The following is a 57,671-nucleotide window of genomic DNA, read 5'->3' on the forward strand; positions in this document are numbered from 1 at the left end:
CCAGCCACAAGTACACGGCCCAGGGCACCTACTCCATCGTCCTCACCATCAAATACCAAGCCGACTACAGCTTCGGCGACCAAGGCTGGCGCCCAGTCGACGGCACCATCACCATGCCCTCAGCCCCATTCACCGTCATGGCCGCAAACGAATCCACCGTACTCGTCGCCGAAGACTGCCTCACCAACCCCCACGGCCCCGGCTGCTGACGAGGTCGGGGGTCGCACTTCGGTGCCGGAGGATACGGGGCAGGTGATCCCGCGCCCCCGGGCGCTGGCCAGACACTGTTACAGTCTTCGAACGCTAGCTGCACCGGGGCCGTGGGAGCGAATCTCCCGCGCTTCTGCCAGCTACGGGAGCAGGCGATCCCCAGCTTTCTTGGGCAGCCGGGCCGCCGCCGCACGGGTAATTGCGGCAGCAGCTTCGTCGGCGACAGCATCGAAATCAACGCCGTCGATCGACTGCGAAACGGATGTTTGGGCTGCTGATCGCGCCGCTGCGGCAGCCGTCGCTGCGGACGGGGCCACCGACGTTGTCGAAGGCGCAGCGGCGGCCGACGCCGACGTTGGCGCCGCCCCGGATTGCTGTGACGCAGCGCCGGTTGCGCTCGAGTGAGTCGGCGCAGCACCAGTGGTCGACGCGGATGCGCCGCTGTGGCTGGGCGTCGCGTTCCGCAAAGCGGCTCCCGCAGTGCCGCCAAGCAGCCCACCGAGCAGGTCCTTGATGCCGATTCCCATGGTGGAGCCGAGCACGGCGTCGACCTCGCTGAAGCCGGACGCGACGTTCTTGGAGAGTTGGCTGGCGCCATCCGTTGAAATGACGGTGAGCTGGTCGATGTTACCCATCGGTGCGGCCAGTTCGTGCGCGATCTGCGGGAGCATTTCAATCAGGCGCAGCTGAATGAGCGCCTCGGACTGCTGGGCGACGGCCTCGGCGGAGAGGCGCGTGGCCGTCGCTTCGGCGGTTCCTCGGGCGAGAATGGCGTCGGCCTCGGCCTGGCCCTCCGCGCGGGTAGCGTCGGCGTTGGCGACACGGCTGTCGCGATCGGCGGTGGCCTTGGCAACGGATGCCTCGGCCGCCGCGATCGCGGTGACCCGGATGCGGTAGGCATCGGCGTCGGCGATCGCGTTGACCTCGGACTCAAGCTCGGCCTTGCGCAGGCTGGCCCGGCGCTGGGCGGTCAGTTCCTGCTCCTGCACGATGGCCTGCTGCGCCTTCGCCTCGGCGAGCGGCTTCGACGCGGCGGCCTCGGCGGACGCCTTGTCGGTGTCAAGCTGCAGCGCGGCCTTACGCAGCGCGAGCGTATTCTGCGCTTCCGCGATGGCCTGCTCGGCGGTAATCAGGGCTTCCTGCGACTCGCGGTTCGCAACGTGCTCGGCCACCTCGGCCTGGCGACGCACCTTCGCCTGCTCGGCACGACCGATGTCACGAATGTAGTCGTTCTCATCGGTGATGCCCTTGATCTCGAAGGAGTCAACGTCGAGGCCCTGGTTGGCGAGTGATTCGCGAGCCGTGGCGAGCACCGAGGAACCGAGCTCATCGCGCTTCTGAATAACGGTCATGACGTCGGTCGCACCGATCGACGAACGCAGCGAACCGCTCAGCACCTCCTGCGCGAAGCCGTCAATGTTCTTGTCCTGCCCAAGAAACCGCTGGGCGGCGGCGCGAATCGCAGCGGGGTCGTCGCCGACCTTGACGATGGCGACGGCCTCGACGGAGAGCGTGATGCCGTTGCGGTCCTGCGCGACGGCCGTGATCTCAATCGCCCGGCTGCGCAGGCTGATCTTGAACGCCTTCTGGAAGAACGGCGTGATGAACACACCCTGGCCATGCACGACTCGCTGGCCGGATTCCTCGAGCGTGGCGCCATCGACGATGGTCTTGCGGCTCTTCTTGCCGGTGATGATCAGGGCCTCATCGGGCCCCGCGTTCTTATAGATCGTCTTGGCGTAAATCAGGCCGATAAGCAGAACCACGACAATCGTGAAAATGATCCCGGGGATCGGGCTGAACAGAAAATCGAGCATGGGGTCCTTCCGAGGAGCCGGCGCGTACATCGTTTCCGCGATTCGGTCCGACGACCTCGGCGCAGAGCTGTTCCTCCAGTGTCGCAGGCCACAGCGATGGATGCGAAAGATGTCGACAATAAGCGGATGCCGTCGGTCACGTCGTCAACGGCACCCACCGTCTTTCGGGGTCACCAGCGGGCCACTACCCGTCGATGAAGTCGGCGGCAGCGCGCAGGAACGCGGCGGCCGCGCGGGCGCGATCCGCAGCATCCGCTTCGTGACTGGCAGCGACGCCAGCCGATCCGGCGGTACCAGCGGATGCCGCGAGCGCGTCGGTCCCGCCCCCGGGGCTTGCGGCCGGGTCGAGCAGCGACTTTATCGCGGCGGGGATCGTGCCAGATGCGGTGCCGGGCGGCCGATCAGTCGGTTCCGCTGCGGCAGCCACCAGCGGCGCCAGGAAGACCCGTGATTTCGCGGCCCGCGGCCCGTTGAAGTCGGGGTACTGTCGCGGCTGACTCGAAAATGCCTCCCGGATCTTCGCCAGGAACTCGCCGTTGGTCAGCCGATTTGCACTCGGCACCACGAGCAGGCTGGCTGCCACGGTGAAATCGCCGTGACCGCCTGTCTCGTACGCCACCTCGGTCGGTTTACAGGCGCTGAACAGCACTTCCCGCGCCAAGGCCCGCTTGCCGGCCCGGGCGGGAGCCCCGCGCTTGGCCCGGTATTTCTCGCTGGTCTCCTTGTCGGGGATGACGTACCGCGCCCGACGCCCATGGGGAGCGGATGCCGTACTCAGGTCCTCCACATCGACCGGCAGCAGTTGCAACCGGCGTTGGCCGTCGCCCGAGTGACAGGAATCGAAGAAGGCGGTGAGGCTGACGCCGTCGGGCAGCTGGTCGAAGATCTCTCCGAGGTCGTCGTCGATGATCAAATTGCCCTCGCGAAAGTCGATCGGGCAGAGCGCTTCGTCGTACTGCTTCTCCTCGTTGCCGGACTCCGCCTCGTCACCGTCAAGGTCGTCCACGTAGGTGCCGTGCCCGGCGTACTGAAAGACCAGCACATCGCCCGCGACGCTGCTCGCCACCACGTCGAGCAGCCCGAGCAGAATATTCTGCCGGGTCGCCTCCGCGTCGAGCAGCGTGCGCACCGCGAAACCGGCCGCGGTGAGCTGCGCTGCCCAGGCCTCGGCATCCGCTACGCAGCCGTAGAGGGCATCGCCGCCGGGATACGCGTTGATACCGACACAGAGCGCGTGGTGGGTTCCGGCCCGCCGGGGCGTGGCCGGGCCTGGTACCGGCCAGAGCTCGTCGCCACGGGAGCGGGTGATCGGGAATGACTGAATGCGCGAGCTGCCGGTGACCCGGCGCGCGACGCTGTCCATGGTCGGGATGTCGGTGTCGAACCCGCCATGGCTGGTCGAGGTGCTGCGGTTGGTCAAGGGGCCGCCCGTTGCTTTCGACCAGATAATGTCAGCGATGCCTCCGCTCGTGCCGGACAGCCCGAACAGTCGACTGAGCACCGGGTCGGCGCGGAGGCACTCCTCGAGGCCCAGAATGGGCGAAAATTCTTCGGGCTCAAACGACGCCCGCACCAGGTAGAGCAGGGACTTTCCGTAGGCGCCGAGGCAAGTGTCAGCGCGCTCGAGTTTTTCGGTCATGGTGAACAACGCCAGCGACTTCACCTCCTGGCCACACAAAGGCACGAGCTGCTTCTCGAACACATCGGTGCGCACGGCCGGAGCCAGCAGGCTGAGCGTGTCGAAGGCCGGTACCCCGGCCTTCAAAGCGGCGGGAATAAAGAAGGGATGAAAGATTGATCCGGCACTGTGCCCAACGGCGTGCACGCTGATCGTGTCGGGGTGGGCGGTGCAGTACGCGCCGAGTGCTTCAGCGACGTAGCGGGCGCCGCCGTCCCCGGCCGATGCAGCCTCGGCCGCGCGCTTCATCTGCCCCCAGATCGCCTGCCCCTGGCCGAATCGGGCCGCGAGTTCAAGCACGCGGTCCTTGGCCTCGTCGAGCCAGCCGCGACGACCCTGCGCCCAGTCCCCCACCGCACCAGCGATGGCCCCGGCCAGGCCGGTCTCCCAGACGAAGTGAATGGGATACACGCCGTTGGACTTCCACCACTCCACCTGGGTGGCAGCGATCCGCAGCCCGGACTGCTCGCCGACCAGCCCGCCGTGGGCGCAGAACACAACGGGTACGACGCCGCCATGCTCGGCAACAAAGGCCGGCAGATGCGTCGCAAAAACGGCGTCGACATCTTTTTTAGTGGTCTGGAACACTCCACTCGATGAGAATTTGCCGCCGCTGAGGTTGACCACGTGCGGGCGAAGGCGGTCGAGCTCACTTGGAGACAGCGGCGGCTGCCGTGTGGCGGGGGGCATCGGTTCGGGCATGGCACCGTTCCTCTCATTCAGTTCATGTCATCTAATTCATGCTGGAACAGGGGTGGGGCGTTGCGATTATGTCGCTCCAGCGTTACTGCTGCGTTACTTCACCCGAAGCCTTGACAAACCACGCCGGCGGTTGCATATTGCACACAGAAACGGATGCTGTGGGGGCCGCCATGACAACTGGTATCGATCCCGAGTCTGCTGACGCGTCGCTCGCGCAACCGAGCGATCCAGGGCTGAGCGATCCAGGGCTGAGCGACGCCGGGCAGGGTGGTCTGCCGGTCAGCCTGACCGTTCTGGCCGAGGGGCCGTTCACCACGGTCCCCCCGAATCCGCCCCGGGCGAACCCGCGCCGCTGCTCACGACCACGCTGCGGGTTCCGGTCGAACGCATCGGCCCGGGGCCGCGCAGCGCCCGGTTCGACGTGATCGTGCGAAAGCCCCGTCAGAAGCCGTTCAGTCTCGACATCGGCTCCCCGACCCCGCCGTGGATGATCGTCGACGAGAAACCGCCCGATGATCTGGCGGCCCTGCTGGAGGACAGCCGATTCCTGGCGCAGCAGGTGTACGCGGTGGCGGCATCCACTCTCGCCCTGCATGAAACGTTCGCCGACCTCGTGGCGCTGCTGTCCGTGTTTTCCACCCGCACCCTGGTCGAACAAATGTTGACGTCGTCCGGCGGTGACACCCTCAACCTCGATACCCTCAGCGAGGATGTACTTCGGAGCGACCTGTTCAGTTTGGGCGATGAGCTCTTCAAACGCGGAACCGTTCGGTCGTCCCTGAGCGAGGACAGTCCGCCCGACTGGCGCACCCTGCGCGACCCGCACGCTCGCGGCGGCGCGATCGTGCAGGTACTGCTGCGCGTGGTGGTGCGACTCTGGCTGAAGCGGCTCGACTTGCCCGGAGGCCGCTCGAGACTGTACCAGATCGCCCGCGCCGGCGCAGACGTTGGCCGTCAGGTCTTGGGAATGCTCATCCGCAGCCTGGGCTACATGGCACCGGTGGATGTGACCTGGGAAGACCTGCTGGGCGGAATCCTCGCCGCCGACATGGCGGTCGTGCCCGACGACGACCTGGAGTATCGTCCCGTCGTTACCGAGGCATTCGCCGAGCTCGGCATCAAATTGCCGCCGAACCACGACCTTTCGGGCGTTGCGACCTTCATTGGACTGCGGTACCCGATTCGGCTGGCCGCCCTCAGCTCCGACCCGGAAGAGATCGTACGTTTTCTCTGGGAGAACCCGAAATTGCTGGAGGCGGCGAAGATCGACCCCACTCGCCCCATTTCAGTGGAACGGGTGCGGCCGACACTTCGGGTTGGGCCGGACGGCTTCGTGGTGTCGGAGATCGGTGCCACCTTCACCCAGGAATTCACGTTCACCGTCGCTGAAGCGCGCAGATTCGGGCTGACCACCCAGGCGAATGTTTTCATTCGCGGTGGCGGGCAACTGCGCTTCGACGAGGGTGGTCGTCTGAGCTTCGCCGCACTCAAGCCGATTCTCGACCTGGATCGGCAGCGGGCTAAACTCGCCGCGCACGCCCTCGCTCGCCCGGCGCTGAAAGCGGCTGCCGCGCCGCCCCCCGCACAGTCGCCCGCACCGCCGCCCGCCGCCGCGCCCGCTACCCCGGCACCAGGCGTAGCCGAACTGCGTCGGCCGACCTTTCACCCCTGACCCGTCTTCTGCGCACGAGCGCGGCGTTCAGAACGCGGTGCCCCACGCCGTTGTTTTGCCGGGGTCGGGTGCCTCGAGCTGCGCGATCTGTTCGAACTTACGGGCGCGCAACTTCTTGTTGACGCGCTTGACGACGTCGGCGCGACTGGCGCCGGCCCCGCTGCGCAGCTCCTCGAGCAGAAAATGCGTGAACGGGCCGTTGTACCGCCCGTCAAAGTTCGCGTCGATCGCTTCCTGGTCGGCCTGGCATGCGGCCAGCGACACGGGCTTCGCAACGGCCGACGAGGTACGCACCAGATCGCGCAGTATGCGGGTGTTCGCGCCCGCGACCGCTGTGCCGTCCCGGCCTAGCGGTGTCGGTGGGGGCACGAAGCGTGGACGACGGTCATCCGGTAGGAGGAGTTGGTCCATCGCCCGCAGGCCGCTACCGCTATGGCAGGTGTCGAAAATTACGTCGAGCAGCACCCCCTCGGGCAACCGGGAAAACAAGGTGTGCAGTTCGTCGTCGACGATGAGCGATTCGAGGTCCCACTGGGTGCCGACCTGACGCAGGTCACAGGTGGCAAAGGCCTCGTCGACGCCGTCAGGCTCTTCGTTATCGGTGTCGGCCACCTGCGTGCCGTGGCTCGACATGGTGAACAGAATGCGCTCCAGATGCTCCCCCGGGGTATTCGCCCGGTCGAGCGCCTCGACCAGCGTTCCGTAAACCGCATCCCGGGTCGCGGCTTGGTCGGTCAGCAGGGTGATGCTTGAGTCGGCAAATCCGAAGGCGCTCCCGAGCAATGCACTGAGGTCTTCGGCATCATTGACGCAGCCGTTCAGCCAACTACTCATCGGCAGGTTCTCGAACCGATTGATGCCCACGCAGAGTGCCAATTGCTTCATGACGATCCGATCAAAAGGGCCGATTGCCAGCGGATGCCGCAGGCCAACTGTACAAACCCCGGCGTTACTGGCTGGTTACTGCCAGCTGTCGGGGGCACGCGTTGGCGGTGGCGGAGCATCCACTTTTTGGCGCGCACACGGCATTGACAACCGCCCCGGGGTGGCCATTCTGGGCGGTAGCGGATCCCGCCTGAGGTTGCGGGTCAGCTTTGTACTTTTTCGCGGATCGAGCACTCATGGGATTTTCAGTGACACCGGGCTGGGATCTTCGCGTGCTGGGCTACTGGCAGTTACACTACAGCGGCGTGCCAGTCGAGGTCGGTGCCCGCCAGCAGCGGCTGCTCGCGGCCCTCGCCGTGTTGCACACCCAACCGCGGCACGTGCTGGCCGCGCTGCTCTGGCCGGATAGCTCCGAGCGTCAGTCGGCCGGCAACCTGCGAGCGAGCGTGTTTCGTATTTCGCACGAACTCCCCCGATTGCTCCACGCAACCGATCCGCTGCAGCTCGACGCGGCGGTGCGTGTGGATCTGCACAAGGTACGCGATTTGATCACCGAGATCACCCTGACCGGCGGGTTGCCGGTGCCGCCGGAATCCGTCGATGTATTGCAGGAGGCCAACCTGTTGCCGGGCTGGTACGAGGAATGGGTGCTGGAACAGCAGGACCATCTGCTCAATCAGAGGGTGGACGCCCTGGAATCCCTGGCCCGCTCCCATCTGCTGGCCGGCAGTTTCAGTCGCGCCCTGGGCGCGGCCCGTGCCGCTGCGGTTGTCGATCCGTTGCGGGAGAGCACCCAGCATCTGCTCGTGCGCTGCCATCTCGCCGAAGACAACTATGCCTCGGCGGTGCCGGTGTACCGCAGTTTTCGCGCCCATCTGGGCCGTGAGCTCGGCGTCGAACCATCCGCCCATTTCGCCGCGCTGCTCGGACTGGAGCCGACCGATCTGTCCGGAGGCCTGCCCACCGGCCGCAGAGCTCTTGAGCGTTCGCTGCGACCTTCCTGATCGTCCCGCCCAGGCGCCCACAATGCTGGCGCGCAGCCATCGTGACCGGATTCATCAACACGTCAGCGTACGTCCACAGGCGCTGCGGCGCACAGGAGGTTCTCACCCGGGCCTCCCTTATGATCAACCGGTGACTGAAACCGAGTTCCCCCGCCCGTTCCGCCCGCAGTCGCGCTGGGTGCGCAGCGTCGGCCTGATGATCTTCTTCAGCCGCTGGCTGCAGGCGCCGCTTTATATCGGGCTCATCATCGCGCAGATCATCTACGTGATCGTGTTCATGGTCGAGCTCATCAACCTCGGCGGCGACGTCTGGACCTCGCTGACCGTGCCAGGGGACGACGGTGGCATCCACGTCGAAGAAGCCGCGATCATGCTCTCGGTGCTCGGCCTGATCGACGTCGTCATGATCGCGAACCTGCTGATCATGGTCATTATCGGCGGCTACGAGACGTTTGTGTCCCGCATCCGTTTGGAAGGGCACCCCGACCAGCCGGAATGGCTCTCCCACGTCAATGCCAACGTGCTCAAGGTCAAGCTCGCCATGGCCATCGTCGGCATCTCGTCGATCCACCTGCTCAAGACCTTCATCGAGGTCGGCGACCTGGCCGCGCGCGGCACCCCCGTCGATAACAACCCGACCGAAACCATCACCGGCAATATCTACACCTGGGACGGCGTGCTGTGGCAGGTCATCATTCACATGGTTTTCATTCTCTCGGCGATAGCACTGGCCTGGATCGACCGGATGTCCCAGTCCGGTCACTCACCCGCCACAGGGGTGGCCGCGGTGCACCCGGTCACCCCGGCACCGGCACCGGTCGCGGCCCTCGCCCCCGCGCCCGCGCGCCGCGAACTCGAAGGCCACCCTGCGGGAGCGACCGGAATCGCCCTTCACCTCTCCCAGCTCGGTCAGCTGCGCGAAGCCGGCGTGGTGACGGATGCCGAATTCCACGCCAAAAAAACGGAGTTGCTCGCCCGCTTCTAGCCAGAACGTCGTGAGGCCGCGGGCGCGGAACTGGGCCCGCACCCGCTCCTGCAGCGCGGAATCGGGCGGTAGCACGCCGTACAGCGGATACGGAATGGCCAGGCGATTCCACTTGTCCTCGCCCATCTGATGAAAGGGCAGTACCTCGACCCGGGTGTGCGCCAGCCGCCGAAGGGCATAATGGCGCGCTTGAGCGAGGCATGCGTTTGCAGACCGACAATGGTCTCGCTCGGCTGGTCGATGTAGCCGGGGGCGTGCGCGGTAATCGATGCCGGGGTGGTCGGGTCGACGTCGTAGACGCCGAGCGCGCGCTCCCGGGGGAACATCTCCGTCAGCCGGGCCCAGAGCGCCAGTGTGCGGTCGGTGGCGCCGGTCAGAAAGCTCGCATCATCGGTGAACGGCGTGTAGTTGCGTTGGATCAAATCTCGAACATCATGGCCGTGCTGCGACGGCCCGGCGGTGAAGCCAGCCCAGCCTGTGTCGTCGGTTGTCGTGGCACGCGGGTTGTCGAGGAGGGTCATGCTTCCACGCTAGCGAGGGGGCCAGGCCCGGTCTCGGGCTGTAAGCGCCGACTTTCCCGCAGATTTTTCGAGCGGATGCTGCTAGCGCGTGAGCCCCGGAAACTGGTCGTCGCGCCATTCATTCGGCAGCCGGGTGCCGGCATTTGCCGCGTCGGCTTCGCGCTCGCGTAGTTCAACCCGGCGGATCTTGCCGGAGATGGTCTTGGGCAGCTCGAAGAATTCCACCCGGCGCACCCGCATGTAGGCGGGCAGGCCGGTACGGGCATGCCGAAGCACGGCTTCGGCGGTTTCGGCCGTCGGCTCCCAGCCCGGGGCGAGGTGGATGTACGCCTTGGGAATGTTCAGCCGGGTGGCATCGGGCGCGGGAACCACGGCGGCTTCGGCGACCGCGGGGTGTTCGAGCAGCACGCTCTCCACCTCGAACGGCGACACCTTGTAATCGCTCGACTTAAACACGTCGTCGGTGCGGCCGATAAAGGTGAGGTAGCCGTCGGCATCCACTGTGGCGACGTCGCCGGTGTGAAAAAAACCGCCGCGAATGGCGTGCGCGGTAAGGTCGGGTTCGCCGTGGTAGCCGGTCATCAAGTTGACCGGGCTCGTCGACAGGTCGAGGCAGATCTCACCTTCCTCGGCGGGCAGTTCGGTGATCGGGTCGAGCAGCTTGATCGAGACGCCGGGCAGGGGCAGGCCCATCGACCCGGCCTTCAGCACCGATCCGGGACCGTTTCCAACGATGGCGGTGGTCTCGGTCTGGCCGAAGCCATCGCGGATGGTCAGTTTCCAGCCGTTGTCGATCTGCCGAATGACCTCGGGGTTAAGCGGTTCCCCGGCGGAGAGCAACTCGCGCAGGGCGGCCGGCCGGGGGCCGACATCCGCTTGAATGAGCATGCGCCAGACCGTCGGCGGCGCGCAAAACGTGCTGACCTTCGCTCGATGCAGCTGGGCGATGAGGGCGCTGGGAGCGAACTTGGAGTAGTTGTAGACGAATACGGTCGCCTCGGCGATCCACGGGGCAAAGAAGCAGCTCCAGGCGTGCTTGCCCCAGCCGGGCGAGCTGATGGCGAGGTGCACATCTCCGGGGCGAAGGCCCAGCCAGTACATGGTCGACAGGTGGCCGACCGGGTAGGAGGTCTGCGAGTGCAGCACCATTTTGGGCTTGCTCGTCGTACCGGAGGTGAAGTAGATCAGCGATGGGTCACCGGATGCCACGACCGTCGCGATGGGTTCCGGGGTGAGCGCGTAGGCGTCCGCGAAGTCGGCCCACCCGGGGCGCGGCGCGCCGACGCTGATGCGGGTGTAGTCGCCGGGAACATCGTCGAACTTGGCTGCATCGGACGAGTTCGCGATCACATGGGTGACGCCGCCGCGAAGCACCCGGTCGGTCAGGTCATGAGCGGCGAGCACGGCACTGGTCGGCATGATGACCGCGCCGACCTTCATAATGGCGAGCATCGCCTCCCAGATTTCGAGCTGGTTGCCGAGCATGAGCATGACATGGTCGCCGTGCCGCACGCCCTGCCGGGCCAGCCAGGTGGCCACCTGGTCGGAGCGTTGCGCCATCTCGGCGAAACTGAACTTCTGCTCGCTGCCGTCTTCTTCGACGATCCACAAAGCGATTTTGTCGTTGCCGCGTGCGAGCACGTCGAACCAGTCGGTGGCCCAGTTGAAGTGTTCCCCCACGTCGGGCCATTCAAACTCCTGCGCGGCACGGGAATGATCGTTGCGCAGCGCCAGCAACTGGTCGCGGGCGGCCCGGTAGCTATCCGTGCTCGGTTTGGTCGTGCTCACCTGGTGAGTCATACGCCGTTGTCTCCTCTTGCCACCGTGAAACGTGTCGCCAGGCTGAAACGGCGACAGTCCATTCTGGCAGTGCTGCGGACGCAGGCCGCCCGATAGTCTGCGACGGATGACATTTACAAGCTCCAGACCCGCTCCGACCACCATGGTCACCGCCGAAAAGATTTTTGAGCGGGTGGACTACGGTGCGGCGGTGCGAGCCGTGCAGAACGCGCTCGCCACCGGGCTCGATCCGGTGCGTGACTTGGCCCGGCAGGTTCTGGCGGTCGCGAACGGCCAATTGCTGCTCATGCCCACTGAAGCTTCGGATTTCGTCGGCATCAAAGTGGCGTCGGTCGCGCCGGGCAACCCGGCCCTTGGTCGGGAGCGCATTCAGGGCGTCTATCTGCTGCTCGACGCCCTGACGCTCACGCCGATCACGCTGTTCGACGGCGCCGCGATCACGACCCTGCGCACCCCGGCAGTGTCGGCCGCGGCCGCCGACTACCTGGCTCCGGCCGCCGTAGAACACCTGGTGGTGTTCGGGTCGGGGCCGCAAGCCTGGGGGCATATCGAGGCGATGCGGGCCATCCGCTCGATCGACCGGGTCACGATCGTGGCCCGAGACCAGCCCCGCGCCGAGCTGTTCGCCGCCCGGGTGACCGCCAGCGGCCTGCCGGCCCAGGTCGGCACGGCCGCTGACGTGGCAACGGCCCAGTTGATCGTCTGCGCCACCACCGCGCGTACTCCGCTGTTCGACGGCAGCCTGGTGCACGCCGATTGCTGCGTCGTCGCCGTCGGTTCGCACGAAACGGATGCCCGTGAGCTCGACTCAGCGCTCCTCGCCCGCGCGCAGGTCGTCGTCGAAGACCCGGCCACGGCGCAACGGGAGGCCGGCGACGTCATCATCGCGGTGGCCGAGGGTGTCATCGCCCCGCACGAGCTCGTGCCGCTGCTTGACATCGTGACGGGAACCGTCGCCGTCACGGCGGAAACTCCGCGCGTCTTCAAGAGCACCGGGATGTCATGGGAAGACCTCGTCATCGCGACCGCCGTGTACCGGGCCGGAGCGCGCTCGGAGGCGTAGCGGGCCCGTGGTTCGCGGGCCAGGGCGTTGGCCTATCGTTAGTGGGTGACCTACTCGATTCGTTCCCTCGTGGCCGCCGACCTGCCGCGCCTGCTCGCGCTCAACAATGCCGCCGTTCCAGCGGTCAATGAGCTGGATGCGCCGGCACTGGTCGCGCTGGTCGAACACAGCCACCTCGCGGTCGCTGTCGTCGCCGACGACGATGCGGCCGCCGAGGTACTCGGCTTTGCCATCCTTTTTGTCGCCGGCGCCGAGTACGCGAGCGAGAACTACCGCTGGTTCTCCCAGCGATCCACCGATTTTCTCTACGTCGACCGCATCGTCGTGGCCGACGGTTTTCGCGGGCAGGGGCTCGGCCAGGTTCTCTACGATGCCATCTTCGGTGCGGCCCGCCGCGAGCTGCTCGCCGAGGTGCTGTGCGAGGTCAACCTCGAACCGCCGAATCCGGGATCCCTCGCGTTCCACGGCCGCCTCGGGTTCGCCGAGGTCGGCCAGCTGTCGACGAAGGACGACACCGTCGTCGTGAGCCTGCTCGCGGCATCCGTTTAGCGGTGCGGCCAGACTGTTCTTTACACACAGTTTGGCGGCGAATTCAAGGGGCAGCAGAGAAACACGGAACACCCTATGGTCAATCTGACGCGAGCTACCGCTTGCGCAGAACTGAGCCAAGGGAAACCCCCGCGATGCGACTCACCTGCCCGTTTTGCAAGTCACCCGCTGATTTGAAACCCAACCCCGCGCAGGCCCTGCGCATCACCCTTCCGCTCTACGTCCTCAAGTGCACTGGCTGCGAGCGCACCAGCATCCGCGTCGAACCGGCCAGTCTGCCCCACGTCATCCTGCCGCCGCGCACGGCCTGAATCGTTCGCCGCCGGGAACAAAAAGGCGAAGCTACCGGCTTGGAACGACTGTGCCCGACCCCAAAGGTCCGGGCATTCAGATGCCGGTCACACCGAAATGGATGCCGTCGAATCGGTCAGTCGCGCCAGCGCGGCCTCGGCATGGTCGCTGAGCCGACTCTCGGCCAGCGGCCCATCGCCGTTGAACACAGCCTCGGCGATACCGCGATGCTCCGCGATCCACTCCCCGTCGACCCGATAGGAGTCCTGGAGTACGGTCAGGCACATCCGGGTCTCCGTCATCAGGGTGCTGTGGATGCGCGCGAGGCGGCGGCTGCCACTCAGGGCGACGAGGCGTTCATGAAAGACCATGTCGGCGTCGCTCATGGCGGCACGATTGCCGATGGCGGCAGCATTCTCCATCTCTGATACCTGGGTCAGCAGTTCCTTGCCGGCGGCTACGTGGTCCGCCCGCACCAGCAGCTTGCAGGCCGCCGACTCGATGGCGGTGCGCAGCACGTACATGTCACGAATCTCAGCGTCCGTCATCTCGATGACGAACAGACCCCGGTTGCGAATGCTGACCAGGAGTCCCTCCTGCGTCAGGCGCTGCATGGCTTCGCGCAGAGGGCCTCGACTGACACCGAGTTCGCGGGCGAGTTCTGCCTCACCCAGTTGCGACCCGGGAGCGACCTCGCCGTGCGCGATCGCGTAGCGCAGTTTGCGAGCGATGATCGACGGAGTTGATTCCTGCACGACTGGTTCCAATGAATATCGCTGGGGCATACCCTGCACGGTTCTTTCTCGAATGGATGTCTAGCATCATCTGAAGGCGTCCCACCACGCTGTCCATTGTTTACAATGGTAACTTGGGGCGCCGAAATTGTCGCCCGATCGACGCAATCCCGGTTAGGGGGCTTGACAGAGGCTACCGCAAGCCCCAAGTTCGGGTCCTCGGGCGCGCCGACAGAATCCCGGTTGGGACGCTACGCTGGCGGCATGATCGATGGAGACAGCGCTCACCGTCCAGACCGAGATTCGCAGCCCCACAACACCGCCGACCTCGCCCCCAACCATCGCGGCACCCCACTGCCCAGCTACGTCAATGCCTGGGTGTCGACGCAGCGTTGGTTCGGCAACAAGGGGCGAGTTCCCGCGCTGCGCAGCATCGGGCACTTCGCCCTTGACTGCGCCGAGCCGGGAGTCACCATCCGCGTTGATTTCGTGCTCGACACAGCGAGCCTCACCCACACGCTGTACCAGTTGCCGACCACTGAACGCTTCGAGGAATTGCCCGGCGCCGACAACGCCCTGATCACCGTGCGCCAACCGGGCTCGCTCAACGCCCGCTACATTTACGATGCCGCCTACGACCCCGCCTTCGCTGCCGCGTTGCTGGCATTCATGGAGCGGCAGGACGTGTCCGTGTCCACCAATCCAACGGCGACCGACCGCTCCGCCGCCAGCGCGCGGGGCGAGGACCTGCGCCCGCGCTCCACCGCCCCTTCCAGCACGACGGCCGCAACCGTCATATCGAGTCGGGTGCTCAGCGGAGAGCAATCCAATACCTCGATCATCGTGGAGCGCGTCGACGCATCCGGTTCGCCAGCGGTGCCGATTATTTGCAAGGTCTTCCGAATTATTCATGCGGGAGAGAATCCGGATGTGACGGTGCAGGCTGCGCTGGCCGGTGCCGGCTCAACTCGCATCCCGCTGCCGTTCGGTGCCGTGCTCGGCCAGTGGGACGATCCGGCCGAGCCCGGCCAGAGAGCGGTCGGCCACCTGGCATTTGCCCAGGAGTTTCTGCCCGATGCACCGGATGCCTGGCGCACGGCCCTGATCGCTGCCGCCGCGGGCAGTGATTTCACCGGCCCGGCCTTCCGGCTGGGGCAGGCCACCGCCGACGTGCACCACGATCTCGCGCGCACCCTGCCGACCTTGGAGGCGAGCCCCGAAGTCATTGCCGAGGAAATGGCCAAGATCAAACTGCGCTGCAGTCAGACCCTGCGTGAAGTCCCGCTGTTGGCCAAATACCAGAGCGCCATCGAAGCGGTGTTTGCCCGGGCGGAATCCGCGGCGTGGCCCAGACTCCAGCGCATCCACGGTGACTTTCACCTCGGGCAGGTTCTCGACGTGCAGGGCCGCGGCTGGGTGCTGCTGGATTTCGAGGGTGAACCGCTACGCACTCTGCGGGAACGCACCCGGCCCGATGTCCCGATGCGCGACGTCGCCGGCATGCTGCGATCCTTCTCCTACGTGTCCGGCGCGATGACGGCAACCACGGCCGAAGCCGCGGTCACCCTCGCCTCAGCTGGTTCGTCGTCCTGTGCGATGACGAAGAATCTGCCGATGATTTCCGATTGGGCAATGGCCTGCCGTGGCGCTTTCCTCGACGGTTACGCGGAACGCTCCGGCCTCAAACTGGCCGAGCAGCTTGCCCTGCTCGAGGCCTTCGAGCTCGACAAAGCTCTCTACGAGGCTGTCTATGAGAGTCGCAATCGACCCGCCTGGCTGCCGATCCCGCTCGCTGCGATCGAACGGCTGGTCGGCACGCCGGACTGATCGTGGTGCGCAATGCCGAACTGTGGGCCGCCGGGCGCGACTCCGTGCACCGGCCCCGAGTAACGCTCCGATAACGCCCGGCGGCGTAGCCTGACGCGCGTTCCGGTACAGTGCCAGCAAGGGACAGAGCACACAGGGAGTAGTTCCATGGCAGAAAATATTTCCGGCCCCGGGGGCGACCAGAAATTCGTTAGTGAGGGTGAATTTCAAGCGGGCGAATCGGCATCCGGTTTCATCTCCGGCGTCACCTTCGGGCCAACCGAAGTGGTCTACTACAAGGTCAACAATCTGGCCGTCTTCGAAGGTGACATTGTGCTGGGCACGGTTGCCGAGTTGGAGCAGACCAAGGATGCCGAAAGCCACGACGACGGTCGTGCCCGCGGCGTGGCCATCACCGGCGCGCGCTTTCGATGGCCGAACGCCCACGTTCCGTTTCGGATCAACGCCGCCCTTCCGAACCAGCAGCGGGTGCGCGACGCGATCTCCCACTGGGAGGCCAGCACTCCCATCCGCTTTACCGAACGCACGGCGGCCAATACGGGGCAATTCTCCAACTTCATCGAGTTCAGCGATTCTGGCGGATGCTGGTCGATGCTGGTCGATGCTGGTCGATGCTCGGTATGCAGGGTAACGGCATGCAAACCATCAGTTTGGGGACCGGCTGCAGCACCGGTAATGCGATCCACGAGATCGGCCATGCGGTCGGGCTCTGGCACGAACAGAGTCGGGAGGATCGCAACGCCTTCGTGACGATCAACGTGGCCAACATTGAGTCGGGTATGGAGAACCAGTTCGACCAGCACATCGTCGACGGTGACGATGTCGGTGGGTATGACTACGGCTCGATCATGCACTATCCGCGCACCGCGTTCTCGAAGAATGGGCTTGAGACGATCACCCTGGTGCAGGCCGGAGCGCAGATCGGTCAGCGCACCGCGCTATCGGCCGGTGATATCGCCGCGGTCAACCTCATGTATCCGCAAACCGTACGGGCCAGTTCGAGCCCGGTGGTGTCGTGGGGTGCGAACCGGTTGGATGCGTTCGTGCTCGGTACCAACCGGGCCGTGTTCCACAAGTGGTTCAGCGGAGCCGGGGGGTCCCTCGATCACCGGCTACGAGAACATGGGTGGCATCGCCGAGAGCGTTCCGCAGGCGGTCGCGTGGTCGCCAGACCGGCTCGACCTGTTCGTGACCGGTACCGACAGCGCGCTCTATCACAAGTGGTGGAACGGCAGCTCCTGGGGGCCATCGGTCACCGGCTACGAAAACATGGGCGGCATCGCCACCTCGCAGCCGCGCGTCGTGTCCTGGGCACCCTGCCGGATGGACGTGTTCCTCACCGGCACCAACAGCGCGCTGTTCCACAAGTGGTTCAACGGCGCTGCGTGGGGTCCATCGCTCACCGGCTATGAGAGCCTCGGCGGCGTGATCACGTCGTTCGACGAGGCCGAAGTGCGTGCCGGTTCAGACACGCTGAACCGGGACACGGACTGACCCCTTCGGCAGTACCGGGTGGGACTGCGTCGAGACGAAATCCCCCTCGGTGATGTCGGGGCGTTCGATGGCCGAGTCAGGCTGGGGCCGTTCCCCGGCCGCGACGTGCGTCAGGGGTTCGCGCGAATCGGACTTCTGGCGCACTTCTGTGTCCGGGGATCCCTCCCGCACATGAATGCGCAAATTCAGCAGACGGATGCCCGCAAGCGCGTCCGCAGGCACGGTCACGGTCACCGGCAACCCGGCAGCGGCATCGGAGTTCGTGTCCGCGGCGAGCGCGGGGATCTCGGTGCGGGAGTGGCCCACGATGGTGCTCGGAGCATCCGCTTTGGACACGTCTTCAATCAGCACCGTCACGGTGAACGGTCCGGTCGGACGCTCCCCCGGTGCGAACTCGATGACGCCGGTGACGGTGACGTTCCTTTCGGTGGGTTCTGGTATGTCGCCATGGTGCCACCGCCCCGAACATCGTGCTCGTCGCCGCGGCAGCGTGCCGCGCGGGACTTGCGCCAGTACGCGGGAGTTAGCGCCTGGCCAGAACCCCAGCGCAACGCGCCACGCTGGACTTGCGCCAGTACGCGGGAGTTCCGCCTCCCGCGCAGCGGCGCAGCTCCCGCGAATCGTGAAGTGGCGGGAAGTCAGGAGGCGGAACGAGCCCGCTTCGCCTTCGCTTTCGGCTTGGCGCGATCCCGGCTGGCTTCGACGCTGCGGCGTAAGGCCTCCATCAGGTCGAGCACCTCGCCGCCCTCGCCATCGTCTTCATCGGGGCGCGCGTCTTCTCGGTGTCGACGGCGTCGCCGCGCTTCAGTTTGGCCTCGATCAGGGCCCGTAATTCATCTTGATAGTCGTCGCTGAAGGCATCTGGCGCAAAATCGGCCGCGAACGACTCCACCAGGGCCGCCGACAGCTCCAGCTCCTTGGAGCTGATGTTAACCCGCATGTCGAGGGACCCGAATTTCGCCTCGCGCACCTCGTCAGCCCAGAGCAGGGACTGCAGCATCAGCACGTCGCCGTGCACCCGCAGCGCGCCCAGCCGGGTCTTCTGCCGCAGCGCGAAGTGCACGATCGCCGTACGATCGGTGGCCTCGAGCGTGCGGCAGAGTAACACGTACGCCTTCGACGATTTGCCGTCTGGCTCGAGAAAATAGCTCTTGTCGAGCATGATCGGATCGATCTGGTCGCTCGGCACGAACTCGACCACGTTGATCTCCTTGCTGTGCTCGGAAGGCAACGACGCTAAGTCCTCGGCGCTGAGCACCACGGTCTGCTCGCCGTTGTCGAAGGCCGTGTCGATGTGGTCATACGGAACGACCTTGGAACACACTTCACACCGACATTGATAGCGGATGCGTCCCCCATCGGCATCGTGCACCCGGTGCAGCGAGACGTCGTGATCTTCAGTGGCGCTATACACCTTGACGGGCACGTTGACGAGTCCGAAGGTGATCGCACCGGTCCAGATGCGCGACAAGAGGGACGCGAGCAAGACACCGGAGCCGGTGCCGGCATCCGTTCCGGAATTGCATCCGGGCGAGACCGCCGGGCAGAGTTTCGTCATTCAGGAGCACCACGCCCGCAACCTGCACTGGGATTTCCGCCTCGAACACGACGGGGTGCTGGTGTCGTGGGCTCTGCCGCGCGGCGTGCCGGTGTCGCCGACCCAGAACTGGCTTGCGGTTCACGTGGAGGACCATCCGCTCGAACACGGCAGCTTTGAAGGAAACATTCCGGTTGGAGAATATGGTGCCGGCGACGTCAAGATCTGGGATCGCGACGACTACGACCTCGAAAAATGGCGCGACGACGAAGTGATCGTGACTCTGCACGGCGAACCCCACGCCCGACTCGGCGGCACCGCCCGGTTCGCCCTGATTCGCACGAGCGCCGGACGCGGGGCGGCGAACAACGGGCTGATTCACCGGATGAAGCCACGCGACGGGGCTGGCGGTTCACACACCAATGCCCGCCCGACCGCCGGGCAGATCGGCCACGCACCACCCAAGAACACCTACTCCCCCATGCTCGCCGCCGCCGGCTCCGCAGCCGACCTCGGCGACGACGACTGGGCGTTCGAGATGAAGTGGGACGGCATGCGCGCCCTCGCCTACGTCTCCCCGGCCGAGCAGGGCGTGCGTCTGGTCACCCGCAACGGGCACGATGTGACCGTGTCCTATCCCGATCTCACGACCGATCTGCTCGCCGCGCTGGCCACCACCGAAACGGATGCCGCGGTGCTCGACGGCGAGATCGTGGCCGTCGACCCGGGCGGACGCCCCGATTTCGGGCTGCTGCAAACCCGCCTGAGGCTGACCGAGCCGCAGGAGGTGGCCGCTGCGGTGAAGAAGACTCCGGTGCAGTTCTTGCTGTTCGACCAGCTCGGGCTCGAAGACATCATGGCCAAACGACAGGATGGCCGTTACAGCGCGGGGCGCCGGACGCGAGACTGGGTGAAAATCAAACACTTCCGCACCCAGGAGGTCGGAGTCGGCAGCTGACGGCCCGGCAAAGGAAACCGGTTGGGCACGATCGGATCCCTGCTGCTCGGGGTTCCCACCGACGGGGCCTTGCGCTACGTCGGCCGGGTCGGCACCGGGTTCGCCGACCGCGACCTGGCCAGCATCCACACAAGTCTGAAGCGACTGGTGCGCAAGACGACACCGTTCAGTGACATTCCCCCAGCGGATGCCGCCAGCGCGGTCTGGGTGCGCCCGTCCCAGGTCGCCGAATGGACCGCGACCGGCCGGCTGTGTCAGCCGTCCTGGTGAGGCTGGCTTCCCGACAAGACCCCGGGCGAATTTGTCAGCGAATGATGTACGCGCGATCTAGCATTACCCCATGGTGAGTGATCGGCATCCGGAAGGATCGGCGACACCACGCGCGAAACGCATCACGCGTCGGTGGCCGCTGATCAGCGGTCTCGGTGCGCTCGCTCTCACAATCGCCCTCGGCTATCTGGTGCTGCTGCGTGGCACCGCTGACACCATCGATGCCGGGTCACTCGCCATCGACCGGTCCTGGCTCGCCTGGATCGATCGGTTTCGCGGGCCGACCCTCGACGCGCCAGCGCTGGTGCTGAATTACCTCGGCTTCGGGCTCACGGCGTCGCTGCTGATTCCCATACTGATCGTGGGCGTTCTGCTGCTGGCCCGGCAGTATTGGGCGGTCGGGTTCTACCTCGCAGCGACGATACTCACCGGCGGCGCCGTGCAGGTGCTTAAGAATTTGTTCGGGAGAACCCGGCCCCAGGACATTCTGGTGAGTGTCGATTTTGGGTCGTTTCCCTCGGGGCACGTAGCAAACGCGGCCGTCATGGCCACCATTTTCGCACTCCTATTTTCACGATGCTGGGTCTGGATACTCGGAGCTGCCTACACTCTGGCCATGATGATCAGCCGCACCTATCTGGGAGCGCATTGGCTGACCGACACGATCGGCGCCCTACTGCTCGGCGTGGGCATCGCCGTTGCAGTCTGGGCGCCGTTGGCGGCAAAACTCGACGGCGAACGCCGGTTGCGCGCCGCCGAACATTTGAAACGGCACTGACACTCTTCTACCGAAAGGACGAACAGATGGGCGGTGTCCGGTCCGCAACGGTGTGGCGCACCCGCTACGGAAAGTTTGTCGTCGACGCCCGGCCGCTGTCCACGGCCACGCGTCGGCAATTGCGCCTGACCGCCATCGCCCTGGCCGGTGTCGGCATCCTGCTCTTCATCGGCGTGCTCATTGACGTGCTGCAACCGGACCGGTCGTCGTTCTACGATTCGCCGGTTCGCGAGTGGCTCGTCGACAACCGCTCGCCGAACCTGACGCTGATCATGATCGGCCTGGCCATCATCTTCGGGCCGGTCGCGTTGCCGATCATCGTGCTGGTTTTGACCGTCGCCTGGGGGGTCTGGGGCAAGCACGCGTGGCGACCGCTCCTACTCGCCATAGCCATGCTCACCGGGGTCATTCTGGCGCAGATTCTGGCGCCGCTCATCGCCCGCAGCCGCCCACCGATCGAGCTGATGCTGTTCGGCGCCGACCACTCGTACTCGTTTCCGTCGGGGCACGTTCTCGGTGCTGCCGATTTCGTACTGGTGCTGACTTACCTGGTCGTGTCCCGGCGCCCCGGTCGGCGTGCTGCCATCGTCAGGTTCAGCATCGCGGCGCTCTGCATCGGGGTCGCCGCGATCAGCCGTCTCTATCTCGGCTATCACTGGGCAACGGATGCCCTCGCTTCACTGTCGATCTCGCTCGTCGTGCTCGGCGGGGTGATCGCCTGGGACACCCGCCATGCGTCCCGCGGACTACAACCGGGCGCGGCGGGCGCGAATGAAGCAGTACAGGCCGTAGGCCATCAGTCCGACACCGATCAGGATCAGGGCACTGGTTCCGAACGGCAGGGCGGCGAGCGCCTTGAGCGCCCCGTCGAGCCCGGTGGATTTGCTGGCATCATTGGTGACCGCGGCGACGCCGACGAGGATCGCGGCCACGGCGAGCGCGATGCCCTTGGCGACGTAGCCGACGACTCCGAGGGCGATGACCGCGCGGCCGGCCGATCCGCCCGGCACGGCGAGGTCTGACCGGAACTTTTGCGCTGCACCCTTATAGGTGAAATAGCCGCCGACGCCGAGCACGGCCACACCGGCCAGGAACAGCACGATGACGCCGCCCGGCGAGGACAGCAACGACGAACTGGCGCTCTGCGTACTGCCGGCCGAGCTCGACGTACCGCCCCGGGCGAAGGTCAGCGCCGTGACGCCGAGGGCGATATAAACGATGGCTTTGGCAATGTTGGCCAGACGACGCGCCCATTTTCGTTTGGGCTCGTCCTGCATCACGAATGCGGAGACGACCAGCCACAGCCCGAGGGCGAACATGCCGACCACGACGGTCCACAGCAAAAACACCCCGCCCGGGCTCGAGGCCAGCTGGGCGAGTGCCCCGCTTTGGTCGGCGGAGCCGCTGCCCGCACCGATCGCCACGGTAATCGCGATCGACCCGATCAGGATGTGCAGCAGCCCGTTGACGGCGAACCCCAGCCGTGCCAGCAGTTGCAGTGCCGAACTGTTGCTCGCGTCGCGAGCGATGTGTGTCGCCGGTGAATTCATCACGGGCTCAGCCTAGGTCGACACACGCCGTCGCGCGCAGAAATTTTTCTTGGCCGACGTACCGACAAGTCACCGGGTGACGTCGTCCCGAAATTCCGCGTCACCGGGCTCGGAGGCAACCGCAGACGCGGCAGCGACACCGGCGATATTGACCATCCAACTGGTGCCGAGTTTGTCGATTCGGGTGGTCCTGTGATTATCGCCCCGATCGGCGCCTGTGACGAGGTGCCGGGGCCGGGCGGGTACAGTGTCGGCATGAAGCTGATTGCCATCGACCCGCCCACCCGCAGCTTTTCGCGCTGGCTGACCAACGAAGAAATAGCTCGCGTCGTCGCCCACAAGCGCGGCTGGCGTCAGGCGCCCGACGGCAGCGTACTGGCCGGCAAGATTCGTAAAACCCGCATCGCCGACTCCCTCGAATACCTCGGTGCTGCCGTCGTTGCGCACGGCTGGGCCAGCCGGCCACGCACCGAACCGAGCGACAGCAGCGGCCCCACCCACATAATGTGGGGCATCATCGACGCCCGCACCGACGCCGAAATCGCCGAGCAGCTCGGCGAAGCGGTTTAGAAACGGCCCGAGGCGCGTAGCGTGGCACTATGAGCCTGAATCCCAGTTACATCACGCCTGGCCTGGACTTCAACCGCGACACCCATTACATCGAGGACCGCATTACACGGGACGGCCGGGACGGCTGGCCGGTCGAGGCGGGTCGCTATCGCTTGGTCGCAGCGCGGGCCTGCCCTTGGGCGAACCGCACCACGATCGTGCGCCGCCTGCTCGGCCTCGAGGGCGTCATCTCACTGGGCTTACCCGGCCCGACCCACGACAGGAACAGCTGGACCTTCGACCTCGACCCCGACGGGCTCGACCCGGTGCTCGGCATCGAACGCCTGCAGGAGGCCTTCTTCGCCCGTTTTCCCGACTACCCGCGCGGCATCACCGTGCCGGCGATCGTCGATGTTGCCTCTGGCAAGGTCGTCACCAACAACTACCCGCAAATCACCCTTGATTTTGAGACCGAGTGGACGGAACACCACCGGGCCGGCGCCCCCGACCTTTACCCCGAAGCCCTGCGGACCCAGATCGACGAGGTCGCCAACCTAATCTTTCACGACGTGAACAACGGCGTCTACAAGTGCGGCTTCGCGGGCAGCCAGAAATCGTACGAGCGGGCCTACGACGCCCTGTTTGCTCGGCTCGACTGGCTCGAAGAACGCCTGGCCGGGCAGCGGTATCTCGTGGGCGACACGATAACCGAGGCGGACATCCGCTTGTTCACGACTCTGGCACGCTTTGACGCGGTGTATCACGGTCATTTCAAGTGCAATCGAAACAAGCTCAGCGAGATGCCGGTGCTGTGGGCCTATGCCCGCGACCTCTTCCAGACTCCGGGTTTCGGCGACACGATCGATTTCGATCAGATCAAGAAGCATTACTACGTGACCCACGTCGATATCAATCCCAGCGGCATAGTGCCGAAGGGGCCAGATGCCGCCACCTGGCTGGCACCGCATTCTCGCGCCGATCTCGGCGGCCGTCCTTTCGGCACCGGCACCCCGCCGGAGCCGCCCGTGCCCGGCGAGCGCATCGTGAACTGAACGCGTAGCGCTAGTCGGGACGACGGGCCCGGCTCGGCAGCACGCGCGGCGGCTCCCCCGGCATCTTGGGAAAGTCCGGCGGAAACGGCAACTCACCCAGGCCATCGGCCAAATCGCTCTCCCACCACGAATACAGGACGTCGATCGAGCCGGGCTGCTCATGCATGGTCGCCCACGGGTCGCCCTGGTCGCGCAGTCGGTTCGGCACGGTGAGAATCGTGAAGGCGTGCGGGTCGGTTTGGGCGAGTTCGCTCCACTCCAGCGGGCAGGACACCGGCGCGTGCGACAGCGGCCGGGGACTGTAGGCACCGGCCATGGTGCGATCGCGGTTGGCCTGGTTGTAGTCAATGAAGATGCGCTCGCCGCGCTCTTCCTTCCACCAGTTTGTGGTGACCCGGGTGGGCATCCGTCGTGCTAGCTCACGCGCCGCGCCGATGACCGCGTGCCGCACATCAAGAAATTCGCGGGTCGGGGTGATCGGCGCGAACACGTGCAGTCCGCGATATCCGGATGTCTTCACAAACGCCATCAGACCAGCCTCGGCCGGCAGGCTCTTCAGTTCGACAGCGACCGGAATGGTGTCGGAGAAGTCCGTGCCCGGCTGGGGATCCAGATCGACGCGCAGTTCAGTCGACCATCAAAACCTGCGCATCCGAGCTCACCATGCGCACACTGTAGCCAGATTTATTGGCAGCGGCAGCCTCCGGCCGCCGCTGCGGCAAGCTACGGGATGTAGTTGAACTCGTCGGGGTTCGGGCCCGTGCGCTCGTCGCGGTTCAGCGCAGTGATGGCGGCGATATCCGCTTCGGTGAGGGAGAAATCGAACAGGGCAAAGTTTTCCTCGACCCGGCTGCGGGTGACCGACTTCGGGAAGACGATGTCGCCCCGTTGCAGGTGCCAGCGCAGGGTAACCTGCGCGGCGGTCTTACCGAGGCGGTCGGCGATCCCGATAATCACCGGGTCAGAGAGAACCGCCCCTTGCGCGAGCGGCGACCAGGCCTCGGTTGCAATGCCGTGCTCGGTGTTGAATGTACGCAGTGAATCCTGCGTGAGGTACGGGTGTACCTCGATCTGATTGACGGCCGGCACCGTGTCGGTTTCGTCGAACAGGCGCTGCAAGTGCGCCTGCTGGAAGTTGCTCACGCCAATCGTCCGGACGCGCCCGGAGCTCTGCATCTCCTCCATCGCCTTCCAGGTTGCGACGTAGTCGCCGACGGCCGGGAGCGGCCAGTGAATGAGGAACAGGTCCAGGTAGTCGAAGCCGAGTGCTTCGAGGGTACGGTCAAACGCGGCGAGGGCGTCGGCGCGGTCGTGGAACCCATTGTTGAGCTTGCTCGTGACGTAGATATCGGCACGGGCGATACCGGACGCTGCAATGGCCTCACCGACCTCTTTCTCATTGCCGTACATCTCCGCCGTGTCGATGTGTCGGTAGCCGGCCTCAAGGGCGGCGAGGGTCGCCGCTTTGGTCGTTTCTGGGGTGATCTGAAATGTGCCGAAGCCAAGCTGAGGTATGGACGTGCCGTTGTTAAGAGTGAGTGTGGGGACTGTGGTCATGGGTAGATCTCCTCGTTCAAATGTGCCTTGGTCGTGGCATCGCCAACATCTGCCCCGCGTTGCTCTGTCAATTCGAGAATGTCCCGGCTTGCGTACGGGTAGTGGTAATTGCCGGCACGTGTAACCGAACCACGCAATCATCGGGCCTATTCCATGGCTACCCCAACGCAGGGCGCACTAGCAGCCCCCGTCGAGCGCTGAACGAGTGTGGCGCGGCAACGCACAAACTGAATGCCGACGTAGTTCGCAGCTTGCCGCCCTATCATCGGGGCATGATTGAGCCAGTGAAACGCGACCCGGTACGTCTCGGCCAGGAATCAGTGTGGGATTACCCGCGCCCACCTTTGGTTGAACACACCACGGAACACGTCACGATCGAGCTGAACGGCGCGACGATCGTCGACACCAGCGACGTCGTACGTGTGCTGGAAACCAGTCACCCGCCCGTGTACTACCTGCCGCGAAGTGCTTTTGCCGCCGGTCTGCTGAAGCCGGCAGCGGGCCACAGCTACTGCGAATACAAGGGCGTGGCCGGCTACCTCTCGATCGGCTCCAGCCCCCGTGCGGGCTGGTTTTATTCCACACCGTCACCGGGGTACGAAATTCTGGCTGAACGTATCGCCGTCTACCCAGGCGCGATGGACCGCTGCACCGTCGACGGTGAGACGGTGCGCGCGCAGGACGGCGACTATTACGGCGGCTGGATCACTAAGAAAATCGTGGGGCCGTTCAAGGGCTCTACTGGTACCGTGGGCTGGTAGTTCGCCCTTCGATACCGTTGCTTCGCACACAGTTTTCTGGTTCCGGGTATCCTCTCATCAGCCATGCATCCGAGGTACCAGGCAACTGAAGGAGCTGCTGTGACCCACAATGCCGTAGACGCAGACATTCTCAACCAGTGGACCCGCCGTCTCAGCCAGGCCCTCCAGATTTTAGACCTTGACGTAGACAACCACCTCGTTCTCAATGTCGCAGACGAAGCCGCCCATGCGGTCAGCCCGATGGCCGCCCCGATCACAACTTTCGTCGTCGGCTATGCCGCCGGTTTGGCCGCCGCCAACTCGGCGATGGCGTCGCACGCGGCCATCGCCCGGGCAGCGGATATCGTGATCGCTGTCTGCCGGCAGCCCGAGAATGAGGCACCCGACGAAACCGGCTGGGTCAATACTGCTCAGTAGCTCAAACTGCTCAGTAGCTCAAACCGTACAGGAGCTCAAACTGCGCAGGAGCTCGCCCCATCCGCATCACACCTTCGACCGCTCCAATCGGATGATGACCGCCTTCGACACCGGCGTATTGCTGCCGTCGGCGACGCTGTCGAGTGGCACGAGCACGTTCGCCTCTGGATAGTAGGCGGCCGCGCAGCCGCGCGGCGTCGGATAGGCGACCAGCCGGTACCCGCGTAGCACCCGATCGACGTTGTCGCTGAACTCGCTGTGCACGTCGACCAGGTCACCGTCGGCGAACCCGAGGGCGATCAGGTCCTTCTTGTTGATGAACACCACGTGACGGCCCTTCTTGATCCCGCGGTAGCGGTCGTCGAGGCCATAGATAGTGGTGTTGAACTGGTCGTGGCTGCGCAGTGTCTGCAGCACCAGGCGCCCGGGTGGCACCTCGAGGTGTTCGAGGGTGTTCGTGGTCAACATCGCTTTGCCGGTAGGGGTGGTGAACGTGCGCGAATCGCGCGGCCCGTTCGGCAGCACGAACCCGCCGTCTTGCCGGATGCGCTCGTTGTAGTTCTCGCACCCACCGACCACGTGGGCGATGTGGTCGCGGATGCGATCGTAGTTGGCCTCAAATCCGGCCCAGTCGACGGTAACCCGCTCGCCCAGGACGGCACTCGCCAGCCGGGAGACGATGGCAACTTCGGAGAGTAGGTTCGGTGCGACTGGCGTGAGCTTGCCCCAGGACGGATGCACCGCGCAGACTGAGTCCTCCACCGAGACGAACTGCTCGCCGCTGGCCTGCTCGTCGATTTCCGTGCGCCCCAGGGTCGGCAGAATCAGGGCTTCCTCGCCGGTCACGGCGTGGGACCGGTTGAGCTTAGTCGAGATCTGCACGCTCATTTCGGTGCGGGCCATGGCAGCCTCGGCAATGCCGGTGTCGGACATGGCGGCGACGAAGTTACCGCCGAGCCCCATCCACACCTTCATTTTTCCGTCACGCATGGCACGCACGCCGTCGACGGAGTCAACGCCATGCGCACGTGGCGGATCGAAGCCGAACTCGGCCTGAAGGGCGTCGAGGAAGGCGGGCGGCATCTGCTCCCAAATGCCCATGGTGCGGTCGCCCTGCACGTTGCTGTGTCCGCGAATCGGGGAGGCTCCGGCACCGGGCTTGCCGATGTTTCCGCGCAACAACAGCAGGTTGATGATTTCTTTGATGGTCTCGACGCCCTTTTTCTGTTGCGTCAGCCCCATCGCCCAAGTGATAATCACCCGATCGGCGTTGAGGTAGCGCTGCGCAAGTTCGTCAATTTGGGCCGCACGCAGGCCTGTCGCGGCCAGGACCATCCGCTCGTCAAGTTGCGACAAATGTTGCCGCAACTCGGCCAGCCCGTGGCAATGTTCGTCGAGAAAGGCCTGGTCGAGCACTGTGCCGGGGGCGGCCGCATCGGCGTCCAGTACCCGCTTGGAAACCGCCTGCAGCAGCGCCATGTCGCCACCAATGCGAATTTGCAGAAACTGGTCGGCCATGTCGGTGCCGTGACCGATGATTCCGCGCACCCGTTGCGGGTTCTTGTAGCGGCGCAGGCCCGCCTCGGGCAGCGGGTTGACGGCGACGATCTGGGCACCGGCATCCTTGGCTTCTTCGAGCGCCGTGAGCATACGTGGATGGTTGGTGCCTGGGTTTTGGCCCATGATGATGATCAGGTCTGATTTCGCGAAGTCGTCGTAACTGATCGTGCTTTTGCCGATTCCGACGGTCTGGCCCATTCCCCAGCCCGTGGACTCGTGGCACATGTTGGAGCAGTCCGGCAGGTTGTTGGTGCCGTAGGCGCGGGCGAACAGTTGATAGGCGAATGCGGCCTCGTTGGACGCGCGGCCGCTGGTGTAGAAGGCGGCCTGGTTGGGTGAGTCGAGCCCGTTGAGCTTGGCCGCAATTACCCGAAACGCCTCGGCCCAGCTGACCGGGCGGTAGTGGTCGTTGCCAGCCGGCTTGTACACGGGTTCGATCAGCCGACCCTGCATGCCGAGCCAGTATTCGCTCTTCTCGCGCAGGTCGGCCAGCGAGTGCTCGGCCCAAAAGGTGGTGGGAATTGTGATCGGTGTGGCCTCCCAAGTGACGGCCTTGGCACCGTTTTCGCAGAATTCGAAGGCCTTGCGCTGGCCCGGGTCGGGCCAGGCGCAGCTCATACAGTCGAAGCCGTCCTTCTGGTTCATCGAGAGCAGAGCCCGCATCCCCCGCCGGGCGCCCATCTGAGTGATCGCCGGTTCCATCGAGTGCAGCACGCCCGGAACGCCAGCCGCCCAGGCCTTGGAATGGGTGACTTCGATGTCGTCGTCGGTGACGTCGTCGATTGGTGGGTCGCTGCTCATTGGGGTGCCTCTCTCTCCTCGGGGATCACGAGCGCCGGGGCCGTGTTGTCGGCCAGCCACTCGCTCGTCGATGGCACGATACACCGGCCGGGCCCGGGGCATCCGTTTCGGTCAGTCTGCATGAATTCGCATGTTACCCCGAGGTGTAAGTATTTACGTCACATCCCCGAGTGAATGGCCGCCAACATGTGCAGAGGGGTTACCTGCAAGACCGGCCAGAAGACCACCCGGGCCGGGTGCGGCCAGCACGTCGACCAGGTGATGAAGAATGTGCCGCGCAGCCAGCGCTGCGAAGGCCACGTCAAGGTGAAGGTCACCGGCGGCTTCTTCGCGCGAATGTTCGCCTGGCCACTGGATCAGCGCGCGCTGACGGGGTGAGGGAGGCCGGGGTGCGGGCGATATCGTGGGGCAATGAACACCCTGACGTTTCGCCGCGCGACCAACGACGACATTCCGGCCCTGCTGGAGCTGGTGACGAACGCCTACCGCGGCGAGGCCAGCCGGGCCGGCTGGACTACAGAGGCCGACCTCATCGATGGGCAGCGCATCGACGCTGACCTGCTGCACGCGGACCTCGATCGCCGCAACAGCCTCGTCATTCTCGCTGAACGCGGCGTCGATCTGGTCGGCTGCGCCCACATCGCCAAAGACCTGGGCGACACCGCCTATTTCGGCATGTTCGCCGTGCGCCCGACGGGCCAGAGTCAGGGTGACGGCACGCGGATCCTGGTCGAGGCCGAACGCCTGGCCGTGGCCGAATGGGGTTCGACCGTGATGATCATGACCGTCATTGGCCTGCGCGACGCCCTCATCGCGTTCTATGAACGACGCGGCTATCGTCGCACGGGCGTGCGGAAACCCTTCCACGTCGACACGCGATTCGGCGTGCCCAGGCGCGATGACCTGCACCTCGAGGTACTCGAAAAGGGACTGCGGCGCGGCTAAATACGTCGCCCGTATACTCGGCGCACCAGCTACGGCGGGCGCGCCGACCCGGAGTTAGCGCGGTCAGGGCGGGGGCAGTCGGAATCGCACTATTTGTGCCCCTGCCCGCCGAATTGCGGCCACTATGGGGGCATGACTATCGAACAGCCGCGGCACCGCACCCTGGCCACCATTGACCTGGACCTGCTGGTGATGACCTTGGGCAACGGTGAGGGTGGCTACTACAACGCCGCGACCGGGGACATGCTGACCATCATGGACGGCGATGTCATCACGGGCGACGCCGAAGACATCGATCTTGACGACCCCGCCTGGATTGGAATTGGAGCTGAGGACTCCCGTGACAAATACCGGGATATGTCCGATTTCGCGGACGCCGTCACCGATCCCGTCATCGCCGACCGCTTGGCCCGAGCGTTAAACGGTGCCGGAGCATTTCGCCGCTTCACGAACACGGTGCAGGAGGCAGAGCCCAGGTTCGACCTGATTTGGCACCGTTTCGCCGAGGCACGCGCCGTTTCACGGGCGATCGATTGGCTGGTCGACAACGATCTGTGCGATGAAATCGAAGCCGCCCTCGCCGTGCAGGAACGAGCCGACCAGGCGGAACGGGCCTTGGGCGAGGCTGCGCGCTGGGTCTAGGACCGTTCCTGACGGCATCCGTTACTGCTACCAGAAACCCAGGGAGAACTCGGCGAAGACGGTGGAGAGCACGAACGAGGCCGTGATCGCCACGAGTCCAACGGGAATGATTTTCCAGCCGATCCGCTTCAGCAGGGGCATATCCTTGCCGAGGCTCAGCCCCGCACTGACGAGCACGACGGTCGCCAGGGACAGAAAGTCGACGCTGGTCACCAGAGCCGTGAGCAGCTCGCCGACCGGAGACCAAGGGCTGGAGATCAGCGCTCCGATGGTCGTTGCCCAGACAATCGCCGAAATCTTTCGCGAGACCTTCGCCAGAAACATGCTCACCAGAATCAGCGCGACCATGATGGCGTAGCCGCCGACGATGCTCCAGGAAAAGGACTTTGCGGCCACCGACGCCGTCGCGATGCCGACGATGGAGAGCACGCTCATTGCCAGCCAGATCGGGAGTTTCACCGGCGCGGCGGCCTCCGCAGCGGCTTCCCGGAACCGACGGTTCTCATCGACGGTGGTGGCATCCACTGCCTGCTGCTGATCGACCTGTTTCCGAGTCAACAGCCGGTAGAACCGGTCGGCGAGCGGCAGGGCGATGTAGATGCCGACGTAAACGCCGAGGACCGTGGTGATGAGGTTGGACACCGCGGCCATGGCGAGAATCTGCTCGGCCTGCGCCGGAAACTGGGCCACGATGCTCGCTGCGGCCGCGGCCATCATCGACCCCGACCCCACCCCGGCGCCCATGGCGAGGGCAAGGGGGTCGAAGATATCGGCTGAGGTCAGTAGCGACGCGAGCAGGCTGATGTACACGGCACCAAACAGCGTTCCGAACACATACATCGCGAGCACACCGCGATACTGGTCGGAATCGGGGCCGTACTTCTCACTGACCATAGCGAAGGCCGGTTCGCGGTCGAGCGAAAATGTGGCACCCACGGTGGATTTGCCCATGCGCAGCAAGACCGCGAGCGGCAAAGCGAGGGCGACCGTGCCCAGCAGATGACCGATTTCCTGCACCAGCAGGGCTGGCCCGGCGTCGAGCAGCAGGGGAAGGCTCGGACCGATCGAGAATGCCAAACGGGCAACGAGAAGCATCACGGCGATGCCCACGAACGCGTTGGCGATCTTTTGCAGGTTCAGCCCGAGCGGCTTGATTGTCTGCACCGACACCACGGCACCGATCAGAATGGCCCAGACCATCGGAAAAATGATGATGGTTCCAACGCCGAGGTCGATCGTCAGGGAACCGATGGCCTGACTTCCCACCGCGATGATAAATGCCAATGCAAGGATCGGCCAGGCATTTTTCAGTCGAACGGATGCCGACCGCTCGGCGGGCTTGGTCGGCGTGACGCTAGTGTTCATCGGATTCCCCAGTGGTCTGCGCGGTCGAGCGCGATTGTGCTGCGGCGATGAAAGTCTCGCGCTGCACTGTGTCGGTGCTGACGCCGAGCACCGTCCACGCCATCGCGATGGCGGATTCGAACATGATCTCGTAGGCCTCCGGAGTATCAGCGACGGCCGCGAATCCGTGCGAGTGAATGGGAACCTGAGCCCCTGGGATGCCCACCCAGGGGTGAATGCTGGGGATGATTTGGGAAATGTTGCCCATGTCCGTTGACCCACCGCTCAACCCCGCCGATCGTTCAACGTTGCGCCCGAAGAACGCCATGCCCTCGTTCCAATGGGCGCACAACACCGCGTCCTGGAGCAGCGGCTCGTAGAGGGGTTCGGTCTGCTCGAACTCCAGCGTCGCCCCCGTCGCCAGCGCGCCAGCCTCAAAACACCGACGAACGCGCACGAGGAGCGCCTCGTACTGAGTCAGGGTGAAAGCTCGGCATTCAAATTCCACCACCGCAGTGTCGGGAATGATGTTCGTCGCAAATCCGGCCTCAGAAACATAGAGAGCGATTCGGTGATCGCTGGGAATCTGCTGACGCAGCAGCCCCACCGCCACCTGCGACAACACTGCGGCATCCGCAGCGTTAACTCCCAGATGTGGTGCCGCCGCAGCGTGAGCGGCTGTGCCGCGGAACGTCGCCCGGTATCGGCCGACGGCCTGGCTCGTCGTTCCTTCCGGGTTGTAGGACATTCCGTCCTGAACGGGGTGGGTCATCATGGCGACTCCCACACCATTGAACACGCCGCGTTCCAGAAGCACAACCTTGCCACCGCCGTGCTCTTCGGCTGGAGTTCCGATCACCCGCAGGGTGATGTCGAGGTCATCCACGAGCGGGAGCAGGGCGAGTGCGGCCGCGACGCTCGCGCCGGCGATTATGTTGTGGCCACAGGCATGGCCGATGTTGGGCAGCGAGTCGTATTCGACGCAGACGGCCACCGTCAGCGGTCCGCTTCCTGCGGTCGCCACAAAAGCTGTCCCAAGGTCGGCCACGCCGCGTTCTACCGCGAATCCCGCTTCTTCAAGTCGGGCCGCGACCAGAACGGATGCCCGGTGCTCCTGAAAGGACAGCTCCGGGTCGGCATGAATGGTGCGGCTCAGCTGGAGCACGTCGGCGGCCACGGACGCGACCTGTTTGACGACGTCCGACCTCAGCCCGGTCGTCTCGGCGAGCATGGCGGAGAATTCCACGGGTAATTCCGATCTGGCGGCCCCGGGCCGCCGGTTCTGGTCGCGCCGATGCCGACACTGATTCGTGGCATCCGCTCTGCAGAGCCTATTACGTCGGGACGTTCTCGCTTTTACTGGACGGAAACAATCCCCCTCATTGGGGTCCAAGCGTCGAGGTCGTGACCCGTCGGGAAGGTAGCCACACGCCCGAAGCGGGGTGATACGGTAGCAAAAAGTGCAGCAGCAGCCCCGACAATGCGGTAACAGCTGCCGCACCGATGGCGCCGAAATTAGTGTGCTGGGCATCGACGTCGACCCCGACGAGGGTGGTCAAAGTCCAGCCGAGAGCCCAAAGAGCGGCAACACCCAGTGCCCACAGCCAGCGGCGTCTGGCCCGCCGCGGCAGGGCGACGGCCTGCGCGGTGCCGAGAACGAGCCCGGTGACCGCGCCCATCAGGGCTAGTTCGGCCAGGGTGGTTCCATAGTCAACAACGGTTGAGCCGAGTAGCAGCCCCAGGCCCATTCCGATGGCCGACAGCGGTACCCAGATCAGCGGATCGAGTCGACGCCGGCTGACCAGCACCTGTCCAACGCCGATCACGACTCCGCAGACTGCACCACCGATCAGGGCCGATACGGGGTTGCTGAGCCGCCCACCGACGGCGGTTCCGGCGAGGCTGGCTATGGGAAAAGCGAGGAAACCGACGAGCCAGAGCAGCCAAGTTGAGAGAAAAGTGGGGTTACGAAAGCTGGGGTTGCGATGGAGTTGCCGCGATCCGATCACCTCTGCTCCAATCTCGTTGGCCACTCCACGCGCCGACCCCCCAACATGCTACGCCCAAGCCGCTCGCAGTCCGAAGAGTAGAGTTCGCCAGCATTGATCCGCTTCAGTGAATCAGGCAGTGACCTCCGGTGACGCCAGCGGCGTGATGTAGGAGTAACTAGTGGCGGTGTTCTTGGTGATCGAGAGCACCAACTGCATGTGCGGTTCCAGGGCGGTGACCTTGTCGAGCGGAGCACCGACGATGAGTTGAAATCCGAGGCCCTTCCACGCGGCGACTGCACGCCCGGCGAACTCGGCATCGGATTTCACGAAACCCTCGTCGAGAAAGACCGGGGCAAAACGCGGCCGGGTGCGGCTCTCATCGCCGAGCTGAAAGCGCAGGGCTGCGCCGACGACGAAGGCCACGAGTTCCTGCGACTCGCCACCGCTCTTGCCGCCGAGCGAGGAATAGGTGCTCACCTCCACGCCGTCGGGCGTCACGCGCACGGCGGTGATTTCGACATGCTGGCGCACGTCGAGCAGCAGGTCCCGCTGGGAGTTATTCAGCCCGTCGGGCTGGCGAATCAAAGCCATGAACCGCTGCAGCCGGGTGAAGCGGTCCTCGGTTTCATCATCGGTGAATTGCTCCGTCGCGCCTGAAGAGAGCACCTTGAGCTCCTTGCGGAACGAGGTCGCGTCACCCGGGTGCAGGCGGCGCAGGGCGATCTGCAGGCGGTCCCGGCCCGCGCCGAACGGCAGGGTCGCGAGAATTTCGTTGATCGGTCGCAGCCGGTCTTCGATCTCCTCGATCGCCGAGTTGAACGCGCCGGTGAGCGGCACGAGGTCCTGGCCGCTCCAGGCGGAGAGTCGGCGCTTCCATTCCTGCCGCCGCTCCGACAGGCCGAGGGTGCGGATCGCGTCGAGAATGTCGGTGTAGCTCGTGACCGATTCGAGAGCGACGCCGATGTTCGGGTCGGGCCAGCGGCTCTGGAAGGACTCGAAGATGCCGATCATGGCCGCGCGATCGCGTGCCGCGCTGTCGCGGTCCTGCGCCGACTGCGCAATCAACCGCTCGCGCAGGCGTTTCAGGCCGGCGGGAAAACCGGAAAGATCGTTCTGGTCGGTGACCAGAGCAAACTGCTCACTCAGGTGCGCGGCATGTTCGGCCGCGAGCACGAGCGCGTCGCCCTGGTCGATCTGGTCCAGCCGCGCGCTCACCGTGTCTTGCGCGTCGACGATGCTGCTCTGCTCCTCGGCCAGCGTTGCGCCGGCCCGGTCGGCCGCGTGCTTCTGCTTTCCGGCAACATCGAGTTGGAGGGCCAGCCGGCTCTCTTCATCGTTCAGGGCGCGCAGGATATCGCTGCCGGCGAGCATCCGTTCTTGCTCGGATTTCTTGCCCGCAATGCGCTCGGCAGCCGCCGCAACGTCGATGGTCGACCAGTCAGTGTCGAGAATGTGCTGGTGAGCGGCCTGGTTATCGCGCAGTCCGACCAAGCTGTCTGCGACAGCGGATGCCCGTCCAGCGACAGCATCGGCCACCCGCCCCTGCGCCGCGAGTTCCGACGCAATGTCGTCGAGCCGGGCGCGGCTGGAGAATCCGATGATCGATTTCTGACCCGCGTTTGCGCCGTGGGCGCCCCGGGACCCATTGCGAGTCTGCCCGCTCGAAGTCACCCGTGCGCCTGCGCCACCCAGCTCGGATGGGCTGGCCACGCACAGTGCGTCGAGGTTTGCGCTCCGCAGGCGCGCCTGCACCCAGCTGCTGAACGGCGAGTCTTTCACGTCGAGCTTGCCCGAGACGTAACGGGCGTCGCTGACGGCCACGACGTGCGGCTTCAGCTCAACACCCTCAAAGTGGATGCGCAGCGGCAGCTGCAGCGGGTCGATCGCCGCGCTGAGCTGAGAGATCCGGGTCTCATCGACGAGCAGAACCTTGACGACCGAGGCGAGGGTCACCTCGGCGGCCAGCCGCCACTGCTCTTCACCGGCGGCGAGGTCGATCAGTTCGGCCACGAACGGCAGCTCATCGACCGGAATGTTCGCCGCTTCGGAGATCAGCAGCCGGGCCTGATGCAGTTGCTGGGGCACGAGGCTCTCGCGTCCGGTCAGAAAGGCACGTTCCTGCTTGAGCAAGCGGATGCCCTCCTCCACCGGGTACGACTCGCGTTGCAGCGCAGAGCGGGTCGCTTCCAGTGCGGCCTCGGCGGCGGCGAACGCGGCGGCGAATTCTTCGGCGGCGCGCTGAGCAGCCGCGAAGGAAGCGGGCGAATCGAGCTGCAGGGCGAGATTCTGCACCCGATCGTCGAAGCTCGCGCGCTCGCGAGCCACGTCGTCGTGCCGGTGGCGTAGCTGGGTGAGTTCGTTCTGCAGGCGTTCGAGCAGGTCGCCGCCATTGTTGCGTTGCTGGTGTTGCAAGTCGGCCACCCGGGTTTTCAGAGCGGTCTCCCCGTCACGCGCCTGGCTCAGGGCGACCCGGTTATCCCGGCGGGCGACCCGGTTGGTGTCGGCGGCGGTCTCGAGGAGGGCCTGCTCGGTCTGCAACTGCCACAGCACGAACGGGGTATCGCCGGCCCGGTGCACGCCGAAGGTGTCGACCAGATCGGCCTTGGCCGTCGCGGCCTCATAGCCGGCGTTGAGCTCGGGCAGGCGTTCGAGCACCTGCGCCTTCTGCGCCTCGGTGACCATGGCGCCGTAGGAACGCTCGAGGTCTTCGAAGTGGTCGACGGCCTTGTCGGCGGCGGCGAAGGTGGCCGGCTCTTCGAGCACCATCGACTTATACAGTCCATCGACCGTTTTCACCTGCTGGCCCGCCTGAATGCGGGCGAGCAGGCGCAACGCTTTGCTGCCCTCACCGTTGGCGCCGATGCCGAGCCGCGTATACAGCGTCTGGGCGAACGCCGCGTAGGTATCGAAGACGTCGAGGCCGTCGAAGTGGGCTTTCAGGGCGCGCTTGTCGAACCGATTCCCGGCGATGGCGGCAAGGTCGCGCAGGTCGAGGCATCCGTCTGTCGTAGCCATTTTCATGGTGACGTCGGCGAATTTGTGGGCGCCGCGCGGCACGAAGTAGGCCCGCAGCACGGTGAAGCGGCGCTGGTTGTCGTCGACGAAGGTCATGGCGATGGCGCCCCAGGTGGCTGCGTTTGCGCCGCGCAGCACCTGGTCGGTCAGCTCGTCGGTGCCGGCTTCGCGGTTGGCGTCGGTCTTGCCGCGAAGGTAGGTCATCAGGTTGCGCTGGTCGACGCTGCGGGCCCGGCCGGAGCCGGCGTCGTTCGACGCACCGTTGAACGGGGTGTCCGAGGGCATCATGAGGGCGAGGTAGGCGTCGAGCAGGCTGCTCTTGCCGGTGCCGGAGGCTCCGGAGACGAGCGTGGCCGAGGCACTGAAGTCGACCTCGTGGTGGCCATGAAAGCCGCCCCAATTGACCAGTTGCATCGATTCGGCACGCCACTGCGTGGTGCCCTCGGTGGCGCCGTTGATATAGAACAGCGGGGAATCGTTCATACCAGGGGCTCCATCAGCGGTTCGTTATTTTCGGCGCGCAGCCACTCGAGCAGCTCACGCAGGCGCTCCACCGGCAGCAGCACTTCGATCACTGCGGAGATGCGAAAGCGGTCGGGGTCGCTGGTTTTCAGCAGCACCCGCGCCTTGGTGAGGCTGTCGACGGCGGCCGTCGCCTTGCGCGCGTCGCCGGACAGGTCGGTCGCGTGCTCCGGCCGAAAATGGGCAACGTTGTCGACCAGGTTGTCGCGGTCGACCAGAACAATTTCCAAACCGTTGGCGCGTTCGCTGCGAAAACGCTGGCGGAGCAGCACGAGCAGAATGGTCTCTTCCCGGCTGTAGGCGACGTCGTGCAGCAGGGTGGGGAAGCGTTCGCCGCCCTCGGCGAGGGCCTGCCTCTTGAAGGCGATCTCGTAGTGCAGGTCAACGTGCAGGTCGAGAAAGACGTCGTTGAGCCGGGATTTGAGCAGGCTCTGCGACTTCAGCAGGGTCTGCCACTCGGCCGGCTGTAGTGCCGACGAAATATAGCGGTGCTTGAGCAGCAGCACGAGCGTCCGGCGCTGCTCCACGCTCAGGCCGCCCTCATCCCCCTCGAACAGCGAGAGGCTGGCCGGGTCGCTGTCTATGCCGGTGTCGTCGTCAGCCAGGTCGTCAGTCATTCTCGGAACCCAAATTCTGGGCGGCCAGTGCCGCCGTGTCGTCGTCGGTCAAAATGAGGCGCGGCACCTCGAAGAAACGCACCGAGCCATCCGGTCGCACCGTTTCAAAGCTCTCGAGCCCAGCCGTGCCCGGGCTGAGCTGGGCGGCGAGCTGCAGCAGGCCGAGGATCTCGACCGGCCGACGCAGGCTCGCGTCGAGCCCGTTGAAGGCGCTGCCAATGGATGCCGCCTCCCCCGTCCCGAATGCGACGACGAGGGCGTCGCGCAGTTCTTGGAGCAGTGGCCCACCCTGCTGCCGCAGGGCGTCGAGGCTCGGCGCCGCGGGCGCGGCGCCCGACACATCGGCCAGCGCGGGCGGAGCACGGTGGGCGACCGGATCGTAGAACCGTTCGGGCAGGTGCTCAACGTCGAGGGTGCCCGGCATCAGTTCGGCGGTGACAGTAGAGCGGGGCCCGGCGGTCTGCATCCAAGTCGCGAGCTCGCGATTGACGTCGCGCAGCACACGTTCAAGCTCGCGATCTTTCACGACGTCATGGTTGACGATGTGCTCGCGCAGCGTGGTCGTGAGCCCCTTGCGCTGGGTCAGCACGTCGTCGATGCCCTTGCGAATGAGGGTGACCGTGCTCATGAAGCTGCGGCGTTCGGTGCGACTGAGTTCGAGGGCGAACGGATGCAGCAGAATCGTCTCGAGATCCGCTTTCAGCCCCTGCAGCAGAGCGTCGTTGCGCAGCAGGGTGAACGCGCCCTCGAAGGCGCGACCCTCCGCGGTCGACGACATGAGGGCATCCGTTTTGGCGAGGTAGTCGTCGAGAACCTCGCTGATCGGCCGTTCCTCGCCGCGGAAGTCGTTGACGATCTGGCGATGCATGGCCGCGACGGACTCTTCGACCCGTTTGAAGTCGCTCGGCAGCTGCTGAATAAGGTTGATGAGGTTGGCGTAGCCCTCGTGCATCTGCTCGTTGGAGGCCGGCTCAATGTCGCCGCCGTCGGAGAGCCGGTCACGCTCGCTGCTGAGCTCGTGGATCTGCTGGTCGAGACGCCGCACCCGCGCCTCGCGGTCTGGGTTAGCTTCGGTGGCGCGATGACGCACGGTGTCGACGATCGTGGTGAGGCGGGATTCGCTGATCAGCGCCCGATCTCGGGCGAGACCGTCGACGAGCAGCAGGGCTTCGAGGGCGTGGCTGGTGAGCGAGTAGTGTTCCTCCCCCGCGTCGCTGATCTCCCGGTAGAGCCAGAGGTCGTTCATCCACTGCACGCAGAGGGCGCGGCCCGTTTTCTCGGGCGCATCCAGGCCGATGCTGCGGAGGTCGGCGAGGTAGGCATCCACTTGGGTGTGCAGTGCCTCGCAGGAAACGCTGCGATGCTCACGGCTGAATGAACTCTTGAACACAGCGAGCACGAACGGCGCCCATTTGCGGTCGAGCAGTCGAAGGGTGGGTTTGTCGAAGGCTTCGCGCACCCGCGCCAATTCGCCTGCAATGTCACTCAATAGCTGGTTCCTTTCCAGCTCTCCACTTTAACCGACTTGCGGGGCGCCCCTGACCTGATCAGCCAAGCAGGCGCGGCCGCTTCCAGTCGGCGCCGTGCACGTGCTGGTCCAGAAAAGCAAACACGGTCTGGTACCAGACCACCGCGTGTTGAGGCTTGAGGACCCAATGGTTCTCGTCGGGAAAGAACAGGAATTTGTGCTGGGTACTGCCGTCGACCCCTGCGTGGTGTTCGGCGAGCTCAGACCACAGCCGCAGGCTTTCGCCAATCGGCACCCGGTAGTCGTGGTCACCGTGAATGACGAGCATCGGCGTGACGATCTCGCGCACCGCCTGGTGCGGCGAATTGTCGATCATGCCTTGCGCCGAGAATATGCTCTGCCAGTATTGCGAGTCGTCGGTCGTTCCGTTGAACTGGTCGAGCGACCACAGGCTCGCGTGGCTGACGATGGCGCGGAACCGATCGGTGTGGCCGGCGATCCAGTTGGCCAAATAGCCTCCGAATGATCCGCCCATCGCTGCGGTGCGGGTCTCGTCGATCTCGGGCAGCTCTTCGACTGCATCAACGATCGCGAGCAGGTCGGTGTAGGGCTTGCAACCCCAGGCGTTCCAGCCACGAGCGATGAAATCGAGCCCGTAGCCGGTCGAGAGCGCGGGGTCGGGCAAGAGCACCGCGTAACCTCGGGCTAGGGCGAGCAGCGGGCTCCACCGCCAGCTCCAGGCGTTCCAACTGTTCAGCGGGCCGCCGTGAATCCATAGTAGAAGCGGGGCCGGATGCTCCTGCCCGGCTCCCGCAGGCAGCAGTAGCCAGGCGCGTACTCGCGCTCCGTCTTCGGCCACGGTCTCAACCTCGGTGATCGTGCCGGGAACCTCGGGGAGCGCGGCCGGTGTGGCGAGCATGCTGACGGTACCGGAGCGGCCGATGCGCACCGGATGCGCCGGCGCGATCCAGGAGGAGCGCAAGGCCACGAGGTCGCCGGTCTGGGCATCGACGCAGACGTTGGTGTAGCTGAAGTCGTCGGTGGTGAGCTGCTCGGGCGCTCCGCCGTCTAGCGGTACGCGAAAGATCGGACCGCGGCCGTCGTGGTCGGCCGTGACGATAAGGGCCTGGTTGGATTCGGTGTCCGCGTCGAAGACCAGGCTGGTCGGCCAGCGGTCCCATTCGGCGGCGAGGCGACGCGGGCGGCGGCCGTCCAGGTCGGCAGCCCAGAGTTCTTGGTCGGCCGGACCCTCCGGGGTACTGACGGCTGTTCGCACGAAGGCGATCTGTCTACCGTCGAGGCTCACAGCCGGGAATTCGAAGTCAACCTTCAATTCGTCGAACAGGGTGGTCTGGGTGCCGGTCGCGACGTCGATGGAGGCCAGCACATAGCGACCGGAGCGTTGCTCAGCAACCCGCAGGGCGACGATTAGCGTGGATCCGTCCGGGGTTAGGGCCTGGCCGGCGGTATCCATGGTGCGACCGGGGGCGGCCGTGAGGTCTCGGGGACGCGGGAGGTCGGCTGGATAAGGAGCGGGGGCATCCGCTTCGCTGACCGTGTCGCTGGCGCTGGCGGGAGGTGCGATCGTGTCCTGCAGGTCGGCGAGGTCGAGCGCCAGCAGGTGGGGTTCGGCCGGACCGAGATCGTGGTCCCAGAACCGCACCGGGTAGCTCTCGTGCAGAATAGCCGCGACCTTCTTCTCGGTGCGTTCCTTGCGGGCGGCGCCTTCAGCTTCGAGGTCGGCGGCGCTCGGCAGGAGCTCGGCGGCGATCACGAGGTTGGAGGAGGAGGACGCCACCGCGGCGATGCCGGATACTCCCCCCGCCAGGCGGGTGATCGCGCGAGCCTCGCCGCCGGCAACAGGCAGCAGCCAGAGCTGGGCGGCCACGGCGTCCGTGTCAGCACCCTTGTCGGCAGCCGCGTCGAGGCGGGTGGAAACGAACAAAACGTCTCCGTCGGCCGTAAACGCGGCCCCGGATTCGCCCTTCGCCGACCGGGTCAGGCGGGTCGGAACGCCGGTGCCGTCGGCGGCCACTGACCACAGTGCCCGCTCATAGCTCGTCTGGTCGCGGGTGAGGGTCGCAACAGTGAGGACGACCCGCTGCCCGTCGGGCGAGAGCGCGAGGCCCTCCACCCGCGGCAGCGCCACGTAGTCATCGAGACTGGAAAAGGGCGTGGGGTGAGACTCCATTGTCATGCTTCAACGCTACCCGACCGGAATGACTAGCCGCTGGCGCACGCGTCGCCGGAGACTCAGGTGCGCCATGGTCGTTCGGGCCGGTAAGGTTCGGGGCTGGGGGTGTTGGCTCGGTGATTGTGGGCGGGTCGCCAGGTTTGGGTTGGGTCAAAGAGCAGTGGTCCGAGTATGTGGGGTCGGCCCTTGATCATGCGGATTCTCCATCCGCTGGTGTCGATGGTGCGGTGGTGGAACCAGCAGAGGAGGACGCCGTTGTCGATGTTGGTAAGGCCGTGTTTTTGCCATGGGATAACGTGGTGGACTTCGCTCCACCGGGCGGGAATGGTACAGCCGGGGATGATGCAGCCTCCGTCGCGGGCGGCGATGGCGGTGCGTTGCTTGGCGGTGAAGCAGCGAACTGTGTCGCCGAGGTAGAGCACGTCGCCGTTGTCGCCGAACAGTACCTTTCGGGCGCCGCCGGTGCAGATGGCTTCTTTCACCCGGCGGAACGAGACCGGGGCTTCGATACCGTCGATCCAGCCAACGCCACGGCCCTGGTCGAGGTCGCTGGCGTTGATGTGGATCATGACGGTCGGGGCCGCACCGCCCATCGTCGGGGTCTGCGGGTCGCGCGCGGCCGCTTCAAACACGGAGCGAAGGATGTCAGCACGCTTCTCACCGCCGGTGCGGCGGTCCCCGTCGAAGCGGGTATCGACGCTGAACGGTTCGGCACTGAACGGGTCGGCACTGAACGGGTCGGCGCCGAACGGTTCGGCGCCGAAGCGCTCACCCTTCGTGCTCGGGCCGTCGATGTAAACGCCGTCCAGCTCGCTGGGGTCATTGCCGGGTTCGGTGGGTTCAAATCGCGGTGTGCGGGACCGCGCCGATAGGAACGTGTCGAACAACGTGTCCATGATGCCGCGCAGTTCCGGGGTGACGTTGGCGTGCACCGGGTAGAGCCCGTTGCGCAGCAGGCCGAAGGTCAACGTGCTTTTCGCCTCGACGGCGTCGTCGTTGGGCGCGGTGCCGTCGGGGTCGAGCCGGCCCTGCCACTCCAGGGCTTGTGCCCGCAGCATGTCGGGCGCGAAGCGGATGCCCGCGCCCGGCAGCCCCACCGTCTCCGGCGTGATCTCCCCGGTCGCTGACGCCACCAGTGCACGTTCGACGCGGTCGAGGTCGTCCGGCAAGACCCGGCCCTGCAACGCGGTCAGGGTGCCGGCGATGATCTCCGCCGACTCCACCCCAAGCTCCCCACTCACGAGCCCCTCGGCAATGACCGGATACCGGGCCGCGACCGGCAAACCAAGCGGGGTGCGTTCGACCGCCGTCTCGCCCAGTTTCAGGCGACGCTTGGCTTCACGGCCGGAGATGCCGGCAAGTTGGGTGATGAGCTCAACGCGGTTACGGCATCCGTTCTTATACGCCAAAGATCCGTTGCCGAGGTCGGTCTCCGCGCGAACTCCAATGTCGGTGGTCGACCGCAGTCTGGCCGCATCGACCTTGCGCCCGAGGCCCTCCAGCGCGGCCATGACCGCGACCGCTTCACCGTCATCAAGATGACTAAACCGCACCCCGTCAACAACGGAAGCCAACAATGCACCGGCCTGAGTAATCACCGCAACCCGGGAACCCTCAAACTCCGGCATCGAACCGGCTGCTGCGGGCGGGACGGTGAGGGTCATGGCGACGATGCCTCCTTCACCCAGAATTATACTCCGAAACGCCCGTGAAAGCGAGACAATCTCAGTATTAAGGTGTGATTTTCTAAGAGTTGTCTACGATCAGCGAACGGGGCTCAAAGCTCGTTTGAGCAGCCAAGGTCAATTCGCTGCGCACCCTGGGAAGACACTTTCTCGATCAGGGCAGCTCGGCATCCGCATTGACGACGGCGTCAACAGCGACGTCAGCCGAGCGCATCACCGAGCGGCGCGTCGCCCACCAGGTACAGCCGCTGCGTGGCCCGGGTCATCGCGACGTAGAGCGCCCCAGCGCCACGCTCCGAGGCCGCAAGAATCGCCGCCGGGTCGACAACGATAACAGCGTCAAACTCCAGCCCCTTCGCGTCCTGCGGGGTGAGCAGCGCAATCTCCCGGCTCAAACCGAGCGCACCGACGCCGAGCAGGTCGCCGAATTCGGCCCGCAACGTTGTTTCGAGCTCGGCGAGACCGGCATCGACGACGATCACGGCCAGGGTGCCGCCAGCGCCGAGCGCCCGGTCCCGACGAACCGCCGACGCGGCATCCGCCACCGTCTCGACCGGCCACTCGCTGGACCGAACCGTGCGGGAGGGCGTGATCGACAAGCCGTGCGAGATCGCGACGGTTTCGGCCGCTGTAGCGATCTGGCTCGGCGTGCGATAGTTCACGGTGAGCTCTTCGAGCCGCCAGCGGTCGGCCTCCGGCGAGCCCTCGAGTACCGGCTGCAGCGCCTCCTTCCAGCTAGCGGATGCCGCAGCGCTCGCCGCCTGCGCGATGTCGCCGACGATCGTGAACGACCTGCGCGGACCACGCCGCAACACGAGCCGCCACTGCATCGGGGAGAGTTCCTGCGCTTCGTCGATGACGACGTGGCCGTAGGTCCAGCTGCGGTCCCGCGCGGCACGCTCACTGGTCGTGGCCCGCTCATCGAGTTCGCCGGCACGAGCGGCGAGGTCTTTGGCGTTGACCAGCCCCTTCACCCGCATGTTTTCAATGGCCGTTTCGGCGTTCTCCACGTCACGCTTACGCTGTTCCTTGAGCGCGCGCTTCTTCGCCTGGTCGACCGCGTTGTACTCGCCGAGCAGTTCGGCCGCCTCATCGAGCAGCGGAATGTCGGCGATCGTGAACTCGGCGTCGCGCGCGCGGGCCAGCAGCTTGCGCTGGGCAAAACGCCAGCGCGGAGTCAGCTCCTCCAGCCACTGCGGCCGCGCATACAGATCTTGCAGCAGTTTCTGCGGGGTCAGCGGCAGCCAGGCGGTGTTCAGCGCTACGCGCACGTCATCGGCCAGGCGCAGATCTTCGCGCAGCATCGGCAGGTCGGTATCGTCCATCGACCGGCCCTGCTGCTGCAGATGCTCGAGCCACACCCTGGACAGCGCGTTGATGGCCGTCTTCACGAACGTGACCCTGGCCTCGTTGTGGGTCTTGCCGGTGCCGCGAGCGCGCGCGATCGCCTGGGCGACCAGCTCCGGCTGCAGCACGATGCGGTCGCCGTTGACGACGAGCACCTGCGCGGCGGCCGGGGTGCGCTGCCGGGACTGCACGGCCCGGGCAATGAGGTCTGCCATGAAGGCTTGGCCTTTGAGAGCGGCAACGGCCGGGGCATCCTCTTCGGTCGCTTCGACGTTGGGAAACAACTGACCGACCGAGGCGAGCACGACCCCGGTCTCGCCGAGCGACGGCAGCACGGCCTCGATGTACTGCAGAAACGCGCGTGACGGGCCGATGATGAGCACACCGCTGTCGCGCAGGCGATCCCGGTGCGTGTACAGCAGGTAGGCGGCGCGGTGCAGAGCGACGGCGGTCTTGCCGGTTCCAGGGCCGCCCTGCACGACGAGAATTCCGGCCAGCTCCGAGCGGATAATGCGGTCCTGCTCCGCCTGAATGGTCGAGACGATGTCGGACATGTGCCCGGTGCGCTGCGCGGTGAGGGCCGCGAGCAGGGCCCCCTCGCCCTGATGCGTGGTCGCATCCGGCTCGGCGAGCAGGGCGGCATCGAGAATTTCGTCCTCGATGCGAATGATGCTGCGCCCCTTGGACAGCAGGTGACGGCGGACCCGGGCACCGAGCGGTGTGGCGGCCGTGGCCTGATAGAAGGCGCTGGCCTGCGGCACCCTCCAGTCCAGCAGCAGGGGCTTGTGGTCTTCGTCGCGCAGCCCGACCCGGCCGATGTAGCGGTAGACCGAGTCGCCGGAGTCGTCCGGCATGGTCTCGAGCCGACCGAATGCAAGCCGGTCGTCGACCTCGCGCAATTGCACGATGCGATCCTCGTACAGGCGGGCGAAGGTATCGCGTTCGCTGCGGGACTGGTGGTTACCGCCCACGTCGAGGCGGCGCACCTCGATCAGCTGATGTTCGGCCTCTTCCGCTAGTGCATCCAACCGCTCATACAGCGACTGGACATAGTTCTGTTCCCGAACAAGCTCCTGGTCGATCACGCACGCACCCCTTAAACCGAAGTCACTAGTTTAGTCGCGGTCAGTGTGGGCCTTGCTGTGTGTATTGGGACGCTCGGGACGGCCTGGCCGGGCACGCTTCTTTCCCTGTGACCTTGATCGGTGAACGTCATCTCGGGCGTATTACCGACGGTGACGGGGACCCGGTGTCGGCTTGGTCGAGCACAGACGGTCCAGTCCACGGCTGCATTAGTCCCGCGCTCGGTGGTTTCGTGGTCTGCTCGGCAGGGTCGGGAGGACCAGTCCAGGTCGGAACTCTAGCCAGTACCTCTAGGAATGCATGGCTCACGCAGTGCGTGAATCGGGACACCCGACCTAGATCATGACGCGGCTGCTGATCACGTCTGCGGCGCTTGTGTGCATCGGCTCCTGACGCGAACGGGCGTGCTCGCGCAGCCGCTGGAAAGCTTGATCCATATTGATGCCGTTTCGTTCAGCGATGACTCCCTTGGCCTGCTCGATGAACACTCTGCTATTGAGGGCACGCTGTAGCTGTTCGTTTACCGTTGCATTCTCTCGAGCCGTGCGTTCATAGAGAAGGCTGATCGTCGCGACGTCGGCTAGGGCCTGACCAATTGTCGCGTCTTCATCATTCAACACGCCTTTCTTCGTTCGAAACAGATTAAGCGCCCCGATGGTGTGGGGACGAAAACGCATCGGAATGGCGTGAACGGATTGGAAGCCCTGGGACAATGCCGCGGCCTGAAAAGTGGGGTAGAGATCCCCGTTGGTGGCGATATCGCTGAGCGTGACGACCTTTCCTGACCGATACGCGTCGATGCAGGGACCTGCTCCGGCTTCACGTTGCAAAACTTCAACGATCTGGCTTTCTTCACTCGTGGAGGCGACAACTTGCAGATTGCCGTTGTGGTCCGCTAGGAGGATGCCAGCTGCGGTGGCGTCAAGTAACACCACGCATTGGTCGACCAGGGTGTGCAGGAGATCGAGCACGTCATATTCGCCGACCAGTGCGTCAGCTAGTTCTACAAATGCTCCGCTTACCAGCGCGGCCCGGGTCATGCTCGTCATGCGGTTCAGTGTGGCTCTTAACTCGTAGCGGGTGGCGCGTCAAAGTCGAATGTCAGTGCTTTGGCAGGTTGCACGATCTTCCTCCTCAGTCCCGGTCAGTTCTGTCGAATGTGGGGGGACGAGCCCGACCGATGGTGCCGCCTACAGCCGTCTCCCAGCGAACACCGGTTACCTCGAAACAACCATCCCGATTACCTCCAAGGAACCATTCCGATTGCAAGGAGCGAACATGCCTTTCATCACCGTCACCGGTCAGAACGATCCGAGCGTTGAATTGCATTACGACGACGTCGGTGCAGGAAAGCCCGTCGTACTTATTCATGGTTGGCCCCTCAGCGGCAGATCCTGGGAGGGTCAGGTCCCCGCCCTGGTCGACGCCGGCTACCGGGTGATTACCTACGACCGTCGCGGGTTCGGCCAGTCGTCACAGCCCTGGAACGGGTACGACTACGACACGTTCGCTGCCGACCTGAAGACCGTTCTTGATACCCTGGACCTGCGGGATGTTACGCTCATCGGATTCTCGATGGGCGGCGGCGAGCTCGCCCGCTACGTCAGTACCTACGGCACCGACCGCATCGCGAAACTCGTCTTCGCCAGCGCGGTGCCGCCGTACCTCTGGAAATCTGAGGACAACCCTGACGGCGGTGTCGACGCCGACCTGGCCCAGTGGTTCCACGACGGTTTGACCGGCGACCGGCCGGCATTCCTGAACGAGTTCCTGACGATGTTCTTCACGGCGGGTAAACCGTCCTTGGTCAACAAGCCGAAGGTCAGTTCCGAACAGATTGCGTACAACCTCGATATCGCCCAGATGGCTTCACCGAAGGGCACGCTCGATTGCACCACCGCCTTCGCGACGACGGACTTTCGCGATGACCTGACGAAAATTACCATCCCGACCCTGGTGATTCACGGCGACTCTGACATCATCGTGCCGTTCGAGGTCAGCGGCAAGCGCACGCACGAGGCCATCTCCGGCAGCGTACTCGTATTGATCGAAGACGCCCCCCACGGTCTCACCGTTTCCCACAAGGACGAATGGAACCGGCACGTACTCGCGTTCCTCGCCAAGTAGCACGCCCGACAGGGCCCCCACCCACGATGCCGGACCCTGTCGTTACGCGGCGAGCCTGCAAGCTTTTCGTTACCTGTTCACCCGGTCACCCCAGACGTGGACGAGAACCCGCACGACGAGATAATGACCTCCAAGAACTGTCGGTGGGTGGCTTGGCCCCTTCGCATGTAAAGGTCTACTCGCAGAAAGTGACGCGGCAGTCAACGGCAGGCTGGAGTGGTCAGGGCTGGAATTTTCCCAGCACGCAGGCCGTGGTCGCTGACATCTGACCACCTGGGTATGGGTCTGCGCGGTGTAAGCCGCGACAGCCGCTCGCGTTGACGGAAACAAGAGCAGAAACTGCCCGGCGCTCTGATCGTTGGTGCCGTCAGTGGACATGGTCGCCGGCACGACGTTCCACTCATTCGGGTCGTTCACAACCGACGTCAGGAAGCTACTGATCAGCCTGTATACGAGGGCACGATGCGTGGTATTCGGCGTGACTCGGGGTGCCTGAAGACCCGTGGCGAACTCGATCATCTTCACGATCTCGTGCGAACTATCCGAGTTCACAATGCGTCGCCACCCCATGTTGACGGCCTCACCCAAAACCACAAATCTGATGCCGCGTTCCAAATCGAACTGAATGCGCATGCCATCTTGTTCGTCGTGGAGCAGAACTACTGGTCCGTCGTCTTCAGCTGTGACGCGCGTCATGAGTAGATGCGGATGCCGGCGAACCAATTCGCTGGCAATCCACCAGGTCTGCGCCGTCATAAACCGGCTGGCCGCCGCAAAACGCGACTCAGAGGGGGGATTGAAAGTCACCGGAAGGCGATCTGGTGGCGGTGTGCGGATCGGGTAACTAAATCAGGATTCAACATTGAGATGGAGTGCTCCGTCGTTTTAGGGTTCTCACCCGCGCGGTCGCGCGGGAACCAAGCAATCCAGCCATCAGCGCTAGGACGTTTCAAAGTTAGAGCGAAGTGACAAATACTCATATTACGGATTTTTGAATCCAAACCGCTCCCCCCGAAAGAGTTACGGGCCACCACGATGCCCGTTTTCAGCTAGTGGCGATCAACTCGCGCGATGTGAAGTGCATGGTGAAACGCGGTGGCAGATGGTGGTCATTGCGCACATGTCAGATCCGCACCGCGATGGAAGACCTCGAAGCGCCTAATCGGTTGGTCCAGGTAGCCGATCACCTGAGAAGCCTCGCTGTTCCGCCAGAGCTCGTCATTGTTGATGGTGACCTAACTCGAACCGTGGGCGCCCGTCGTGCTGCCGAGCGGACGGCGTCGGCCCTGTGCATCAAGTGCCGAGGTGGCCAGAGGAGGTGACACCGAGATAACATGTACATGACGTACTCAACGTACGCTCGCATGTGCGCGCGGGTTCACCTGCGCAGAAAGGTCGAAATGCCACTTGTCGCCGATTACAGGACCTTTACAGACGTGCGCTCACATCTCAAGGAGGTGTTCGATGCAACCGCGCGCGGGCGAACCGTCACCGTGCAGCGCGATGGTCAGCTCTCTGCGGTCTTGCCTGTGGATCGGCTCCGTACATACTTCTCTCGCACTGTATCGCCGCGCGTTCGCGTCACTCGGGAAGATGACCGCACCATTGCGTTGATGGAAGGTCGCCCCTTCGTGTCAGAGGGTACGAATGTTGACGGCGCGCTCGCTGACCTCGCCCTGTCGCTTCGTGAGTACGCCGAAGACTGGGACGACCGGCTGGAGCGTGCTCCGAATCACGCCGACAACTGGGCACTTGTGCAGCTCATCAAACTTTCAACCGACGAGCAGCTCCTCGAATGGCTTGAGCGCGGCGGTGAGTAAGCACCCGGCCACGACCCGCGAGGACCACGACGATTTCTGCGTGGCGGAGAAGTGGCAGCTCGTACGCGGCACATCAGGACAGCCTGTCAGGCATCACCGCACCTATGAGTTGGCGCTCTGGGACGGGCAAATCCTCCGAACACGAATCTCCAGGCCCGTCGACCGGTCGACGTACTCTGCCGGGATGTGGACCCACATCCTGCGAACCCAACTCACCGTTGACGCTGACGCGTTCTGGGCCTGTGTTCGTGACAAGAAGTTGCCGGACCGCGGGGCACCCGAAACCGTGACCCAGAGGGAGCCATTACCGCTGTATCTCGTTCGGGCGCTCCGCGAACTCGGCGTTGACGAAAGCGAGAGCCTGGCACTGACCGCGGTGGAAGCAGCGCAGCTGCTCGCCGAGAAGATGGCCCAGCGCTACGGCTACCAAAGCCGTTCATGAGTGATTCGACACCGTCGTAGAACATGTCTCCCGTTGATGCCTTCTCGCCCGCGAACAGGGCCACTACGACCCGTCCATCCGTCGGTGGGAACCAGAAGGTCAGCCGACGCGCAATCCCGACGCGGCGAATCCTCGCAGTCTGGCCATACAGAAACGTCCCGTCAGCCGTTGGCTTACGGAGCGCTTGACATGTCGGTTCCTATCGCCTACCCCGGACGTTAATCAGGGGTGACAACACCCTTGGCCGCTGCGAGCGGACACCGGCGGCATCCGCTCTCATGTGTCGAATATTTACGGACCTGTTCGCTAATTCGGGGCGGCAGGAACATGCTGTGGTCATGTCAGTCATCAAGGCCGCACCGCTGGAGCATATCCGGCGCGAGCGCAGCAGCATCAAGTGGACTCGGTTTCCCGCCGACGTACTTCCCTTGTTCGTTGCCGAGATGGATTATCCCCTGGCACCAGAGATCGTCGCGACCCTGGTGGAGCGCGTACAGGCTTCCGACACCGGCTACCTTGACGGCCCTGGGCCGCTTGCTCCGGCCTTCGCCGCGTTCGCCCTGAACCGCTGGGGCTGGAACGTAGACCCGAGCCACGTACATCTCGCCACGGACGTCAGTGTCGGCATCGTCGAGGCCCTGCGCCTGGCCGTGCCGGTTGGCGGCCGCGTCGCGATCACCCCGCCGGTCTACCCGCCGTTCTACGAACTGGTGGAGGAGGCCCTCGGTAACGTCGTGGAGACCCCCCTGATCGAGCACGGTGACACCTGGCTGTTCGACTTCGCGGCGCTGGAGCGCAGTTTCGCTTCCGGCGTCGATGCCTTCCTCCTGTGCAACCCGCACAACCCGCACGGCATCGTGTGGGCGCGGGCCACACTCGAGGAGCTCGCACGGCTCGCGGCCCACTATGACGTCTTCGTGATCTCCGACGAGATCCACGCCCCGCTCACCTACCCCGGCGCCATCTTCACTCCGTTCGCCCCGCTGGCCGTGGCCGCCGGCGCGCGCGCGGTGACCGTGACCTCGGCGAGCAAGGGCTGGAACATTGCCGGGCTCAAGTGCGCCATCATGGTCGCGGCCGATGATGCGACCAACGAGCTGTTGGGCCGCCTGCCCGAGGAAGTTGCCTGTCGCACCAGCATTCTCGGCCTGCACGCGAATATCGCCGCGTTCGGTTGTACCGACTGGCTCGACACTGCCATCGACCAAATTGTCAGCAACGATGCTCTCCTGGATTCCCTACTCCGCGAACACCTGCCCGCCGTGATCTATCACCGGCCGCGCGCCAGCTATCTTGCCTGGATGGATCTTCGCCACGTCGGTCTCGGGGACAATCCGTACCAGCGCATTCTCGACGATGCCCGCGTCGCCCTCAACAGCGGTGAGTCCTTCGGCCTCGGCGGTCAGGGCTTCGCCCGCCTCAACCTGGCCTGCTCCCCCGACACTCTGCGCGAGGCCGTCGTCCGCATCGCGGCGCTCGTCGCCCGAGTGTCGGCCGAGGCTGCGGCCTGATGACCACCTCTACACAAACGGATGCCCCGCTCCCGACCCACACCGACGCAACAGGAAGTTCCATGGCTACGCCAGCACCAGTATCCGCTTCACTCACGTCGTCACCGCTAAACTCTGACGCTCGTGAGGTCGTGGACCCGATTACCAACTGGGACGGCTTCAGCTTCGACACCCGCCAGGTGCACGTCGGCGAATACGCCGACGAAAACTGCGGCGCACGCATTCCGCCGCTCACCCTGAGCGCCGGCTACGTCTTCGACTCCTTCGACGACGGCGCCGCCCGGTTCAACGGTGGCTCCCGCGAACCCATTTACTCCCGGCAGGGCAACCCCACCAACGCGGTCGCCGAGCAGCGCCTCGCCTCGCTCGAGGGCGGCACCGCCTGTGTCGCCGTGTCGAGCGGGCAGGCCGCGATCAGCGCCGCCCTGTTCGCCTTGGCGGAAGCGGGCGAACACATCGTGTCGACCGCGAGCATTTACGGCGGTACCCGCATTCTGCTCGGTCGCAGCTTTCGCCGCATGGGCATCGAGGTCGACTACGTTTGGGACACCGACTCCGACGAAGCCTGGGACGCGGTCATTCGCCCGGAGACCAAGGCGATTTTCACCGAAACGATCCCCAACCCGCGCAACGACGTCGTGGATATCGCCCGCATTGCCGCCGTCGCCCGCCGCCACGGCATCCCCCTCGTCGTCGACAACACCGTGGCCACGCCGTACCTGATTCGCCCGTTCGAGCACGGCGCCGACATTGTCGTGCACTCGACCACCAAGTTTCTCAGCGGCCACGGCGCCGGTGTGTCCGGCGCGATCGTCGATGGCGGTACCTTCGACTGGGCGGCGAGTTCCCGCCGCTACCCGCTGCTCACCGACTCGCTACGTCCCGGCCTGCCGTCGCTGCTCGACCGGTTCGGCCCGGCCGCCTTCGCCCAGTATGTGCGCGAGGCCGTGGTCAACGACGTCGGCCCGGCGCTCTCCCCGTTCAACGGGTTTCTGCTGCACCAGGGCATCGAAACCCTGTCGCTGCGCATGGAACGCCACGTCGACAACTCCCGTGCCATCGCGCACTGGCTCGAAGAGCAGCCGGAGGTCGAGGTCGTCGACTACGCCGGCCTGCCGAGCAGCCCCCTGCACGACATTGCGCAGCAGTACTACAACGGGCGCACCGGCTCGGTCTTCGCCGTCACGGTCAGGGGCGGCATCGAGGGTGCCCGCGCCTTCACGAACGGCCTGCGGGTGTTCAGCCGCATGACCGGTATCGGCGACACCCGCTCGATGGTGCTGCATCCGCTGACCACCACCCACGCCTCCTTTGCCCCCGACCTCAACGCCCGCCTCGGCATCACCGCCGGAATGCTGCGCCTGTCAGTCGGAATCGAAGCGCTCGACGACCTTCTGCTCGATCTCCGCGGGGGGCTCGACCGAGTCGCCGGCATCCTCTAAACGCTAGGTAATCTGAACCAATGAACCTCAACGCAACAATTTTTTCTGCGCCCATTTTCTCCCGCAACACGGGCTTCCGCAGCACGGCTGCCCGCACCTCAGTTGCATTGGGCGCGCTCGTTCTGCTCGCTGCACTGAGCGGATGCGCTCCCGCTGATTCCGGCTCGTCGGCCTCACCTGCCGCGACCGCTGAAGCTTCCTCGGCCGACTGCGCCGGCGTCGCCGTCGTCGTGGACTTCGGTCTGCTTGACGCCGCCACGATCACCGAGTGCGTCGACGCGACCAAGGCCATCCCTGCGAGCGAGACCCTCGCAACGACGGGCACCACGACCGAGGGCAGCGTCGAATACGGCGACGCCATCGTCTGCCGCGTCAACGACCGCCCGGCCGCCGACGAAACCGTCGTGGTCGAGGGCCAGGAATCCTTCACCGAGAGCTGCGCCTCGATGCCACCGGCTTACGCCTACTGGGCGCTCTGGGTGAAGGCCACTCCCGACGCCGAATGGGAGTACGCCCAGGAGGGCATCGGCACGCTCGAGGTCGAACCCGGCCAGTCAGTGGGACTCGTCTACACGACCGGCACTGAAACGCCGACGCCCGGCAGCTAGTGTTTCGCCTGCGCCTGGCCCCGCTTCTCGCGGCAATCGTGCTCGCGGTGGGCTTCGTGCTGCTGCGGGTCGTCTACCGCGTGGTCTTCGGCGGCGCAGGCGCTGGCACCGGCCCGGTGCTCCTGGAGCTTCCCCGGCTCCGACTCGACGGGCCGTTCAGCCACATCACGCTGTTGGGCCCGATCACCTTGGTCGGTCTCGGCAATGCCGCGCTCAGCGCACTGCCGGTTGCCGCCATCATCGTGTTCTTCGGCCTGCTGAACGCGGTCATCAATGTGCAATCCCTGTTTGCGCGCGGTGCCGGTCGCGGCCCGCTGCGCGCCATCTCTCGTTCGCTCGTCATCGCCTGGGCGACCTTTCCGGCACTGCTGGAATCCGTGCGCCACGTGCGGGTTGCCCGCTCCCTGCGCGGAGAACGATCGATCGCGTCGCTGCTCGTGCCCATCTTCGAGCAGACAATCGAGCGCGCGCTCGCGCTGGCCGCGTCGATGGAAACCCGCGGATTCGCGGCGACCCGCGTCGTAACCGGCGTGTGCGAGGAACCGGTGGTGCTCCGGGATGTCAGATTGAACTTCGGTGCTGCGCCTGACAAGACGGGCTGGCACCTCGACGAGCTCAACGTTACCCTCAAGCCCGGCACTCTCACCGTTATCGTCGGCGCGACCGGGTCAGGCAAAACCAGCCTGCTGCACAGCATGAGCGGGCTGTTCCAGCACTTCTACGACGGCGTTCAGACCGGCACCGTCAACATTGGCGGTGCCGATCGGGCCTCGACTCCCCCGCGTGACACGGCCGGTTTCGTCGGACTCATAGCGCAAAACGTTCGGCTCGGCTTCACGGCGGAAACCGTGCACGACGAGATCGGCTTCGCCCTGGCTGTGCGCAACGTCACCCCGTCCATCGTGCACGCCCGCATTCTCCAGGTCGCCGCTCGGCTGAAAATCGAACACTTGGTCGACCGACCGATCGAGCGGCTCTCAGCGGGCGAGGCCAGCCTCGTCGCAATCGCGGCGGCCATCGTGAATCACCCCATCCTGTTGCTCGTCGACGAGCCGCTTGCCGACCTCGATAGAGCCGCCCGAGATCGGGTCTGCACCGTGCTTGGCCAGCTCGCCCACGAGGCCGACGTCTGCGTCGTCATCGCCGAACACAACACGAAGGAGTTCGCTTCGATAGCGGATGCCTGGCTCCAGATTCGAGGCAGCCAGCTGCACGAGGTCTCCGCCGGTGAGATGCAGGCGCTGTCGACCGCCGAGACTCTTACGCCGACGCCGGTCGCGCCGCGAGATTTCGGAACCGTGCCTGCTGTGCTGTTGGCAAGCATCCGCCGGCTGAGCGTTCGACACCGAACGAGTCTGGTCGTCGACGACGTGTCCTTCAAGGTGCAGGCCGGCGAGCTGATCGCGCTTCGGGGTAGCAACGGCGCCGGTAAAAGTAGCCTGTTGCGGGCGATGGCGTTGCCGACGGCTGCCGACACCGTCACCGTTGCCGGCCATGACGTGCACTCCCTCAAGCGGCGAACCCGTCGGCAGGCCGTGGCGCTGGTGCCCGAGAACTTCGATGACCTACTGTTTGCGATCACCGTGGCCGAGGAGTGTCGGCGGGCTAACCGCACTCTGGCTGGCGCCGATACGGCACAGACATTTGCGCAGCTGCTGGGTTTCGATGGCGTCGCGGATGCCGCGCACCTGCTGCAGCGCCACCCACGCGACCTCTCTTCCGGCGAACGCCTCTGCCTCGTGATAGCCATTCAACTCGCGGCCCGGCCCGCCCTGCTGCTCATCGACGAACCCACTCGCGGCCTCGACCTCACGTCGCGTGCCCTGGTGAGCGACGCTTTGCTCAAGGCCGCGAGCCACAGCGCTGCGGTTATTTTCGCGACCCACGACGACGACTTCGCGCGGGGTCTCGCCACCCGAATCCTGCGCATGGAAGCCGGCCGGCTCGAAGTCCCTATCGAGGTGCACTCGTGACGGTCATTGTGAGCGCGCGCCGGCGCATCCGCTGGACGTCGTGGATTCTGGGCAGCGGCAGCGTTCTCGCCGCCGCAGCCTTCGCCTGGCCGTTCTTCGTCGCGGCGGTGCCGGCCGACGCGCAGGTCGCCGTGCCGATCGTGGCGTTCGCGCTCATTCCGGCGCTCATCGTGGCCCTCACGCTCACCCTCGACCGGGAAATGTACACGGCGAAAACAGTGGCGCTGCTCGGTGTGCTCGCGGCGGTCGGTGCCGCGGTGCGAATCGCCGGTGCCGGCATGGGCGGGGTTGAGGCCGTGTTCGTGCTGCTGATTCTGGCCGGACGGGTCTACGGCGCGCGGTTCGGTTTTCTGCTCGGACTGCTCACCATCGCGGTGTCTTCCCTGCTCTGGGGCGGCTTCGGGCCCTGGACCCCGTTCCAGATGTTCGCCTGCGGCTGGGTCGGCGCCGGCGCAGGGCTGCTGCCGCACTGGCCGAAAGCGACCCCGACCGCACCCAGGACCCAACCGGCGTCGACCGCACAAGCGCCAAGCCAACCCGCGTATGGCGAGCCCACGCAGCGCTGGCACCTCCCCAGGCTGAACGCGCAATCGCGGCTCACGACAGGGACGCGCTGGCGTGGGAGCCTCGAAATCGTGCTGCTGGCCGTCTACGGCGTCGTCTCGTCGTACCTGTTCGGCCTCATGATGAACCTCTGGTTCTGGCCGTTCGCCGTCGGTAGCGGTACCGGCATCTCCTACACGGCCGGGGCCGACGCCGGGCAGAACCTCGCCTCGTTCGCGTTGTACTCCCTGGTCACGTCAACCCTCACCTGGGACACCGTGCGGGCCATCACCACTGTGGTCGGCATCTCCCTGGTGGGCCCGGCCGTTCTCGCTGCCCTGCGCCGCGCGCGCCTGGGCCCCCGCTGACTCGTTCTCTGGCTCGAAGGCATCCGTTTCGCGCTGCGCGGGAGTAGTTCTGGCCAGGCTACAAGTCCCGCGCACTGGCGCAGCTCCCGCGTGGCGCGAGCCCCCGAAGCCACCCCACTGCCGGATCTCCCGCGCATCGGCGTAAATCCCGCGCGTCTCGGCCCCGCAGCCGACGAGGCTCTGCAGCGAACACCCGCGCAATGGCGTAGCTCCCGCGCTTCGGCGCAGGTCCCGCTCAACTCAGTCCGGCCGTACCACGACCGCTGCCCCGAGCACCCGCTCACCGCCGCACCTCCCGTTCGGCTCGAGGCACTATACCGAGAAGTACTTCGCCTCCGGGTGGTGGAACACGAACGCGTCGGTCGACTGCTCGGGGTGCAGCTGCAGCTCCTCCGACAAGACCACGCCCATCCGCTCGGGTCTAAGCAGCTCGACCACCTTGCGGCGATCCTCCATCTCGGGGCAGGCCGGGTAGCCGAGCGAGAACCGGGCACCGCGATACTCGAGCTTGAACATGCCGGCGATATCGGCGGGATCTTCGCCGCCTACACCGAATTCCGAGCGGATGCGCGAGTGCCAGTATTCGGTCAGCGCCTCGGTCAGCTGCATGGTAAGCCCGTTGAGTTCCATGTAATCGCGGTACTGGTTCGCGGCGAACATTTGGGCCGTCACTGAGTCCACGTTCGCGCCGGCGGTGACCAGCTGGAGGGCGACGACATCCGTTTGGCCAGACGCGCGACCGCGCACGAAGTCGGCCAGGCACAGGTGTTTGTCACGGCGCTGCCGGGGAAAGTTGAAGCGCAGGCGGTCGGTGCCGAGCAAGCCGTCGGAACCGCCGTCGGGCGCGAGCAGTCCAGCCTGGCCGACCAGGCCGGTCGGGTCGTCGCCGTGGTGCAGCACGACCAGGTCGTCGCCGTCGGCAACCACCGGAAAGTAGCCGTAGGCGACGGAGGCATCGAGCA

The 57,671-nt window shown here is 65.2% G+C and carries 49 protein-coding genes and 5 pseudogenes (1 of these 54 running past the window's edge); 30 read left to right on the forward strand and 24 right to left on the reverse strand.

All coding sequences use genetic code 11. The features are described 5' to 3' along the window. Positions 1-209 (forward strand): annotated as a pseudogene (locus tag E3O11_RS17755) (PKD domain-containing protein); the annotation flags it as partial. 141 nt (positions 210-350) lie between these two features. Here E3O11_RS17755 and E3O11_RS15710 read toward each other — a convergent pair. Together E3O11_RS15710 and E3O11_RS15715 are read right to left on the reverse strand one after the other, a co-directional pair. Continuing rightward, positions 351-2,027, reverse strand: a complete 1,677-nt coding sequence (locus E3O11_RS15710; protein WP_166787607.1) for a flotillin family protein — start codon at positions 2,025-2,027, stop codon at positions 351-353. A 184-nt stretch (positions 2,028-2,211) separates the two neighbouring features. Continuing rightward, complete coding sequence (locus tag E3O11_RS15715; RefSeq protein WP_092452098.1) at positions 2,212-4,407, reverse strand: caspase family protein; 2,196 nt, start codon at positions 4,405-4,407, stop codon at positions 2,212-2,214. 427 nt (positions 4,408-4,834) lie between these two features. Here E3O11_RS15715 and E3O11_RS17855 point away from each other — a divergent pair, with 427 nt between their 5' ends. Further along, the gene (locus E3O11_RS17855; protein ID WP_174775760.1) at positions 4,835-6,079 is read left to right on the forward strand and encodes a gluzincin family metallopeptidase; all 1,245 of its coding nucleotides are present in this window, start codon (positions 4,835-4,837) and stop codon (positions 6,077-6,079) included. A 27-nt stretch (positions 6,080-6,106) separates the two neighbouring features. Here the strand turns inward: E3O11_RS17855 and E3O11_RS15725 are convergent, their stop codons facing one another. Next, entirely contained in the window at positions 6,107-6,964 is an 858-nt protein-coding gene (locus tag E3O11_RS15725; protein ID WP_092452102.1) for a caspase family protein, read from the reverse strand. Positions 6,965-7,200: 236 nt separating this feature from the next. On the opposite strand from E3O11_RS15725, the gene E3O11_RS15730 reads away from it, so the two are divergent. After that, positions 7,201-7,968, forward strand: coding sequence for an AfsR/SARP family transcriptional regulator (locus E3O11_RS15730; protein WP_092452104.1), 768 nt, complete (start codon positions 7,201-7,203; stop codon positions 7,966-7,968). A gap of 130 nt (positions 7,969-8,098) precedes the next feature. Continuing rightward, on the forward strand, positions 8,099-8,953 hold the full coding sequence (locus tag E3O11_RS15735) for a TIGR00645 family protein (protein WP_241991079.1): 855 nt from the start codon (positions 8,099-8,101) through the stop codon (positions 8,951-8,953). On the opposite strand, the gene E3O11_RS15740 is transcribed toward E3O11_RS15735, so the two are convergent. Further along, on the reverse strand, positions 8,950-9,474 hold the full coding sequence (locus E3O11_RS15740) for a pyruvate formate lyase family protein (protein ID WP_134495630.1): 525 nt from the start codon (positions 9,472-9,474) through the stop codon (positions 8,950-8,952). The genes E3O11_RS15735 and E3O11_RS15740 overlap by 4 nt on opposite strands. An 81-nt stretch (positions 9,475-9,555) precedes the next feature. Then, positions 9,556-11,274, reverse strand: a complete 1,719-nt coding sequence (locus E3O11_RS15745; RefSeq protein WP_092452108.1) for an AMP-binding protein — start codon at positions 11,272-11,274, stop codon at positions 9,556-9,558. A gap of 106 nt (positions 11,275-11,380) precedes the next feature. Between E3O11_RS15745 and E3O11_RS15750 the strand changes: the two genes are divergently transcribed. The 3 genes from E3O11_RS15750 (at position 11,381) to E3O11_RS17765 (ending at position 13,197) form a co-directional block, all read left to right on the forward strand. Beyond that, positions 11,381-12,337 carry an ornithine cyclodeaminase family protein gene (locus E3O11_RS15750; protein WP_241994756.1) on the forward strand — a complete coding sequence of 319 codons (957 nt, stop codon included), beginning with the start codon at positions 11,381-11,383 and terminating at the stop codon, positions 12,335-12,337. Between the two features lie 45 nt (positions 12,338-12,382). After that, a complete protein-coding gene (locus E3O11_RS15755) occupies positions 12,383-12,886 on the forward strand; it encodes a GNAT family N-acetyltransferase (RefSeq protein WP_092452112.1) in 504 nt (167 codons plus the stop codon). A 134-nt stretch (positions 12,887-13,020) separates the two neighbouring features. Continuing rightward, complete coding sequence (locus E3O11_RS17765) at positions 13,021-13,197, forward strand: hypothetical protein (protein WP_166787608.1); 177 nt, start codon at positions 13,021-13,023, stop codon at positions 13,195-13,197. A gap of 87 nt (positions 13,198-13,284) precedes the next feature. Here the strand turns inward: E3O11_RS17765 and E3O11_RS15760 are convergent, their stop codons facing one another. Next, complete coding sequence (locus tag E3O11_RS15760) at positions 13,285-13,932, reverse strand: GntR family transcriptional regulator (RefSeq protein ID WP_241994757.1); 648 nt, start codon at positions 13,930-13,932, stop codon at positions 13,285-13,287. Between the two features lie 243 nt (positions 13,933-14,175). Here E3O11_RS15760 and E3O11_RS15765 point away from each other — a divergent pair, with 243 nt between their 5' ends. The 4 genes and pseudogenes from E3O11_RS15765 to E3O11_RS17770 all read left to right on the forward strand — a co-directional run bounded on the left by E3O11_RS15765 (position 14,176) and on the right by E3O11_RS17770 (position 17,232). Further along, positions 14,176-15,738 (forward strand): maltokinase N-terminal cap-like domain-containing protein, encoded by a 1,563-nt coding sequence (locus E3O11_RS15765; RefSeq protein WP_092452116.1) that lies wholly within the window; start codon positions 14,176-14,178, stop codon positions 15,736-15,738. A gap of 147 nt (positions 15,739-15,885) precedes the next feature. After that, a complete protein-coding gene (locus tag E3O11_RS15770; RefSeq protein ID WP_244946790.1) occupies positions 15,886-16,488 on the forward strand; it encodes a M12 family metallopeptidase in 603 nt (200 codons plus the stop codon). After that, positions 16,374-16,655 (forward strand): annotated as a pseudogene (locus tag E3O11_RS18840) (M12 family metallopeptidase); the annotation flags it as partial. The gene E3O11_RS15770 and the pseudogene E3O11_RS18840, both read left to right, overlap by 115 nt. Before the next feature lie 118 nt (positions 16,656-16,773). Next, complete coding sequence (locus E3O11_RS17770) at positions 16,774-17,232, forward strand: PLL family lectin (RefSeq protein ID WP_479684275.1); 459 nt, start codon at positions 16,774-16,776, stop codon at positions 17,230-17,232. Here the strand turns inward: E3O11_RS17770 and E3O11_RS15780 are convergent. Together E3O11_RS15780 and ku are read right to left on the reverse strand one after the other, a co-directional pair. Next, a complete protein-coding gene (locus E3O11_RS15780; RefSeq protein ID WP_092452119.1) occupies positions 17,203-17,589 on the reverse strand; it encodes a hypothetical protein in 387 nt (128 codons plus the stop codon). The two genes, E3O11_RS17770 and E3O11_RS15780, sit on opposite strands and share 30 nt — an antisense overlap. 287 nt (positions 17,590-17,876) lie before the next feature. Then, a pseudogene (ku, locus tag E3O11_RS15785) lies at positions 17,877-18,703 on the reverse strand (non-homologous end joining protein Ku); the annotation flags it as partial. Between ku and E3O11_RS15790 the strand changes: the two are divergent. The 4 genes and pseudogenes from E3O11_RS15790 to E3O11_RS18505 all read left to right on the forward strand — a co-directional run. Continuing rightward, positions 18,693-19,727 carry a DNA polymerase ligase N-terminal domain-containing protein gene (locus E3O11_RS15790; protein WP_241994759.1) on the forward strand — a complete coding sequence of 345 codons (1,035 nt, stop codon included), beginning with the start codon at positions 18,693-18,695 and terminating at the stop codon, positions 19,725-19,727. The pseudogene ku and the gene E3O11_RS15790 sit on opposite strands and share 11 nt — an antisense overlap. 21 nt (positions 19,728-19,748) lie before the next feature. Beyond that, on the forward strand, positions 19,749-19,997 hold the full coding sequence (locus tag E3O11_RS18335; protein ID WP_241994760.1) for an ATP dependent DNA ligase: 249 nt from the start codon (positions 19,749-19,751) through the stop codon (positions 19,995-19,997). Positions 19,998-20,067: 70 nt separating this feature from the next. Continuing rightward, on the forward strand, positions 20,068-20,775 hold the full coding sequence (locus E3O11_RS15795) for a phosphatase PAP2 family protein (protein ID WP_092452122.1): 708 nt from the start codon (positions 20,068-20,070) through the stop codon (positions 20,773-20,775). Positions 20,776-21,047: 272 nt separating this feature from the next. Continuing rightward, positions 21,048-21,488: pseudogene (locus tag E3O11_RS18505) on the forward strand (phosphatase PAP2 family protein); the annotation flags it as partial. A 33-nt stretch (positions 21,489-21,521) separates the two neighbouring features. Here the strand turns inward: E3O11_RS18505 and E3O11_RS15805 are convergent. After that, positions 21,522-22,325: a DUF1206 domain-containing protein gene (locus E3O11_RS15805; protein WP_092452125.1), complete on the reverse strand. Its 804-nt coding sequence runs from the start codon at positions 22,323-22,325 to the stop codon at positions 21,522-21,524. Positions 22,326-22,580: 255 nt separating this feature from the next. Between E3O11_RS15805 and E3O11_RS15810 the strand changes: the two genes are divergently transcribed. Further along, the gene (locus tag E3O11_RS15810) at positions 22,581-22,895 is read left to right on the forward strand and encodes a hypothetical protein (protein ID WP_134444602.1); all 315 of its coding nucleotides are present in this window, start codon (positions 22,581-22,583) and stop codon (positions 22,893-22,895) included. A gap of 29 nt (positions 22,896-22,924) precedes the next feature. Next, positions 22,925-23,926, forward strand: a complete 1,002-nt coding sequence (locus E3O11_RS15815; RefSeq protein WP_092452131.1) for a glutathione S-transferase family protein — start codon at positions 22,925-22,927, stop codon at positions 23,924-23,926. Between the two features lie 10 nt (positions 23,927-23,936). Here the strand turns inward: E3O11_RS15815 and ligD are convergent. Then, positions 23,937-24,554 (reverse strand): annotated as a pseudogene (gene ligD / locus E3O11_RS15820) (non-homologous end-joining DNA ligase LigD); the annotation flags it as partial. 95 nt (positions 24,555-24,649) lie between these two features. After that, positions 24,650-25,483, reverse strand: coding sequence for an aldo/keto reductase (locus E3O11_RS15825; RefSeq protein ID WP_092452134.1), 834 nt, complete (start codon positions 25,481-25,483; stop codon positions 24,650-24,652). Between the two features lie 272 nt (positions 25,484-25,755). On the opposite strand from E3O11_RS15825, the gene E3O11_RS15830 reads away from it, so the two are divergent. Both E3O11_RS15830 and E3O11_RS15835 read left to right on the forward strand, forming a co-directional pair. Then, positions 25,756-26,244, forward strand: a complete 489-nt coding sequence (locus E3O11_RS15830; protein ID WP_092452137.1) for a DUF427 domain-containing protein — start codon at positions 25,756-25,758, stop codon at positions 26,242-26,244. Positions 26,245-26,343: 99 nt separating this feature from the next. After that, a complete protein-coding gene (locus tag E3O11_RS15835; protein ID WP_092452140.1) occupies positions 26,344-26,661 on the forward strand; it encodes a DUF6457 domain-containing protein in 318 nt (105 codons plus the stop codon). Positions 26,662-26,727: 66 nt separating this feature from the next. Here E3O11_RS15835 and E3O11_RS15840 read toward each other — a convergent pair whose 3' ends face one another. Next, positions 26,728-29,022, reverse strand: a complete 2,295-nt coding sequence (locus E3O11_RS15840) for an FdhF/YdeP family oxidoreductase (protein ID WP_092452143.1) — start codon at positions 29,020-29,022, stop codon at positions 26,728-26,730. Between the two features lie 186 nt (positions 29,023-29,208). On the opposite strand from E3O11_RS15840, the gene E3O11_RS15845 reads away from it, so the two are divergent. The 3 genes from E3O11_RS15845 to E3O11_RS15855 all read left to right on the forward strand — a co-directional run bounded on the left by E3O11_RS15845 (position 29,209) and on the right by E3O11_RS15855 (position 30,609). Beyond that, positions 29,209-29,400: a hypothetical protein gene (locus E3O11_RS15845; protein WP_092452146.1), complete on the forward strand. Its 192-nt coding sequence runs from the start codon at positions 29,209-29,211 to the stop codon at positions 29,398-29,400. A 33-nt stretch (positions 29,401-29,433) separates the two neighbouring features. Next, positions 29,434-29,967, forward strand: a complete 534-nt coding sequence (locus tag E3O11_RS15850; RefSeq protein ID WP_092452148.1) for a GNAT family N-acetyltransferase — start codon at positions 29,434-29,436, stop codon at positions 29,965-29,967. Positions 29,968-30,099: 132 nt separating this feature from the next. Further along, positions 30,100-30,609 carry a UPF0158 family protein gene (locus tag E3O11_RS15855; protein ID WP_092452151.1) on the forward strand — a complete coding sequence of 170 codons (510 nt, stop codon included), beginning with the start codon at positions 30,100-30,102 and terminating at the stop codon, positions 30,607-30,609. Between the two features lie 27 nt (positions 30,610-30,636). On the opposite strand, the gene E3O11_RS15860 is transcribed toward E3O11_RS15855, so the two are convergent. From E3O11_RS15860 to E3O11_RS15905, 10 genes are all read right to left on the reverse strand, one after another. Continuing rightward, positions 30,637-31,974 carry a DUF3100 domain-containing protein gene (locus E3O11_RS15860; protein WP_092452154.1) on the reverse strand — a complete coding sequence of 446 codons (1,338 nt, stop codon included), beginning with the start codon at positions 31,972-31,974 and terminating at the stop codon, positions 30,637-30,639. Then, positions 31,964-33,199 (reverse strand): amidohydrolase, encoded by a 1,236-nt coding sequence (locus tag E3O11_RS15865; protein ID WP_233194952.1) that lies wholly within the window; start codon positions 33,197-33,199, stop codon positions 31,964-31,966. Before E3O11_RS15865 ends, E3O11_RS15860 begins: the two co-directional genes overlap by 11 nt. A gap of 133 nt (positions 33,200-33,332) precedes the next feature. After that, positions 33,333-33,986 carry a hypothetical protein gene (locus E3O11_RS15870; RefSeq protein WP_092452157.1) on the reverse strand — a complete coding sequence of 218 codons (654 nt, stop codon included), beginning with the start codon at positions 33,984-33,986 and terminating at the stop codon, positions 33,333-33,335. Between the two features lie 87 nt (positions 33,987-34,073). After that, positions 34,074-37,442 carry an ATP-binding protein gene (locus tag E3O11_RS15875; protein WP_092452161.1) on the reverse strand — a complete coding sequence of 1,123 codons (3,369 nt, stop codon included), beginning with the start codon at positions 37,440-37,442 and terminating at the stop codon, positions 34,074-34,076. Then, positions 37,439-38,098 (reverse strand): DUF4194 domain-containing protein, encoded by a 660-nt coding sequence (locus E3O11_RS15880; protein ID WP_092452164.1) that lies wholly within the window; start codon positions 38,096-38,098, stop codon positions 37,439-37,441. Before E3O11_RS15880 ends, E3O11_RS15875 begins: the two co-directional genes overlap by 4 nt. Continuing rightward, positions 38,091-39,587: a DUF3375 family protein gene (locus tag E3O11_RS15885; RefSeq protein WP_166787610.1), complete on the reverse strand. Its 1,497-nt coding sequence runs from the start codon at positions 39,585-39,587 to the stop codon at positions 38,091-38,093. Before E3O11_RS15885 ends, E3O11_RS15880 begins: the two co-directional genes overlap by 8 nt. Before the next feature lie 58 nt (positions 39,588-39,645). After that, on the reverse strand, positions 39,646-41,757 hold the full coding sequence (locus tag E3O11_RS15890) for a S9 family peptidase (RefSeq protein ID WP_092452169.1): 2,112 nt from the start codon (positions 41,755-41,757) through the stop codon (positions 39,646-39,648). Positions 41,758-41,819: 62 nt separating this feature from the next. Next, complete coding sequence (locus E3O11_RS15895; RefSeq protein ID WP_092452172.1) at positions 41,820-43,424, reverse strand: HNH endonuclease signature motif containing protein; 1,605 nt, start codon at positions 43,422-43,424, stop codon at positions 41,820-41,822. Positions 43,425-43,645: 221 nt separating this feature from the next. After that, positions 43,646-45,877 (reverse strand): HelD family protein, encoded by a 2,232-nt coding sequence (locus E3O11_RS15900; protein WP_092452175.1) that lies wholly within the window; start codon positions 45,875-45,877, stop codon positions 43,646-43,648. Between the two features lie 333 nt (positions 45,878-46,210). Then, positions 46,211-46,924: a GAF and ANTAR domain-containing protein gene (locus E3O11_RS15905; protein ID WP_092452178.1), complete on the reverse strand. Its 714-nt coding sequence runs from the start codon at positions 46,922-46,924 to the stop codon at positions 46,211-46,213. A gap of 229 nt (positions 46,925-47,153) precedes the next feature. On the opposite strand from E3O11_RS15905, the gene E3O11_RS15910 reads away from it, so the two are divergent. Next, positions 47,154-48,002 carry an alpha/beta fold hydrolase gene (locus E3O11_RS15910; RefSeq protein ID WP_092452181.1) on the forward strand — a complete coding sequence of 283 codons (849 nt, stop codon included), beginning with the start codon at positions 47,154-47,156 and terminating at the stop codon, positions 48,000-48,002. A gap of 69 nt (positions 48,003-48,071) precedes the next feature. On the opposite strand, the gene E3O11_RS15915 is transcribed toward E3O11_RS15910, so the two are convergent. Beyond that, positions 48,072-48,809: a TY-Chap2 family putative peptide chaperone gene (locus E3O11_RS15915; protein WP_134495634.1), complete on the reverse strand. Its 738-nt coding sequence runs from the start codon at positions 48,807-48,809 to the stop codon at positions 48,072-48,074. A 593-nt stretch (positions 48,810-49,402) separates the two neighbouring features. Here E3O11_RS15915 and E3O11_RS15920 point away from each other — a divergent pair. From E3O11_RS15920 to E3O11_RS15950, 7 genes are all read left to right on the forward strand, one after another. Then, positions 49,403-49,822, forward strand: coding sequence for a hypothetical protein (locus E3O11_RS15920; protein WP_092452186.1), 420 nt, complete (start codon positions 49,403-49,405; stop codon positions 49,820-49,822). 184 nt (positions 49,823-50,006) lie between these two features. After that, positions 50,007-50,264, forward strand: a complete 258-nt coding sequence (locus E3O11_RS18345) for a hypothetical protein (RefSeq protein WP_233194954.1) — start codon at positions 50,007-50,009, stop codon at positions 50,262-50,264. Between the two features lie 338 nt (positions 50,265-50,602). After that, positions 50,603-51,775 carry a MalY/PatB family protein gene (locus E3O11_RS15930; protein WP_092452234.1) on the forward strand — a complete coding sequence of 391 codons (1,173 nt, stop codon included), beginning with the start codon at positions 50,603-50,605 and terminating at the stop codon, positions 51,773-51,775. Next, entirely contained in the window at positions 51,775-53,217 is a 1,443-nt protein-coding gene (locus E3O11_RS15935) for an O-acetylhomoserine aminocarboxypropyltransferase/cysteine synthase family protein (protein WP_233194957.1), read from the forward strand. The genes E3O11_RS15930 and E3O11_RS15935 overlap by 1 nt, the downstream gene beginning before the upstream one ends. Positions 53,218-53,237: 20 nt before the next feature. Further along, on the forward strand, positions 53,238-53,825 hold the full coding sequence (locus E3O11_RS15940) for a hypothetical protein (protein WP_092452195.1): 588 nt from the start codon (positions 53,238-53,240) through the stop codon (positions 53,823-53,825). Continuing rightward, a complete protein-coding gene (locus E3O11_RS15945) occupies positions 53,825-55,798 on the forward strand; it encodes an ATP-binding cassette domain-containing protein (protein WP_092452198.1) in 1,974 nt (657 codons plus the stop codon). The genes E3O11_RS15940 and E3O11_RS15945 overlap by 1 nt, the downstream gene beginning before the upstream one ends. Continuing rightward, on the forward strand, positions 55,795-56,709 hold the full coding sequence (locus E3O11_RS15950; protein WP_092452201.1) for an ECF transporter S component: 915 nt from the start codon (positions 55,795-55,797) through the stop codon (positions 56,707-56,709). Before E3O11_RS15945 ends, E3O11_RS15950 begins: the two co-directional genes overlap by 4 nt. A 312-nt stretch (positions 56,710-57,021) precedes the next feature. On the opposite strand, the gene metH is transcribed toward E3O11_RS15950, so the two are convergent. Then, positions 57,022-57,671 carry the final stretch of a methionine synthase gene (gene metH, locus E3O11_RS15955; RefSeq protein ID WP_092452204.1) on the reverse strand. Its footprint extends 2,968 nt past the window's final position, so 650 of the gene's 3,618 nt are visible here — the last part of the coding sequence; the start codon falls outside the window, past its right edge; the stop codon is at positions 57,022-57,024.

Source organism: Cryobacterium levicorallinum (assembly GCF_004402405.1).
Lineage (GTDB): Bacteria > Actinomycetota > Actinomycetes > Actinomycetales > Microbacteriaceae > Cryobacterium > Cryobacterium levicorallinum.

Bases quoted from the DNA above. Each gene is read 5' to 3' on its own strand.
- E3O11_RS18345 (WP_233194954.1), top strand. From the start codon at position 50,007: ATGTGGACCCACATCCTGCGAACCCAACTCACCGTTGACGCTGACGCG.
- E3O11_RS15860 (WP_092452154.1), bottom strand. From the start codon at position 31,974: ATGAACACTAGCGTCACGCCGACCAAGCCCGCCGAGCGGTCGGCATCC.
- E3O11_RS15875 (WP_092452161.1), bottom strand. From the start codon at position 37,442: ATGAACGATTCCCCGCTGTTCTATATCAACGGCGCCACCGAGGGCACC.
- E3O11_RS15790 (WP_241994759.1), top strand. From the start codon at position 18,693: ATGCGCGACAAGAGGGACGCGAGCAAGACACCGGAGCCGGTGCCGGCA.
- E3O11_RS15805 (WP_092452125.1), bottom strand. From the start codon at position 22,325: ATGAATTCACCGGCGACACACATCGCTCGCGACGCGAGCAACAGTTCG.
- E3O11_RS15890 (WP_092452169.1), bottom strand. From the start codon at position 41,757: ATGGAGTCTCACCCCACGCCCTTTTCCAGTCTCGATGACTACGTGGCG.
- E3O11_RS17765 (WP_166787608.1), top strand. From the start codon at position 13,021: ATGCGACTCACCTGCCCGTTTTGCAAGTCACCCGCTGATTTGAAACCC.
- E3O11_RS15740 (WP_134495630.1), bottom strand. From the start codon at position 9,474: ATGACCCTCCTCGACAACCCGCGTGCCACGACAACCGACGACACAGGC.
- E3O11_RS15935 (WP_233194957.1), top strand. From the start codon at position 51,775: ATGACCACCTCTACACAAACGGATGCCCCGCTCCCGACCCACACCGAC.
- E3O11_RS15845 (WP_092452146.1), top strand. From the start codon at position 29,209: ATGTGCAGAGGGGTTACCTGCAAGACCGGCCAGAAGACCACCCGGGCC.
- E3O11_RS15840 (WP_092452143.1), bottom strand. From the start codon at position 29,022: ATGAGCAGCGACCCACCAATCGACGACGTCACCGACGACGACATCGAA.
- E3O11_RS15795 (WP_092452122.1), top strand. From the start codon at position 20,068: ATGGTGAGTGATCGGCATCCGGAAGGATCGGCGACACCACGCGCGAAA.
- E3O11_RS15930 (WP_092452234.1), top strand. From the start codon at position 50,603: ATGTCAGTCATCAAGGCCGCACCGCTGGAGCATATCCGGCGCGAGCGC.
- E3O11_RS15715 (WP_092452098.1), bottom strand. From the start codon at position 4,407: ATGCCCGAACCGATGCCCCCCGCCACACGGCAGCCGCCGCTGTCTCCA.
- E3O11_RS15855 (WP_092452151.1), top strand. From the start codon at position 30,100: ATGACTATCGAACAGCCGCGGCACCGCACCCTGGCCACCATTGACCTG.
- E3O11_RS15810 (WP_134444602.1), top strand. From the start codon at position 22,581: ATGAAGCTGATTGCCATCGACCCGCCCACCCGCAGCTTTTCGCGCTGG.
- E3O11_RS15815 (WP_092452131.1), top strand. From the start codon at position 22,925: ATGAGCCTGAATCCCAGTTACATCACGCCTGGCCTGGACTTCAACCGC.
- E3O11_RS15730 (WP_092452104.1), top strand. From the start codon at position 7,201: ATGGGATTTTCAGTGACACCGGGCTGGGATCTTCGCGTGCTGGGCTAC.
- E3O11_RS15940 (WP_092452195.1), top strand. From the start codon at position 53,238: ATGAACCTCAACGCAACAATTTTTTCTGCGCCCATTTTCTCCCGCAAC.
- E3O11_RS15880 (WP_092452164.1), bottom strand. From the start codon at position 38,098: ATGACTGACGACCTGGCTGACGACGACACCGGCATAGACAGCGACCCG.
- E3O11_RS15745 (WP_092452108.1), bottom strand. From the start codon at position 11,274: ATGACTCACCAGGTGAGCACGACCAAACCGAGCACGGATAGCTACCGG.
- E3O11_RS15770 (WP_244946790.1), top strand. From the start codon at position 15,886: ATGGCAGAAAATATTTCCGGCCCCGGGGGCGACCAGAAATTCGTTAGT.
- E3O11_RS15825 (WP_092452134.1), bottom strand. From the start codon at position 25,483: ATGACCACAGTCCCCACACTCACTCTTAACAACGGCACGTCCATACCT.
- E3O11_RS15905 (WP_092452178.1), bottom strand. From the start codon at position 46,924: ATGACGAGCATGACCCGGGCCGCGCTGGTAAGCGGAGCATTTGTAGAA.
- E3O11_RS15710 (WP_166787607.1), bottom strand. From the start codon at position 2,027: ATGCTCGATTTTCTGTTCAGCCCGATCCCCGGGATCATTTTCACGATT.
- E3O11_RS17770 (WP_479684275.1), top strand. From the start codon at position 16,774: ATGCGTTCGTGCTCGGTACCAACCGGGCCGTGTTCCACAAGTGGTTCA.
- E3O11_RS15850 (WP_092452148.1), top strand. From the start codon at position 29,434: ATGAACACCCTGACGTTTCGCCGCGCGACCAACGACGACATTCCGGCC.
- E3O11_RS15895 (WP_092452172.1), bottom strand. From the start codon at position 43,424: ATGACCCTCACCGTCCCGCCCGCAGCAGCCGGTTCGATGCCGGAGTTT.
- E3O11_RS15765 (WP_092452116.1), top strand. From the start codon at position 14,176: ATGATCGATGGAGACAGCGCTCACCGTCCAGACCGAGATTCGCAGCCC.
- E3O11_RS15725 (WP_092452102.1), bottom strand. From the start codon at position 6,964: ATGAAGCAATTGGCACTCTGCGTGGGCATCAATCGGTTCGAGAACCTG.
- E3O11_RS15750 (WP_241994756.1), top strand. From the start codon at position 11,381: ATGACATTTACAAGCTCCAGACCCGCTCCGACCACCATGGTCACCGCC.
- E3O11_RS15910 (WP_092452181.1), top strand. From the start codon at position 47,154: ATGCCTTTCATCACCGTCACCGGTCAGAACGATCCGAGCGTTGAATTG.
- E3O11_RS15830 (WP_092452137.1), top strand. From the start codon at position 25,756: ATGATTGAGCCAGTGAAACGCGACCCGGTACGTCTCGGCCAGGAATCA.
- E3O11_RS15920 (WP_092452186.1), top strand. From the start codon at position 49,403: ATGCCACTTGTCGCCGATTACAGGACCTTTACAGACGTGCGCTCACAT.